Origin of the sequence: Streptomyces sp. ADI96-02 (genome assembly GCF_003846185.1) — a bacterium.
Lineage (GTDB): Bacteria > Actinomycetota > Actinomycetes > Streptomycetales > Streptomycetaceae > Streptomyces.
The window spans coordinates 1,060,902-1,117,847 of the sequence record NZ_ML123034.1 but is presented as its reverse complement, the minus strand read 5'-3'; the positions used below and the strand labels follow the sequence as shown (position 1 = coordinate 1,117,847).

Annotated in this window: 51 protein-coding genes (1 of these 51 cut by a window edge); 32 read left to right on the top strand and 19 right to left on the bottom strand. The window is 73.2% G+C overall.

The window, feature by feature from the left end; all coding sequences use genetic code 11:
* From EES43_RS04850 to EES43_RS04840, 3 genes are all read left to right on the top strand, one after another.
* Window positions 1-251, top strand: the 3' portion of a protein-coding gene (locus EES43_RS04850) for an NtaA/DmoA family FMN-dependent monooxygenase (RefSeq protein WP_124271789.1). 1,030 nt of this gene lie to the left of the window's left edge; the window shows 251 of its 1,281 coding nt (coding positions 1,031-1,281); the start codon falls outside the window, past its left edge; its stop codon occupies window positions 249-251.
* Between the two features lie 4 nt (window positions 252-255).
* Window positions 256-1,077: a DUF1684 domain-containing protein gene (locus tag EES43_RS04845; protein ID WP_124267534.1), complete on the top strand. Its 822-nt coding sequence runs from the start codon at window positions 256-258 to the stop codon at window positions 1,075-1,077.
* Window positions 1,078-1,289: 212 nt separating this feature from the next.
* Window positions 1,290-1,769 (top strand): hypothetical protein, encoded by a 480-nt coding sequence (locus EES43_RS04840; protein ID WP_124267533.1) that lies wholly within the window; start codon window positions 1,290-1,292, stop codon window positions 1,767-1,769.
* Between the two features lie 7 nt (window positions 1,770-1,776).
* On the opposite strand, the gene EES43_RS04835 is transcribed toward EES43_RS04840, so the two are convergent.
* The gene (locus EES43_RS04835) at window positions 1,777-2,676 is read right to left on the bottom strand and encodes a DUF4231 domain-containing protein (RefSeq protein WP_206429990.1); all 900 of its coding nucleotides are present in this window, start codon (window positions 2,674-2,676) and stop codon (window positions 1,777-1,779) included.
* Between the two features lie 632 nt (window positions 2,677-3,308).
* Here EES43_RS04835 and fxsA point away from each other — a divergent pair.
* The 4 genes from fxsA (at window position 3,309) to fxsT (ending at window position 11,185) form a co-directional block, all read left to right on the top strand.
* Window positions 3,309-3,473 carry an FxSxx-COOH cyclophane-containing RiPP peptide gene (gene fxsA / locus EES43_RS04830; protein ID WP_124267531.1) on the top strand — a complete coding sequence of 55 codons (165 nt, stop codon included), beginning with the start codon at window positions 3,309-3,311 and terminating at the stop codon, window positions 3,471-3,473.
* Between the two features lie 42 nt (window positions 3,474-3,515).
* Window positions 3,516-5,798, top strand: coding sequence for a radical SAM/SPASM protein FxsBH, inactivated beta-hydroxylase extension form (gene fxsB, locus EES43_RS04825; protein ID WP_124267530.1), 2,283 nt, complete (start codon window positions 3,516-3,518; stop codon window positions 5,796-5,798).
* Window positions 5,799-5,900: 102 nt separating this feature from the next.
* A complete protein-coding gene (fsxC, locus tag EES43_RS04820) occupies window positions 5,901-7,253 on the top strand; it encodes an FxsC protein (RefSeq protein ID WP_164493116.1) in 1,353 nt (450 codons plus the stop codon).
* Window positions 7,250-11,185 carry an FxSxx-COOH system tetratricopeptide repeat protein gene (fxsT, locus tag EES43_RS04815; protein ID WP_124267529.1) on the top strand — a complete coding sequence of 1,312 codons (3,936 nt, stop codon included), beginning with the start codon at window positions 7,250-7,252 and terminating at the stop codon, window positions 11,183-11,185. The genes fsxC and fxsT overlap by 4 nt, the downstream gene beginning before the upstream one ends.
* A 48-nt stretch (window positions 11,186-11,233) precedes the next feature.
* Here fxsT and EES43_RS04810 read toward each other — a convergent pair whose 3' ends face one another.
* Window positions 11,234-12,145, bottom strand: coding sequence for an alpha/beta fold hydrolase (locus EES43_RS04810; RefSeq protein ID WP_124267528.1), 912 nt, complete (start codon window positions 12,143-12,145; stop codon window positions 11,234-11,236).
* 435 nt (window positions 12,146-12,580) lie between these two features.
* On the opposite strand from EES43_RS04810, the gene EES43_RS04805 reads away from it, so the two are divergent.
* From EES43_RS04805 to EES43_RS04790, 4 genes are all read left to right on the top strand, one after another.
* Window positions 12,581-13,666, top strand: a complete 1,086-nt coding sequence (locus EES43_RS04805) for a S1 family peptidase (protein WP_124267527.1) — start codon at window positions 12,581-12,583, stop codon at window positions 13,664-13,666.
* 180 nt (window positions 13,667-13,846) lie between these two features.
* Window positions 13,847-17,350, top strand: coding sequence for a DNA polymerase III subunit alpha (gene dnaE, locus EES43_RS04800; RefSeq protein ID WP_124267526.1), 3,504 nt, complete (start codon window positions 13,847-13,849; stop codon window positions 17,348-17,350).
* Window positions 17,347-18,363 (top strand): DNA polymerase Y family protein, encoded by a 1,017-nt coding sequence (locus tag EES43_RS04795; protein ID WP_124267525.1) that lies wholly within the window; start codon window positions 17,347-17,349, stop codon window positions 18,361-18,363. The genes dnaE and EES43_RS04795 overlap by 4 nt, the downstream gene beginning before the upstream one ends.
* A 179-nt stretch (window positions 18,364-18,542) precedes the next feature.
* Window positions 18,543-19,445: an esterase/lipase family protein gene (locus EES43_RS04790; RefSeq protein ID WP_124267524.1), complete on the top strand. Its 903-nt coding sequence runs from the start codon at window positions 18,543-18,545 to the stop codon at window positions 19,443-19,445.
* 63 nt (window positions 19,446-19,508) lie between these two features.
* Here the strand turns inward: EES43_RS04790 and EES43_RS04785 are convergent, their stop codons facing one another.
* On the bottom strand, window positions 19,509-20,207 hold the full coding sequence (locus tag EES43_RS04785) for a response regulator (RefSeq protein WP_124267523.1): 699 nt from the start codon (window positions 20,205-20,207) through the stop codon (window positions 19,509-19,511).
* Between the two features lie 115 nt (window positions 20,208-20,322).
* On the opposite strand from EES43_RS04785, the gene EES43_RS04780 reads away from it, so the two are divergent.
* From EES43_RS04780 to EES43_RS04765, 4 genes are all read left to right on the top strand, one after another.
* A complete protein-coding gene (locus EES43_RS04780) occupies window positions 20,323-21,306 on the top strand; it encodes a Bug family tripartite tricarboxylate transporter substrate binding protein (RefSeq protein WP_124267522.1) in 984 nt (327 codons plus the stop codon).
* Entirely contained in the window at window positions 21,303-21,911 is a 609-nt protein-coding gene (locus EES43_RS04775) for a tripartite tricarboxylate transporter TctB family protein (RefSeq protein ID WP_241192326.1), read from the top strand. The genes EES43_RS04780 and EES43_RS04775 overlap by 4 nt, the downstream gene beginning before the upstream one ends.
* A gap of 3 nt (window positions 21,912-21,914) precedes the next feature.
* Window positions 21,915-23,444 carry a tripartite tricarboxylate transporter permease gene (locus EES43_RS04770; protein WP_124267521.1) on the top strand — a complete coding sequence of 510 codons (1,530 nt, stop codon included), beginning with the start codon at window positions 21,915-21,917 and terminating at the stop codon, window positions 23,442-23,444.
* A 110-nt stretch (window positions 23,445-23,554) separates the two neighbouring features.
* Window positions 23,555-23,929, top strand: a complete 375-nt coding sequence (locus tag EES43_RS04765; protein ID WP_124267520.1) for a GntR family transcriptional regulator — start codon at window positions 23,555-23,557, stop codon at window positions 23,927-23,929.
* A gap of 43 nt (window positions 23,930-23,972) precedes the next feature.
* On the opposite strand, the gene EES43_RS04760 is transcribed toward EES43_RS04765, so the two are convergent.
* Window positions 23,973-25,067: a DUF5925 domain-containing protein gene (locus EES43_RS04760; RefSeq protein ID WP_124267519.1), complete on the bottom strand. Its 1,095-nt coding sequence runs from the start codon at window positions 25,065-25,067 to the stop codon at window positions 23,973-23,975.
* 273 nt (window positions 25,068-25,340) lie between these two features.
* Between EES43_RS04760 and EES43_RS04755 the strand changes: the two genes are divergently transcribed.
* Both EES43_RS04755 and EES43_RS04750 read left to right on the top strand, forming a co-directional pair.
* On the top strand, window positions 25,341-26,144 hold the full coding sequence (locus tag EES43_RS04755; RefSeq protein ID WP_124271786.1) for an SGNH/GDSL hydrolase family protein: 804 nt from the start codon (window positions 25,341-25,343) through the stop codon (window positions 26,142-26,144).
* Window positions 26,145-26,383: 239 nt separating this feature from the next.
* Window positions 26,384-26,647: a hypothetical protein gene (locus EES43_RS04750; protein ID WP_124267518.1), complete on the top strand. Its 264-nt coding sequence runs from the start codon at window positions 26,384-26,386 to the stop codon at window positions 26,645-26,647.
* A 45-nt stretch (window positions 26,648-26,692) separates the two neighbouring features.
* Here EES43_RS04750 and EES43_RS04745 read toward each other — a convergent pair whose 3' ends face one another.
* The 4 genes from EES43_RS04745 to hmgA form a co-directional block, all read right to left on the bottom strand.
* Window positions 26,693-27,889 carry a CaiB/BaiF CoA transferase family protein gene (locus tag EES43_RS04745; RefSeq protein ID WP_124267517.1) on the bottom strand — a complete coding sequence of 399 codons (1,197 nt, stop codon included), beginning with the start codon at window positions 27,887-27,889 and terminating at the stop codon, window positions 26,693-26,695.
* Window positions 27,890-27,935: 46 nt separating this feature from the next.
* A complete protein-coding gene (locus EES43_RS04740; protein WP_124267516.1) occupies window positions 27,936-29,207 on the bottom strand; it encodes a type ISP restriction/modification enzyme in 1,272 nt (423 codons plus the stop codon).
* Between the two features lie 70 nt (window positions 29,208-29,277).
* Window positions 29,278-30,036, bottom strand: coding sequence for a GntR family transcriptional regulator (locus EES43_RS04735; RefSeq protein ID WP_124271785.1), 759 nt, complete (start codon window positions 30,034-30,036; stop codon window positions 29,278-29,280).
* 140 nt (window positions 30,037-30,176) lie between these two features.
* Entirely contained in the window at window positions 30,177-31,496 is a 1,320-nt protein-coding gene (hmgA, locus tag EES43_RS04730; protein WP_124267515.1) for a homogentisate 1,2-dioxygenase, read from the bottom strand.
* 204 nt (window positions 31,497-31,700) lie between these two features.
* Here hmgA and EES43_RS04725 point away from each other — a divergent pair, with 204 nt between their 5' ends.
* From EES43_RS04725 to EES43_RS04700, 6 genes are all read left to right on the top strand, one after another.
* On the top strand, window positions 31,701-32,321 hold the full coding sequence (locus EES43_RS04725; protein ID WP_124271784.1) for a TetR/AcrR family transcriptional regulator: 621 nt from the start codon (window positions 31,701-31,703) through the stop codon (window positions 32,319-32,321).
* A gap of 239 nt (window positions 32,322-32,560) precedes the next feature.
* Window positions 32,561-34,024, top strand: a complete 1,464-nt coding sequence (locus EES43_RS04720; protein ID WP_124267514.1) for a CitMHS family transporter — start codon at window positions 32,561-32,563, stop codon at window positions 34,022-34,024.
* Window positions 34,024-35,241, top strand: coding sequence for an MFS transporter (locus EES43_RS04715; protein WP_124267513.1), 1,218 nt, complete (start codon window positions 34,024-34,026; stop codon window positions 35,239-35,241). Before EES43_RS04720 ends, EES43_RS04715 begins: the two co-directional genes overlap by 1 nt.
* A gap of 164 nt (window positions 35,242-35,405) precedes the next feature.
* The gene (locus tag EES43_RS04710) at window positions 35,406-36,485 is read left to right on the top strand and encodes a zinc-binding dehydrogenase (protein WP_124267512.1); all 1,080 of its coding nucleotides are present in this window, start codon (window positions 35,406-35,408) and stop codon (window positions 36,483-36,485) included.
* 180 nt (window positions 36,486-36,665) lie between these two features.
* Complete coding sequence (locus tag EES43_RS04705; protein ID WP_124267511.1) at window positions 36,666-36,956, top strand: YiaA/YiaB family inner membrane protein; 291 nt, start codon at window positions 36,666-36,668, stop codon at window positions 36,954-36,956.
* A gap of 92 nt (window positions 36,957-37,048) precedes the next feature.
* Window positions 37,049-37,675: a TetR/AcrR family transcriptional regulator gene (locus EES43_RS04700; protein ID WP_124267510.1), complete on the top strand. Its 627-nt coding sequence runs from the start codon at window positions 37,049-37,051 to the stop codon at window positions 37,673-37,675.
* Between the two features lie 15 nt (window positions 37,676-37,690).
* On the opposite strand, the gene EES43_RS04695 is transcribed toward EES43_RS04700, so the two are convergent.
* Window positions 37,691-38,152 (bottom strand): MaoC family dehydratase, encoded by a 462-nt coding sequence (locus EES43_RS04695; protein WP_124267509.1) that lies wholly within the window; start codon window positions 38,150-38,152, stop codon window positions 37,691-37,693.
* A 214-nt stretch (window positions 38,153-38,366) separates the two neighbouring features.
* Here EES43_RS04695 and soxR point away from each other — a divergent pair, with 214 nt between their 5' ends.
* Complete coding sequence (gene soxR, locus EES43_RS04690; protein WP_124267508.1) at window positions 38,367-38,843, top strand: redox-sensitive transcriptional activator SoxR; 477 nt, start codon at window positions 38,367-38,369, stop codon at window positions 38,841-38,843.
* Between the two features lie 139 nt (window positions 38,844-38,982).
* On the opposite strand, the gene EES43_RS04685 is transcribed toward soxR, so the two are convergent.
* On the bottom strand, window positions 38,983-39,597 hold the full coding sequence (locus EES43_RS04685) for a hypothetical protein (protein ID WP_124267507.1): 615 nt from the start codon (window positions 39,595-39,597) through the stop codon (window positions 38,983-38,985).
* A 545-nt stretch (window positions 39,598-40,142) separates the two neighbouring features.
* Window positions 40,143-41,474: an exo-beta-N-acetylmuramidase NamZ family protein gene (locus EES43_RS04680; protein ID WP_124267506.1), complete on the bottom strand. Its 1,332-nt coding sequence runs from the start codon at window positions 41,472-41,474 to the stop codon at window positions 40,143-40,145.
* A 173-nt stretch (window positions 41,475-41,647) separates the two neighbouring features.
* On the opposite strand from EES43_RS04680, the gene EES43_RS04675 reads away from it, so the two are divergent.
* From EES43_RS04675 to EES43_RS04665, 3 genes are all read left to right on the top strand, one after another.
* Entirely contained in the window at window positions 41,648-42,412 is a 765-nt protein-coding gene (locus EES43_RS04675; RefSeq protein ID WP_124267505.1) for an SDR family oxidoreductase, read from the top strand.
* A gap of 150 nt (window positions 42,413-42,562) precedes the next feature.
* On the top strand, window positions 42,563-43,156 hold the full coding sequence (locus EES43_RS04670) for a TetR/AcrR family transcriptional regulator (protein ID WP_124267504.1): 594 nt from the start codon (window positions 42,563-42,565) through the stop codon (window positions 43,154-43,156).
* Window positions 43,157-43,376: 220 nt separating this feature from the next.
* On the top strand, window positions 43,377-44,714 hold the full coding sequence (locus EES43_RS04665; RefSeq protein WP_124267503.1) for a M28 family metallopeptidase: 1,338 nt from the start codon (window positions 43,377-43,379) through the stop codon (window positions 44,712-44,714).
* 55 nt (window positions 44,715-44,769) lie between these two features.
* On the opposite strand, the gene EES43_RS04660 is transcribed toward EES43_RS04665, so the two are convergent.
* Both EES43_RS04660 and EES43_RS04655 read right to left on the bottom strand, forming a co-directional pair.
* Window positions 44,770-45,984 carry an acyl-CoA dehydrogenase family protein gene (locus EES43_RS04660; protein WP_124267502.1) on the bottom strand — a complete coding sequence of 405 codons (1,215 nt, stop codon included), beginning with the start codon at window positions 45,982-45,984 and terminating at the stop codon, window positions 44,770-44,772.
* A 3-nt stretch (window positions 45,985-45,987) separates the two neighbouring features.
* Complete coding sequence (locus EES43_RS04655) at window positions 45,988-47,010, bottom strand: phosphotransferase family protein (RefSeq protein WP_124267501.1); 1,023 nt, start codon at window positions 47,008-47,010, stop codon at window positions 45,988-45,990.
* A 179-nt stretch (window positions 47,011-47,189) separates the two neighbouring features.
* Here EES43_RS04655 and EES43_RS04650 point away from each other — a divergent pair, with 179 nt between their 5' ends.
* Window positions 47,190-48,125 (top strand): NADP-dependent oxidoreductase, encoded by a 936-nt coding sequence (locus tag EES43_RS04650; RefSeq protein ID WP_124267500.1) that lies wholly within the window; start codon window positions 47,190-47,192, stop codon window positions 48,123-48,125.
* Window positions 48,126-48,144: 19 nt separating this feature from the next.
* On the opposite strand, the gene EES43_RS04645 is transcribed toward EES43_RS04650, so the two are convergent.
* Genes EES43_RS04645 through EES43_RS04635 form a run of 3 tightly spaced genes read right to left on the bottom strand, consistent with a single transcriptional unit; the run spans window position 48,145 to window position 49,411 of the window.
* Window positions 48,145-48,459: a DUF202 domain-containing protein gene (locus EES43_RS04645; RefSeq protein ID WP_124267499.1), complete on the bottom strand. Its 315-nt coding sequence runs from the start codon at window positions 48,457-48,459 to the stop codon at window positions 48,145-48,147.
* Window positions 48,456-48,851, bottom strand: a complete 396-nt coding sequence (locus EES43_RS04640) for a YidH family protein (RefSeq protein WP_124267498.1) — start codon at window positions 48,849-48,851, stop codon at window positions 48,456-48,458. Before EES43_RS04640 ends, EES43_RS04645 begins: the two co-directional genes overlap by 4 nt.
* Before the next feature lie 50 nt (window positions 48,852-48,901).
* A complete protein-coding gene (locus EES43_RS04635; RefSeq protein WP_124271783.1) occupies window positions 48,902-49,411 on the bottom strand; it encodes an NUDIX domain-containing protein in 510 nt (169 codons plus the stop codon).
* Window positions 49,412-49,521: 110 nt separating this feature from the next.
* On the opposite strand from EES43_RS04635, the gene EES43_RS04630 reads away from it, so the two are divergent.
* On the top strand, window positions 49,522-51,180 hold the full coding sequence (locus EES43_RS04630) for an FAD-binding dehydrogenase (RefSeq protein WP_124267497.1): 1,659 nt from the start codon (window positions 49,522-49,524) through the stop codon (window positions 51,178-51,180).
* Window positions 51,181-51,298: 118 nt separating this feature from the next.
* Here the strand turns inward: EES43_RS04630 and EES43_RS04625 are convergent, their stop codons facing one another.
* Together EES43_RS04625 and EES43_RS04620 are read right to left on the bottom strand one after the other, a co-directional pair.
* Complete coding sequence (locus tag EES43_RS04625) at window positions 51,299-52,696, bottom strand: GntT/GntP/DsdX family permease (protein ID WP_124267496.1); 1,398 nt, start codon at window positions 52,694-52,696, stop codon at window positions 51,299-51,301.
* Between the two features lie 11 nt (window positions 52,697-52,707).
* Window positions 52,708-53,217: a gluconokinase gene (locus tag EES43_RS04620; RefSeq protein ID WP_124267495.1), complete on the bottom strand. Its 510-nt coding sequence runs from the start codon at window positions 53,215-53,217 to the stop codon at window positions 52,708-52,710.
* Between the two features lie 142 nt (window positions 53,218-53,359).
* Here EES43_RS04620 and EES43_RS04615 point away from each other — a divergent pair, with 142 nt between their 5' ends.
* From EES43_RS04615 to EES43_RS04605, 3 genes are all read left to right on the top strand, one after another.
* Window positions 53,360-54,061 (top strand): FadR/GntR family transcriptional regulator, encoded by a 702-nt coding sequence (locus tag EES43_RS04615; protein WP_124267494.1) that lies wholly within the window; start codon window positions 53,360-53,362, stop codon window positions 54,059-54,061.
* Between the two features lie 159 nt (window positions 54,062-54,220).
* Window positions 54,221-55,306, top strand: coding sequence for an S-(hydroxymethyl)mycothiol dehydrogenase (locus EES43_RS04610; RefSeq protein ID WP_124267493.1), 1,086 nt, complete (start codon window positions 54,221-54,223; stop codon window positions 55,304-55,306).
* Complete coding sequence (locus tag EES43_RS04605) at window positions 55,306-55,935, top strand: MBL fold metallo-hydrolase (RefSeq protein ID WP_124267492.1); 630 nt, start codon at window positions 55,306-55,308, stop codon at window positions 55,933-55,935. Before EES43_RS04610 ends, EES43_RS04605 begins: the two co-directional genes overlap by 1 nt.
* 12 nt (window positions 55,936-55,947) lie before the next feature.
* Here the strand turns inward: EES43_RS04605 and EES43_RS04600 are convergent, their stop codons facing one another.
* Window positions 55,948-56,886, bottom strand: coding sequence for an RluA family pseudouridine synthase (locus EES43_RS04600; protein WP_124267491.1), 939 nt, complete (start codon window positions 56,884-56,886; stop codon window positions 55,948-55,950).
* Between the last annotated feature and the right edge of the window lie 60 nt (window positions 56,887-56,946).

The following is a 56,946-nucleotide window of genomic DNA, read 5'->3' as shown; positions in this document are numbered from 1 at the left end:
TCATCGAGACGACCACCCGTCAGTCGTTCATCGGCTCGCCGGAGACCGTCGCGGCCGAGCTGACCGCCTTCGTCGACGCGGACGCCGCCGACGGCTTCATCCTCGTACCGCACCTCACCCCCGGCGGCCTGGACGACTTCGTCGACCGGGTCGTCCCGCTCCTCCAGGAACGCGGAGCCTTCCGCTCCGAGTACTCCGGCTCCACCCTGCGGTCGCACCTCGGCCTGGCGGAGCCGGTGTGGAAAGGTTGACCGCATGAGCACGGACGTACGACAGCACCGAGCGGACGGCGAGCAGGACGCCCGGCGGGACTGGCAGCGGTGGCACCGGGAGCGCGTCGTCGCCGTGGCCGTCCCGCACGGGCCCCTCTCCCTGGCCGGGACCCACTGGTTGTCCGACCACCCCGACGGGAGGATCGCGAACGTCCCCGGGCAGTGGCGCGAGGAGGGCGACGCCGTGGTGCTCACCGCCCGTGCCGAGGAAGGGCTCACGGTCGACGGCGCCCCGCAGGCCGGCGAGGTCCGGCTGGGCGCGGACAGCGGACCCGCCGGCGGCTCCCGGGTCGCGCACGGGGACCGGCGGCTGGTGGTGCTGCGCCGCGAAGGACTCTGGGCGGTACGGGACTTCGACCCCGGCTCGGCGGCCCGGCACGCCTTCTCGACCATCGACGCGACCCCGTACGACCCGGCCTGGGCGCTGCGGGGGACGTTCCGCCCGTACGCCGCCGACCGGACCGTCCGCGTCGCCAACGCCGACGGGGTGGAGCGGGGGCTCGCTCTGGCCGGGGAGATCGCCTTCACGGTCGGCGCGGACGAGCACACGCTCCAGGCCGCGGTGGAGCCCGACGGTTCGCTGTGGGCCGTCTTCGCCGACGCCACCAGCGGGAACGGAAGCTACCGCTTCCGCTTCCTGCGGCCCGGGGCCCCGGACGCCGACGGCGGCGTGGGCGTCGACTTCAACCGGGCCCTGCTGCCTCCGTGCGCCTTCGCCGACCACTTCATCTGCCCGTTCCCGCCGCCGGGCAACACGCTCGCGGTGCCCGTCCCGGCGGGGGAGCGGAACCGTATCGACGCCTGACCCGGACGCCCCGGCGCCCGACGGGATCGCCGCGCGCACCTCCGGCACGGGAGCCCTCCTCCGGAATTCCGGACGAGGGCTCCCGTACGTCCCGCGGCTTTTGAGAGGATGGGCCCACGATCGGGCGCGCAGGCAGGCACGGGGGCGGGCACTTGTCGGGCTGCGGGGCGAGTCCGCCGAAGCCCCCGCGGACACCAGGGGGTTGCAGGTCCGTGAATCGCATCGGAGTGACCGGTCACCGTACGATCCCCGCCGCCGCGCGGGCCCATGTGCTGGCCGGGCTGCGGGCCGCCCTGTGCGGCCTCGACGGCGCGACGCAGGCGCTCTCCAGCCTGGCGGTCGGCGCGGACCAGCTCTTCGCCGACCTCGCGCTGACCTGCGGCGCGGAGCTGACGGCGGTGATCCCCAGCGGCGACTACGAGGCCTGCTTCGACAACGCCGCCGACCTGGCCCGCTACCGCACGCTCAGGGCGCGGGCCGCCCAGGAGGTCCGCCTCGACTTCCCGCACTCCACCGACGAGGCGTACTACGCGGCGGGGGCGTACATCGCCGACCACTGCGACCGGCTGCTCGCGGTCTGGGACGGCCTCCCGGCCCGGGGCCTCGGCGGCACGGGCGACATCGTCACCTACGCACGGGCGCTGGGCCGGCCGGTCACCGTCATCTGGCGGGACGGAGTGGAACGCACCTGACGATTCGTCAAGTTCGGTGCCGGGCAAGCCAGTCGGTGTGCTCCGGCGACACGATCCGCTCGGTCTCGAAGACGGCGACGGGCCACTGCCGCTCGGTGAGCGTGGTCTCCATCGCGGCCTGCATCGACTCCAGGTCCTCCTCCACCAGCGAGTGCGCGGAGATCAGCGGATGGTGGCGGCGCGTCTCGTTCCAGGCGAGGCAGGCCGCACCGGCCGCCGACAGCACCCCGGTCAGTCCGAAGGACCTCCCCGCCCCGAACGCCGCCGGCACGCTCAGCGCGAGCGCCGGAAGCGTCAGCGCGACGACGGCCCCGGACCACACGAGCGCCCCGCGCCGGGACACCAGCCGCCGCCTGCGATACCACCGCCGCTGCTCGATCAGCCGGTCCCGCACGTACGTCTCCTTGCGCACGGTGAACGCCTTCTCCCGCAACGCGCGCATGGCGTCCGTGATGACCGCCCCGCCGGACTCCGCCATCGCCTCGCGCGGATCGGACCAGCCCACCTTCCGCAGTTCCTGGAGTCCTTCCTCCAGCCGGTTGGCGAACAGCGCCTCCGGATGCGGCGTGGCGGTGTCGAAGGGCGAGCCGTGCACCGCGTAGCGCCAGCAGAGCGACTTGATGAACTCGGCGGCGGAGCGGTTCAGTTGCCAGTGCGACTTTGCTTTGCGCCGGGAGGCGAGATAGGTCGTGAACAGGACGCCCAGGTACGCCAGGACCGCGACCACGTGGAGGAGCCGCGCCGCCGGACCGTCCTGCCCGCTCCACGGCAGCGCCGTGGGCACCGCACCGGCCACCAGCAGGGCCAACTGGACCCTCGTGGTGTTCACGGCCTCCCGCTGACGTGCCACGGCGACCGCGTCCGTGTGGTGGAAGAGCGCCGGAAGGTCCTCGTTCCTGAAGACCATGGATCTCAGCGGTCCTGGCAACGCCGTCATGGCCACCCCCGTCTGCAGTTGTCGGTGTGGGCCTGCCGCTCGTGGCGCCGTCCCGCCCGGGCCATGAGAGTAGGGGCGGGGGCAGGGCGCGGCAAGAGCGCCCGCCGCCCGCGCGAGGCCGCCCGGCGGGCTTCGGCCACACCGCCCCGGCCCTCCGCGCGGACGCCGTGCGCCCGCGCGCGGACACGGTCCGGCCCCGCCTCGGCCGGCGGGGCTCCAGGAGCACCGGTCCGCTCGCCGGGAACCCGCCCCGCCGCGAACCGATCGGGTCCGGTGAGCCGTTCGGCCGCACGTTCCGGCCGTCGCCGGGATCGTCCTGAAGTCGCCCCTGCGCGCGGCCGGAGGCGGCCGTTCCGGTCCCGTCGTCCGGCTCACCAGCGGCTATCCCGCGCGCCATTCCGCGACCGGTTCATTTCCGCTTGACCCGACCGGGGTGCGGGGCCGGGTTTCGGCTTTCGAAACGAGGAGGGAAGGCTTGTCCGCCGACGTGTGGCAGGGTCGGGATGGGAGTAAAGTCTGCCTGCCGGACCCTGCAATTATGCAGAAACCGGCAGCGTTTCCCCTGTCCGGAATGAGACCCTCAAGGACCCCCGAGGACGGCCGTGAAGACCTACGGAACCACCCCCGCCTTCGCCAACGCGAAGACTCGCACGACCCTCGCCGCGACCGACGCCCGCAGCGCCGAAGCCGCCAGGAAGCTCGGCCGTGTCATCGACGCCTCACCAGGCCGCTCCACCCGGATCTCCACCTTCAGTTCGGCTCTCTGAACGGGCCCACCGGGAGCTGGGGACAGCCCTTAGAATGACGGAATGACAGGACCCCTGGTCCCCTTCCGTGAATTCGTTCTCAAGGTGCACAGCAGGTGCGATCTGGCCTGCGACCACTGCTATGTCTACGAACACGCGGATCAGAGCTGGCGCACCCGCCCCAGGACCATCTCCGACGAAGCGATTTCCTGGACTTCCCGACGCCTGGCCGAGCATGCGGCCACGCATGCGCTTCCCTCCCTCACAGTGATCCTGCACGGCGGGGAACCGCTCCTGGCGGGGCCCGCGCGGCTGCGACGGGTCTGCGAGGAGCTCGGCTCGGCACTCGACGGCATCGCTGAGCTGGACCTGAGGATCCACACCAACGGCGTCCAGCTCAGCCCCCGCTACCTCGACCTGTTCGACGAGTTCGGCGTCCGGGTCGGCATCTCGCTGGACGGCGACCGGGCGGCCAACGACCGGCACCGGCGCTTCGCCGACGGACGCACCAGCCACCCGCTCGTCCTGCGGGCCGTCGACCTGCTCCACCAGGAGCGCTACCGCCACCTCGACCTCGGCCTGCTCTGCACGGTCGACGTCCGCAACGACCCGGTCGCGGTGCACGACGCCCTCGCCGGGCTGAAGCCGCCTCTCGTGGACTTCCTGCTGCCGCACGCCACCTGGGACGAGCCGCCGCCGCGGCCGGAGGGATCGGCCACCGCGTACGCCGACTGGCTCCTGGCGGTCTTCGACCGCTGGACGGAGCAGGGCCGCCCCGTGCCCGTCCGGCTCTTCTCCTCGGTGCTCTCCACCCTCGGCGGCGGCCCCGGCCTCACCGAGTCGCTGGGCCTGGCGCCCACCGACCTCGTCGTGATCGAGACCGACGGGCAGCTGGAACAGGTCGACTCGCTCAAGAGCGCCTACGAGGGCGCCGCCTCGACCGGCTTCGACGTCTTCCGGAACAGTTTCGACGAGGTCGCCGCCCACCCCGGGGTCCGCGCACGCCAGCTCGGTCTGGCCGGGGTCAGCGGGACCTGCCGCCGCTGCCCCGTCGTACGTTCGTGCGGCGGCGGCCTCTACACCCACCGCTACCGCGCCGCCGACGGCTTCGACAACCCGTCCGTCTACTGCGAGGACCTGGCCGCCCTGGTGCGGGGCATCGAGGACCGCACGGCCGCGGCCACCGAGTCGCCCGCCGTACGCGCGCCGTCCGAACTGGCCGCGGCGCAGCAGGACCTGACGCGCACCCTCCTCGCGGCCCTCCACCACGAACTCGGCGGACGGGGCTCGGAGGTCTGGGACGCGTCCTGGCGGCTGGCCGGCGAACTGGAGGGGAGCGCCGGGGGCGCGCGGGCGCTGGACGCCGTGCTCGCGCACCCGTACACCCGCACCTGGCTGCTCGACACGCTGCGCGCGCTGAGGGACGGCCGGGACCCGGCCGGGCTGCCGACCGAGCGGCTCGCCGTGTCGGTCGCCGCCGCCGCCGTGCGCGCCGGGCTCGACCTGTCGGTGCCGGTGACCTACCGGGACGGCCGCGTGTACCTGCCCACGCTCGGCGAGGCGCGGATCGCCGGCCCCGGCGAGGAGGGTACGGCGGTGGTGCGCACCGCCGGCGGGGTGCTCCTGGTCCGCCGGGAGGGCGCCGCCGACCTGCGCGTCGTGCCGGGCCCCGCCGACGGTCCGCGCTGGCGGCCGGTGCGCGCGCTGCGCCCCGCTCCCGCCGCCGGACCCGTCCTCGACGACCTCGATCCCCACCGCGACTGCTTCGGCACGGCCGCGGCCGAACGGCTCGGCCCGGCCGAGGCCGACGCCTGGGCGCGGGGGCTCGCCGACGCCTGGGCGCTGCTGGAGGACGCCGTGCCGGTACAGGCAGCCGAGGCGGCGGCGATCACCACCCTGACCCCGCTCGCCTCCGGTCCGGCCGGACCGGGCCGGCACGGGTACGGCGGGCTCGGGGCGGTGCTGACGGCCGACGCGCGGGAGCTGGCGCTGGGGCTGCTGAGCGGATTCCGGCGGGCGAAACTGAAGGCGCTCACCGAGGTGACGGATCTCTACGCCTCGGACGGCGCCTGGCGCCACCGGGCGCCCTGGCAGGACGAAAGCGTTCCGTTTTCCCGTCTCCTCTCCGAGACATTCGAAAGGGCGGGGCTCGGCCTCTTCGAACCGCGCTTTCTCGCCGGGGTGCCCGAAGCGCTCGACATGATCGAGAAGGCCGCCGAACCGACCGTCGACGGAAAGCAACTGCTCGCCCTTCTCCGCAAGGAGATCAGCGGCACACACGGGACAACTGGGAGGAACGGTGGTAAGACCGTTCCGATCTCGCGGGCCACTCGTCGAACATCCTGACGGATGACCGAAAAGAAGCGTTCAATGACCGAACGGCAGGGGGGTGGAGCGCGGTGCGCTCCGGAATGATGAATTCGCTCGCGTCCCTTTCCCACTCCTCGGATGCGAGTGCTCACACAGGACGGGGGTCGTGTGCACGCATCGACGCAGCAGCGAGCGGCGGACCATCGGCCGTACTTCTTTCTGAGTTACGCCCACACTCCGGGGTACGGCAACGGAACGGACCCCGATATGTGGGTCGAACGGCTTTTCCAGGACCTCTGCGGCCATGTGATGGCCATGACCGATCTGCCCGCGAGCGCCTCCGCGGGCTTCATGGACCGGGAGATACGCTCGGGTGAGGGCTGGTCGGAACGGCTCGGCGAGGTGCTCGCCACCTGCCGCGTCTTCGTTCCGCTGTTCTCACCGCGGTATTTCGCCAGCGAGATGTGCGGCAAGGAGTGGCACGCGTTCGAGCAGCGCGCCATCCACCACCGGGCCCGCTCCAACCAGAGCGCCGAGGCGATCGTCCCGGCCCTGTGGGTGCCGGTGCCACCGAGCCAACTGCCGGGATCGGCCGAGCGGTTGCAGTTCAACCACCGCGACCTCGGCGAGCGGTACGTCACCGACGGCCTCTACGGCCTGATCAAGCTCCGCCTCTTCGCCCAGGAGTACGAACGGGCCGTCTACGAGTTGGCCAAGCGCATCGTCAGCGTCGCCGACACCGTACGCATCGACACCGGCCGGCCCGTCGACTACCGCCTCGCGCCCAGCGCCTTCGGCTCCCGGAGCAGCGGCGTCGGCGCCCCGCGGCCCATGCAGATCACCGTCGCCGCACCCACCCGCCACGACCTGCCCGAGGGCCGCGACAGCGCGTACTACGGCGACCATCCGCAGGACTGGAACCCCTACCATCCGGCCGCCGCCCGCCCCTTGGCCTACGTCGCCGAGGAGCTGGTGCGCTCGCTCAACTACCAGGCACACATCACCTCGTTCGACGAGGAGCCGGGCCAGAATGAGGGCAAGGCCCCGCCCAGCACCCCCGAGATCCTGCTCGTCGACCGCTGGGCCCTCCAGGACGAGGACCGCCGCCGCAGGCTCGCCGCCTTCGACACGGCGGACCGGCCCTGGGTGACCATGGTCGTCCCGTGGAGCCGGGACGACCACCAGAGCCGGGCCGCCGAGGCCGAGCTGACCGAGAAGCTCGACGCGACCATGCCGGTCAAGATGAGCCAGGGCCGGGCCTTCTGCCGCGTCGCGGCCAAGGGGGTGCCCACCATGGAGGCGTTCGGCCAGATCCTGCCCCAGGTCGTCGAGGTCGCCGCCCAGCAGTACCTCAGACACGCCACGGCCTACCCGCCGGGCTCCGGGTCAGGCTCCGGCGAACGGACCCGGCTCACCGGCCCCATGGGCATGGGCGGCACCAGCTACACCCCCGACCCGCACGACCCTGCGACGGAAGCGGAGGACCTATGAGTGCCGGTCGTGACGGGCGCATCGTCACTTTCTACTCGTACAAGGGCGGCACGGGGCGCACCATGGCCCTGGCCAACACCGCCTGGATCCTGGCGGCCAACGGCAAGCGGGTGCTGGCCGTCGACTGGGACCTGGAGGCGCCCGGCCTCCACCGGTTCTTCCACCCCTTCCTCGATCCCGCCACCCTCGGCGCCACCACCGGCGTGATCGACCTGATCACCGAGTACGCCTGGGCCGCGACCAGCCCCGCCCGGCGCGCCGACGACTGGCACCGCGACTACGCGCGCATCCAGCCGCACGCCGTCTCCCTGACCCCGGAGGCGCTCGGCTGGGAGTTCCCGCGCGGCGGCACGCTGGACTTCGTCTCGGCCGGCCGGCAGAACCGCGAGTACTCCGCGACCGTGTCCACCTTCGACTGGGACAACTTCTACGACCGGCTCGGCGGCGGCCACTTCTTCGACGCGCTGCGCGACGACATGAAGGCCAACTACGACTACGTCCTCATCGACAGCCGCACCGGCCTCAGCGACATCGCCGACATCTGCACCGTCCACCTGCCCGACGTACTCGTCGACTGCTTCACCCTCAGCGACCAGTCCATCGACGGGGCCGCCGCCGTCGCCCGCCAGATCGCCGAGCGCTACACGGGGCGGCCCATCTCCATCTTCCCCGTCCCCATGCGCATCGACGAGGGGGAGAAGGAGAAGGCGGACGCCGGACGCGCTCTGGCCCGGCTCAAGTTCGACCGGATCCCGCGCGAGCTGTCCGGCGACGAACTCACCGCCTACTGGGGCGCGGTGGAGATCCCGTACCGCCCCTACTACGCCTACGAGGAGACGCTCGCCACCTTCGGGGACGAGGCCGGGCTCACCAACTCGCTGCTCTCCGCCTTCGAACGGCTCGCCGCGGTCATCACGGACCGCGAGATCACCTCGATGCCGCCGATCGGCGAGGAGGTGCGGCTGCGCATCCGCGACGCCTTCACCCGGCGCAGGCCCGCCCTGCCCGCCGACCTCTTCCTCAGTTACGTGGCGGAGAACCGGATGTGGGCCGACTGGGTCGAATCGGTCCTCACCCGGGCCGGCTTCCGGGTGGTCCCGCGCGACGTCTTTGCTGGGCGGGACGAGCCGGAGCCGACCGCGGTGACCGCCGAGAACGCGGCGCGCACCGTCGTCCTGCTCTCCGGCGCCTACCTCAAGTCGCAGCGCGCGGTGGACGTGTGGAACCGGGCCGTCGCGGAGGACCCCGGCGGCGGCCGGCGCCACCTGCTGCCCCTGCGGGTCGGGGACGTGCGCCTGACGGCCCCCTACATCGACCGCAACCCGGTCGACCTCTTCCGGCTGGACGAGGTGCACGCCACCACCGCGCTGATGCGCGCCCTGGACCGCCCCGTGCAGGTGGCCGACGGGGTCTCCCCGGGGCCCCGCTTCCCCGGCACCGTGCCCCGGATCTGGAACGCGCCGCCCCGCAACCCCGGCTTCACCGGCCGCTCGACGGTGCTGGAGCGGATGCGCGACCAGCTCGGCGGCGGCATGGCCGTCGTGCTGCCGCAGCCGCAGACGCTCTACGGACTCGGCGGCGTCGGCAAGACCCAGGTCGCGCTGGAGTACGTGCACCGCTTCATGGCCGACTACGACCTGGTCTGGTGGATCTCCTCCGAGCAGACCGACGACGTGGTCGCCTCGCTCGCGGAACTGGCCGTCCGCCTCGGCGCCCAGGGCGGCGACGACATGGCGGCGGCCTCGAAGGAGGCCGTCGACCTGCTGCGGCGCGGCGTCCCCTCGGACCGCTGGCTGCTGGTCTTCGACAACGCGGACGACCCCGAGCAACTGCGCCGCTACTTCCCGCAGGGCGGCTCCGGCCACATCCTGGTGACCTCCCGCAACCAGAGCTGGTCCCAGCACGGCGACGCCCTGCCGGTGGACGTCTTCCTGCGGGAGGAGTCCGTCGAACACCTCCAGCGCCGCGCCCCGGGGCTCAGCGCGGCGGACGCCGACCAGGTCGCCGTCGCCGTCGGCGACCTGCCGCTGGCCGTGGAACAGGCCGCCGCCTGGATCGCCGAGACCGCCACCCCGATCGACGCCTACCTGGAGCAACTGGCCCAGCAGGCACCCCAGGTGCTCGCCCTCAACCAGCCTCCGGGCTACCCGGAGCCGGTCGCCGCGACGTGGAACATCTCCATCGCCCGGCTCAGGGAGCGCTCGCCCGCGGCCGTGCGGCTGCTCCAGCTCTGCGCCTTCTTCGCGCCCGAGCCGATCTCCGCGAACCTCCTCTACAGCAAGGAGATGATCGCGGCGCTGAAGCCGTACGACGCCTCGCTCCAGGAGAAGCTGGTGCTGGGCCGGGTCATCCGGGAGATCGGCCGCTTCGCCCTCGCCAAGGTCGACCAGGTCTCCAACTCCGTCCAGGTGCACCGCCTCGTACAGGCGGTGATCAAGGCCCAGCTCAGCGAGGAGGAGCAGCGCGACGCCCGGCACGTCGTGCACCGCATCCTCGCCGGGGCCCGGCCCGACGGGGACGAGCCGATCGACAACCCCGAGACCTGGCCGCGGTTCGCCACCATCTGGCCGCACCTCGGTCCGTCCGAGGCGCGCCACTGCAAGGAGCCGGAGACGCGCAGGCTGCTGATCGACCGGGTGCGCTACCTGTGGAAGCGCGGAGACGTGCGGACGGCCGCCACGCTCGGCGACGACCTGCGGGAGGTGTGGCTGGAGAAGCTGGGCGAACGCGACCTCCAGTACCTCTACCTCTGCTTCCACCTCTCCAACATCCTGCGCACCCGCGGCCGGTACGTGGAGGCCAAGGAGCTGGACGAGTTCACGCTCGAGCGGCAGCGGGAGGTGCTGGGCCCGGAGCACCCGCACACCTACATGACCACCAGCAGCCTCGCCATCGACCTCGGCCTGCTCGGCGACTACGGCACCGCGATCGAGATGGCCACCGAGGCCCACGAGGGCTTCAGCCAGATCTTCCACGACTCGCATCCCCGCACCCTGGCCGCCGCCAACAACCTGGCGCTGAACCTGCGCAGCGTCGGCCAGTACGCCCGCGCCCGGGAGATCGACCAGGAGGTCTACGACCTGCGCTCGCAGGTGCTCGGCCCGGAGCACCCCAACAGCCTGTCCTCCGCCATGAACCTGGGCCGCGACCTGCGCGAGGTCGGCCGCTACGAGGACTCGGTGACCCTGCTGAGCCGCGCCTACGACAGCTTCAAGCAGACCATGGGCCGGAGCTTCCCCGCCACGCTGAGCGCGGCGAAGAGCCTCGCGGTGTCGCTGCGCCGGGCCGGACGGCTGGAGGACGCCCGCCGGCTGACGGTGGCGACCCGCGCGCGCTACCGGGCGAAGTACACCATCGCCAACCCGGATTCACTGGCCTGCGACCTCAACCTGGCCGCCGACCTGTACGCGGCGGGGGAGACCGCCGAGGCGCGGAGCACGGCCCAGGAGGTCGTCGACCAGTACATGAAGGTGCCGGGGGAGAAGCACCCGTACACCCTGGCCGCCCTGAACAACCTCGGCGTCTACCTGTCGGGGGCCGGCGAGCCGGAGCAGGCGGAGCGGACGCTCACGCAGGTGGTCGCCTCGATGCGGGAGGCGTTCGGCCGCGACCACCCTAACACCCTGTTCTGCGTGATGAACCTGGCCAGTGCCACCGCGGACCGGGGCGAGCTGGGCATCGTGCTGGAGACCGAGCAGCGGCTGGCCGGGCAGTTCCGCGACGCGCTCGGCGCACACCATCCGGAGACGCTGGCGATGATCTCCAACATGGCGGTCACGCTCGACGCGATGGGGCGCGAGGAGGAGGCCGTGCAGCTGCGGTCGGAGCTCGTCCTCGAACTGTCGCGGCAGCTCGGCGACGACCACCCGCTCACCCGCATAGCGCGGACCGAGGCCCGCTTCCGGCGCGAACTGGAGCCGATGTCGGTGTGATCGCGCGCCCGGCCGCCCGCCGGGCGCGCCCCGCGGCCCCGGCGCGGCTCACCCGCCGGGCGCCGCGGCCCGCGCCGGCAGGTCCGGGTGTTCCCGGTCGTCCAGCAGCCAGTCCAGGACGCGCGGGAGCACGGACAGCGCGTCGAAGTGCGCCGCGGCCGGCTCCAGCACGGTGGTGGCGCCCGGGATCTGCCCGGCCAGCCAGCGCGAGTGGCCGACCGGCGAGAAGACGTCCTTCTCCCCGTGCCAGAGCATCACCCGGCCGCCGATCCGGGCCGGTTCGAAACCCCACGGGCGGCAGAACGCGATCGCGTCGTCGATCCAGCCGTAGGCCGACGTGCGCAGCCCCTCGCTGTAGTTGCGCAGCAGCATGGAGCGGATGCCCACGTCGTTGACCACCAGCCGGTCGGAGTCGGTCAGTTCGCGGCGCAGGTCGTCCAGGAGCCGGACCGGGTCCTGCCGGATCTGCGCCGAGCGGACGATGAAGGACTCCGCGAGCCCGTCCGGGTCGGCCGCCGCCGTGGAGTACGCGAGCACGTTGGAGGCGGCCATCCCCTCGAACCAGTCGAGCCCGGCCGCGCCCCAGGGCGCGAGACCGACCAGGGCCGCGGTACGGGTGATCCGCTCCGGCATCAGCGCCGCGCACGCGAGGGCGTGCGGCGCTCCGCCGGAACGGCCCACCACGGCGAACCGCTCCAGACCCAGCGAGTCGGCGATCGCGCGGACGTCCTCGACGACGTCGCTGATCCGGCGGCCCTCGTGCCGGTCCGAACCGCCGTACCCCGGACGGTCGTAGGCGATCAGCTGTGTATGGCGCTGGTAGAGGACCATGCCGCGGGGAGCGGGCCCGAGCCTGCTGCCCGGAGTCCCGTGGAGCAGGAAGACCGGCCTGCCCCGCGGATCTCCCAGGCGCTCCACCATCAGATGCCGGCCGTCCGCCGCACGCACCCGATCGCGCACCCGTGCCTCCTCCGCTCGGTCCCCCGGCCGGTCCGGACACGGTGTGCCCGCCGTGTGCTGCTCTTCGATGATGACCCATCAGAGGCGTTACGGGGACTCCTCGGCGGCAGGAACTGTGAAGGTCCTGGGGGCCTGCGGCAAGGCGATTTCCGTCGGCATGCGGACAGTTGGGAACGACATGCGGACTCGGAGGGCGAATACCGGACAGGACTAGTCCTCACCCGGAAGGCTTCTTCGGTCGCACCGGGTGTTCGCGAACGGAACCGGCCGGGTAGGACTGCTGGTGAGCGAACACGGCCTGTCAGACGTGTCGTTGTCGTGTATGCGTCCGGAAGTCGACCTTGTGTGCGATGGGTCACCTCGGAATAGTGGACGCCCCATCCTCCGTGTTCGGGCACCCCACTTGTCCGCACACGGCCCCACAGGAGGTCGAAGTTGAAGCATCGACGCATAACCGGGAAGCGCTCCACGGTGGCCGCGACGGCCGTCCTCACCCTGGTGGCAGCGGGATTCACGTTCCAGACTGCGAACGCCAGTGACGACGTACCGCAGTTCACCGCCCGGACCCTGAGCGCGGACGCGGCCGGAAAGCTGTCCGCCTCCCTGGACCGGAAGCTGGGCGCGGACGCGGCCGGCACGTACTACGACGCCGAGGCGAAGACCCTCGTCGTGAACGTCGTCGACGAAGCAGCCGCCGAACAGGTCCGCCAGGCGGGCGGCAAGGCCAGAATCGTTCAGAACTCCACCGCCGAGCTGACGTCGGCCCGGCAGACCCTCACCGACAAGGCCACGATCCCGGGCACCTCCTGGGCCGTCGACCCGGTGAGCAACAAGGTGGTCGTCACCGCCGACCGCACGGTCGGCGGCGCGGCCTGGAAGAAGCTCTCGGCCGTGGTCGAAGGGCTCGGCGGGAAGGCCGAGCTGAACCGCACCGCGGGTGAGTTCAAGCCCCTCATCGCGGGCGGCGACGCCATCTGGGGCTCCGGCTCCCGCTGCTCGCTCGGCTTCAACGTGGTCAAGGGCGGCGAGCCGTACTTCCTGACCGCCGGCCACTGCACCGCGTCGGTCACCAGCTGGTCCGACGCGCAGGGCGGCACGGAGATCGGGGCGAACGAGGGCTCCAGCTTCCCTGACAACGACTACGGCCTGGTCAAGTACACCTCGGAGACCGAGCACCCCAGCGAGGTGAACCTCTACGACGGGTCCACCCAGGCGATCACCAAGGCGGGCGACGCGACGGTCGGCCAGGCGGTCACCCGCAGCGGCTCCACCACCCAGGTGCACGACGGCGAGGTCACCGCGCTGGACGCCACGGTGAACTACGGCGGCGGCGACGTCGTCAACGGCCTCATCCAGACCACGGTCTGCGCCGAGCCGGGCGACAGCGGCGGCGCCCTCTTCGCGGGCGACACCGCGCTCGGTCTGACCTCGGGCGGCAGCGGCGACTGCTCCGCCGGAGGCGAGACCTTCTTCCAGCCGGTACCGGAGGCGCTGGCCGCCTACGGCGCCGAGATCGGCTGACGTCGGGCCGGTCGGTTCCGGAACGTCGCAGCAGCAGGAGAGGCCCCCGGTCCGCCGGGGGCCTCTCGCGTGCGGCGGGCGGTGGTCCGGGCCACACTTCCCTATCGTACGTACGTTCGAAACTTGGTCTATGGTGGAGGACGAGGGGGTGGTGAGCGGCGGAACGGTCCAGGAGGTGCGATGTCCGGGTTCACGCATCTGCGCACCGTTTCGGGATTCTCCCTGCGGTACGGGGCCTCGCACCCCGAACGGCTCGCCGAGTGCGCCGCCGGGCGCGGCATGGACGCCCTCGCGCTGACCGACCGCGACACGCTCGCCGGAACAGTCCGCTTCGCCCGTGCCTGCGCGGAGGCCGGGGTGCGGCCGGTCTTCGGGGCGGACCTCGCGGTGGAGCCGTTCGCCGGGGGCGCGCAGGAGGGGCCGCGGCCCCGGCGACCGCGTACGCCCGCCCGCGGCGGAGCCTTCGTCGACGAGTCCGCGCCCCGGGCCGCCTTCCTCGCCCGGGACGGCGCGCGCGGCTGGGCCGAGCTGTGCCGGCTCGTCACCGCCGCCCACGCCCGGGAGCCCGGTGCCCCCGGCCCGCCCGGACCTCCGCTGGTGGGACGCGCCGCGCTGCCGGCCGAGGGGCTGACCGTGCTGCTCGGCCCCGCCTCCGAGGTGGGCCGGGCGCTCGCCGCCGGACGCCCGGACCGGGCCGCCGCGCTGCTCGCGCCCTGGCGGCAGGCGTACGGCGACGACCTGCGCCTCGAAGCCGTCGACCACGGCCGCGCGGGCGCGGGCCCCGGATCGTTGCGGCTGGCCGCCCGTACCGTCGGCTTCGCCGCCGAGCAGGGCGTACGCGCCGTGCTCACCAACGCCGTCCGGTACGCCGACCCGGGGCAGGGGCCCGTCGCCGACGTGCTCGACTCCGCCCGCCGGCTCGTCCCCCTCGACCCGCGCCGCTCGCCCCTGGACAGCGGTGAGCGCTGGCTCAAGGACGCCCCGGCGATGCGGGAGGCCGCCGGGCGGATCGCCTCGGCCGCCGGTCTCGGGCAGGGGGCCGCGGCCCGGCTGCTGGAGGAGACCCGGCGCACCGCCGACGCCTGCCGCGTCGACCCCGCCGCCGACCTGGGCCTGGGCAGCGTCCACTTCCCCGAACCGCATCTCGTCGGCGCCGGCCGGCGCACCGCCCAGCGGGTGCTGGCCTCCCGGGCCGCCGCCGGGATGGTGCTGCGCGGATACGACCGCGACCGCGCGTACTGGGACCGGATGCACGGCGAGCTGGACATCATCGCCCACCACGGCTTCGCCTCGTACTTCCTGACGGTCGCTCAAGTAGTGGACGACGTGAGAGAGATGGGTATCCGGGTCACCGCGCGGGGCTCCGGGGCGGGCTCCCTGGTCAACCACCTCCTCGGCATCGCGCACGCCGACCCGGTCGAGCACGGACTGCTCATGGAGCGCTTCCTGTCCAAACGCCGCTTCGTGCTGCCCGACATCGACATCGACGTCGAATCGGCCCGCCGCCTGGACGTCTACCGCCGGATCATCGGGCGCTTCGGCGCGGAACGCGTCGCCACCGTCGCCATGCCCGAGACCTACCGGGTGCGCCACGCCATCCGGGACGTGGGGGCCGCGCTCTCCATGGACCCGGCCGAGACCGACCGGCTCGCCAAGGCGTTCCCGCACATCCGGGCCCGCGACGCCCGCGCCGCACTGGAGGAGCTGCCCGAGCTGAAGGAGGTCGCGCTCCACCGGGAGAGGTACGGGCGGCTCTGGGACCTGGTGGAAGGGCTCGACGCCCTGCCGCGCGGGATCGCCATGCACCCGTGCGGGGTGCTGCTCTCGGACGCCGGACTGCTGGACCGCACACCGGTGATGCCCACCAGCGGCGAGGGGTTCCCGATGGCGCAGTTCGACAAGGAGGACGTGGAACACCTCGGGCTGCTCAAGCTCGACGTGCTGGGCGTGCGGATGCAGTCGGCGATGGCGCACGCCGTCGCCGAGGTGGAGCGCGCCTCCGGCCGGAGCGTGGACCTCGACGCCGTACCGCCGGGGGATCCGGAGACCTACCGGCTGATCCGGTCCGCCGAGACGCTGGGCTGCTTCCAGATCGAGTCCCCCGGGCAGCGGGACCTGGTCGGCCGGCTCCAGCCCGCCACCTTCCACGACCTGGTCGTGGACATCTCGCTGTTCCGCCCCGGCCCGGTCGCCGCCGACATGGTGCGGCCGTTCATCGAGGCCCGGCACGGCCGCGCGCCGGTCCGCTTCCCGCACCCCGACCTGGAGCGCCCGCTGCGCGGCACGTACGGCGTGGTCGTCTTCCACGAGCAGATCATCGAGATCGTCGACATCATGACCGGCTGCGGCCGGGGCGAGGCCGACCGGGTGCGGCGCGGCCTCTCCCACCCCGAGTCGCAGAGCCTGATCAAGGTCTGGTTCGCGCGGCGCGCGGCGGCCAGGGGCTACGGCGTCGAGGTGATCGCCCGGACCTGGGAGATCATCGAGGCGTTCGGCAGCTACGGCTTCTGCAAGGCGCACGCCGTCGCCTTCGCCGTGCCGACGTACCAGTCGGCCTGGCTCAAGGCGCACCATCCCGCCGCCTTCTACGCCGGACTGCTCACGCACGACCCCGGCATGTACCCGAAGCGGCTGCTGCTCGCGGACGCCCGGCGGCGCGGGGTGCCGGTGCTGCCGCTGGACGTCAACCGGTCGGCGTCCGCCCATCGAATCGAACTGGTGTCCGACGATAAGGAAGGTGCGGGCGGAAAGGAGGTCTGGGGGCTGCGGCTGGCGCTCTCGGACGTCCACGGGATCAGCGAGGCGGAGGCCGCCCGGATCGAGGCGGAGCAGCCCTACGCCTCGCTGCTGGACTTCTGGCAGCGGGCCCGGCCGAGCCGTCCGGTCGCCGAACGGCTCGCGCAGGTCGGTGCGTTGGACGCCTTCGGGGCCAACCGCCGGGATCTGCTGCTGCACCTCTCCGAGCTGCACCGGGCCCACCGGGGCGCCGCGTCCGGCGCGCAGCTCCCGCTGGAGGAGGGGCGCCGCACCAGCTCCGTCGGGCTGCCCGACCTCAGCGAGGCGGAGCGGCTGAGCGCCGAGCTGGGCGTGCTGAGCATGGACGTCTCGCGCCATCTGATGGGCGATCACCACGCCTTCCTGGAGGGGCTGGGGGCGTACTCCGCCAAGCGGCTGCGCGAGGCCCGGCACGGGGAGACCGTGCTGGTCGCCGGGGCCAAGGCGGCCACCCAGACGCCGCCGATCCGGTCCGGCCGCCGGGTCATCTTCACCACTCTGGACGACGGTACGGGCCTGGTCGACCTGGCGTTCTTCGACGACAGCCACGCCGCCTGCGCGCACACGGTCTTCCACTCGTGGCTGCTGCTGGTGCGCGGAGTGGTGCAGCGGCGCGGTCCGCGCAGCCTGACCGTGGTCGGCTCGGCCGCCTGGAACCTCGCGGAGCTGGCCGCGCTGCGGCGTACCGGAGGGCTCGACGCGGTCGCGGCCCGGCTGGCCGAGGGAGCGGAGGGAGCGGAGGGAGCGGAGGAGGATGCGCAGGACGCGGCGCGGGCCCCCGGGGCCGGACGCCGGATACGGATGGAGACGGGTTACGAGATGAACCCCTGGGCCGACCTCCAGCCGCCCGGCGAAGGGACCCCCACCGGAAGGAAGTTGTGGCACCGGTCGCCGGGGAGCGCGGGATGAGCGGCACACGGGAGGCGCGGGAGGAGCCGGGAATCCTCTGCCTGCGGTTCCGCGGGGCCGGCGGGGGGCCGGCGGGCGGGGCCGGGTACACCGGACTGCTGGCCCTGCTCGGCGCGTTCACCCCGGTCGTCGAGGCCGCACCGCCCGACGGGGCGCTCGCCGACGTGGGCGGCGCGCTGCGCTACTTCGGGCAGGACGCGGTGGGCCTGGCCTCGGTGATCCGGGTCCGGGCGCTGGCCCTGCACGGCGTGGACTGCGCGATCGGGGCGGCCGGCAACCCGCTGCTGGCCCGGATGGCGGCCCGGCGGGCGGCGCCCGGGACCACCCTGGTGGTGCCCCGGGGCGAGGAGGCCGGGTTCCTCGCGCCGCTGCCGGCCGCCGCCCTGGACGGCGTCGGGACCGCGACCGCCCGCACACTGTGCGGGTACGGGCTCGACTCCGTCGGCCGGATCGCCGCCGCGCCGCTCGCCACCCTCCAGCGGATCCTCGGCGTCCGCGCGGGGCGCGACCTCTGGGAGCGGGCCAACGGCGTCGACCGCACCCGGGTCGTGCCGAACGCCGCGGCCCGTTCGATCGCCGCCGAACGCTCCTTCCCGCGCGACGAACTGGCCCCGGAGCGGCACCGCCGCGCCCTCCTGTCGCTCACCGAGGAACTGGGCGCGCGGCTGCGCGGCGAGGGGCAGGTGTGCCGGTCGCTCGCGGTCTCGGTGCGGTACGCGGACCGGACCGGCTACGCGACGCTGACCCGCGGCCGTGCGCTGCGGGAGCCCACCGCGCACTCGGCCGCGCTCACCGCGCTCGCCTACCGCATCCACGAGTCCTTCGGCCTCCAGCGGGCCCGGGTGCGGGGGATCGCGCTGCGCGCGGAGGGGCTGGACGACGCCGGGCGGGCCTCCCGCCAGCTCAGCTTCGACCCGGCGGACGAACGGGCGCACCGGATCGAGGCGGTGGCGGACCTGCTGCGGGAGAGGTTCGGACCCGGTGCGGTGAAACCGGCCGGACTCGCCGCCTGAGCGGCGGGCCGGGCGGGCCGTCGGACCCTACGGTGGCGATCACGTCATTTTTTACCGACGCGTAACTTCCCTCGCCGCCCTACTCGTGCGTAATTTGGCATGAGCACCGAAAGCTTGTGGTCCGGGCCACAGGGCGCACCCCCATCGCAACTCCCTTGAGCCGCAAGGAGACCCCCACGATGCTGCCCTGGACCCGTGCTGCGCGTACCCCACGCGCGCGCGGCCTGTTCGCCGCACTGCTTCTCGCCGTCACCGTCCTCGTCGCCCCCGCGGCGACCGCGACCGCGGCCACCCCCGCCGCCGCTCCGGCGGCAGCCGCCGTCTCCCGGGGCTGGAACGACTACTCCTGCAAACCCTCGGCCGCCCATCCCCGCCCCGTCGTCCTGGTCCACGGAACCTTCGCCAACTCGGTCGACAACTGGCTCGGCCTCGCCCCCTACCTGGTCAACCGCGGCTACTGCGTCTTCTCCCTCGACTACGGACAGATCCCCGGCGTGCCGTTCTTCTACGGCCTCGGGCCCATCGACAAGTCCGCCGAACAGCTCGACGCGTACGTCGACAGGGTGCTCGCCGCCACCGGAGCCCCGAAGGCCGACATCGTGGGCCACTCCCAGGGCGGCATGATGCCGAACTACTACCTGAAGTTCCTCGGCGGCGCCGACAAGGTCAACGCCCTCGTGGGCCTCGCCCCCGACAACCACGGCACCACGCTGCTCGGCCTCACCAAGCTGCTGCCGTACTTCCCCGGCGTCGACAAGTACATCAACGACAAGACCCCCGGACTCGCCGACCAGGTCGCCGGATCCCCCTTCATGACCAAGCTCAACGCCGGCGGCGACACCGTGCCCGGAGTCCGCTACACCGTCATCGCGACCAAGTACGACCAGATCGTGACCCCGTACCGCTCGCAGTTCCTGGACGGGCCGAACGTACGCAACGTCCTGCTCCAGAACCTCTGTTCCCTCGACCTGTCCGAGCACGTGGCGATCGGCACGATCGACCGCATCGCCTTCCACGAGGTGGCGAACGCCCTCGACCCGGCGCGCGCCACCCCGACGACCTGCGCCTCCGTGGTCGGCTGACCCGACCCGCGCGGCGGCGCCGACACCGGCGCCGCCGCCCCGCACCGGGCCTCGACCGCGCGGCTACACCACCGCCCGGTAGCGCCGCTCCGGCCGCCCCGTGCCGCCGTAGCGCAGGGTGACCTCCGCCCGGCCCGTCACCGCGAAGTACTCCAGGTAGCGGCGGGTGCTGACCCGCGACAGCGCCCCCGCCTCGGCGCACTCGGAGGCGGACAGGCCCTCCGGGTGCTCGCGCAGGATGCGCTCCACCAGATCGGCCGTCGGGGCCGCGAGCCCCTTGGGCAGTCCGCGCGAGCCCGGCGGCCGGGTGCCGAAGATCCGGTCCACGTCCTCCTGGCGGGCCTCCTGGCGCGACTCGTCCAGCGCGTCCAGGCGGTGCCGCAACGACGCCACGTGCTGCACCTGCTCCTGGAGCGCCGAGCGGTGGAACGGCTTGATCAGGTAGTGCAGCGCTCCCGCCCGCAGCGCCGCCCGGATCACCCCCGCGTCCCGGGCCGCCGTGATGAACAGGACGTCCGCGCCGGTACGCCCGGCGTCCCGCTCCTCCGCCTCCCGCAGGGCGCGCAGCACGTCGACGCCGTTCATATCGGGCAGGTAGACGTCCAGCAGGATCAGGTCGGGACGCGACTCCCCGGCCGCGCGCAGCGCATCCGCCCCGCTGTGGGCCACCCCGACGACCGTGAACCCGTCCATCGCGGAGACATAGCGGCAGTGCAGCTTCGCGACCATGAAGTCGTCGTCCACCACCAGCACCTTCGTCACGCGGACACCGTAGAGCGCGACCACAACGACCACAACGTCCGTTGATTGCGGAACGGAGACAGCCGGTCGACGCGCGGGCAACATGTGGGCCACTTCACAGCGAAAGGCGGAACCCGTGCGACTGCGCACTCCTCTCGCCCTGCTCGGAGCCGCGGCCCTGGTGCTGGTGGGACCGCCGCTGCTCTCCACGGGCAGCGGCTCCGACACCGGCACCCAGATCCCCGGGCTCCGCTTCATGGTCCCCAACACCCCCGGCGGCGGCTACGACATCACCGCCCGCACCCTGGCCAAGGACGCCGAGGACGCCGGACTCACCCACAACATCGAGGTGTTCAACCTGCCGGGCGCCGGCGGCACGGTCGGCCTGACCCGGCTCGTCGGCGAGCACGGCAACGGCAGGCTCGCGCTCTCCATGGGCCTCGGCGTCGTCGGCGCGGTCCACACCAACAACTCCCCGAGCACCCTCGCCGACACCACCCCGATCGCCCGGCTCACCGAGGAGCCGGACATCGTCGTCGTCGGCAAGGACTCCCCGTACCGGACCATCGACGACCTGCTCGCCGCCTGGAAGAAGGACCCGGCCGGCCTCCCGGTGGGCGGCGGCTCCTCGCCCGGCGGCCCCGACCACCTCGCCCCGATGCTCATGGCGCGGGCCGCCGGGATCGCCCCGAAGACGGTCAACTACGTCCCGTTCGACGGCGGCGGCGAACTCCTCGCCTCCATCCTCGGCGACAAGGTCGGCTTCGGCGTCTCGGGCCTCGGCGAGTACCGCGACCAGATCGAGGCGGGCGAACTGCGGCTGCTCGCCGTCACCGGCCCGGAACGCGTACCGGGCCTGGACGCCCCCACCCTGCGCGAGGCCGGACTCGACACCGAGTTCACCAACTGGCGCGGCATCGTCGCCCCGCCCGGACTCTCCGACGCCGAGCGCGCCAAACTCACCGGCCTGGTCCGCGAACTGCACGCCTCGAAGCAGTGGAAGGACTCGATGAGGAAGAACGGCTGGGACGACGCCTTCCTCGCCGGCGAACCGTTCGGCGACTTCCTCGACGAGCAGGACGAGCGCGTCGCCACCGTTCTCAAGGAGCTGGGACTGTGACCACCGACCCGCGACCCGGCACCGGCCGGGCCGCCCCCGCCGGCCCCGTGACCGACGCCGCACCGGACGCGCCCCGGCCCGCCGGCGAACCGCAGGCCCCGCCCCCCGCCACCGGGTCCTGGCTCCGCGACCACTCCGAACTCGGCGTCAGCGTCCTGCTGCTCGCCCTCGGCGGTCTCGTCCTCACCGACGCCCTCACCATGAGCGTCGAGGTGGCCCAGCGCGGACCCGTCGGCCCCCGGACCGTCCCCGTCGTCGTCGGCGCGGCCCTCGTGCTGGTCGCCGTCCTCCTCGCCGTCGACGTCCTGCGCGGCGGACGCGGCGAGGCCGAGGGCGGCGAGGACGTCGACCTCGGCGAGCCGGCCGACTGGCGCACCGTACTCCTGCTGAGCGGCGTCTTCCTCGCCGCCGCCGTCCTGATCGGCCCGGTCGGCTTCCCGGTCGCCGGGGCGCTGCTCTTCTGGGGCTCCGCCTACGCGCTGGGCAGCCGGCACCACGGCCGCGACCCGCTCATCGCGGCGGGGCTCTCGCTCGCCACCTACTTCCTCTTCGACAACCTGCTCGGAGTCCCCCTGCCGGGCGGCCCGCTGATGGGGGTGCTCTGACCGATGGATTCCCTCAACTCCCTCATCGACGGCTTCGGCACGGCGCTCACGCCGGTCAACCTGCTCTGGGCCGCCGTCGGCGTCCTGCTCGGCACCGCGATCGGCGTCCTGCCCGGCATCGGCCCGGCCATGGCCGTCGCGCTGCTGCTCCCGGTGACCTACGGACTCGATCCGACCGGCGCGTTCATCATGTTCGCCGGGATCTACTACGGCGCGATGTTCGGCGGCTCCACCACCTCGATCCTCCTCAACACGCCCGGCGAGAGCGCCGCCGTCGTCGCCGCGATCGAGGGCAACCCGATGGCGAAGTCCGGACGCGGCGCCCAGGCGCTCGCCGCCGCCGCGATCGGCCACTTCGCCGGCGGGATGATCGGCACGGTCCTGCTCGTCGTCCTCGCCCCGACCGTGGCCTCGCTCGCGGTCGGCATCGGCGCCCCCGACTACTTCGCGATCATGGTGCTGGCCTTCATCGCCGTCACCTCCGTCCTCGGCGCCTCCCGCATCCGCGGTCTCGCCTCCCTCCTCATCGGCCTCACCATCGGCCTGGTCGGCCTCGACCAGATGACCGGTCAGCAGCGCCTGACCTTCGGCTCGCTCCAACTGGCCGACGGCGTCGACGTGGTGATCGTCGCGGTCGGCCTCTTCGCCATCGGCGAGGCCCTCTGGGTCGCCGCGCACCTGCGCCGCTCCGCCGGCGAGCCCATACCCGTCGGCCGCCCCTGGCTCGGCCGCGCCGACCTGCGCCGCACCTGGCGGCCCTGGCTGCGCGGCCCGGTCATCGGCTTCCCGTTCGGCGCGATCCCGGCGGGCGGAGCGGAGATCCCGACCTTCCTCAGCTACGTCACCGAGAAGCGGCTCTCCCGCCACCGCGACCAGTTCGGCAAGGGCGCCATCGAGGGCGTCGCCGGACCGGAGGCCGCCGCCTCCGCCTCCGCGGCCGGCACACTCGTCTCGATGCTCACCCTCGGGCTGCCCACCACCGCGGTCGCCGCCGTGATGCTCGCCGCCTTCCAGCAGTACGGAATCCAGCCCGGCCCCCTCCTGTTCGAACGCGAACCGGAACTGGTCTGGGGGCTCATCGCCTCGCTCTTCGTCGGCATGGTGCTGCTGCTCGCGCTCAACCTGCCGCTCGCCCCCGTCTGGGCGAAGCTGCTGCGGATCCCGCGCCCCTATCTGTACGCGGGCATCCTCTTCTTCGCGGCCGTCGGCGCGTACGCGGTCGGCGGCGAGTCGCTGGACCTGGTGATCCTGCTGGTCATCGGGTTGATCGGGCTCGGGATGCGGCGCTACGGGCTGCCGGTGCTCCCCGCCGTCATCGGGGTGATCCTCGGCCCGGCCGCCGAGCAGCAGCTGCGGCGCGCGCTCCAGATCAGCGACGGCAGTGTGACCGGCCTGGTGAACACCCCGTTCTCCGTCACGGTGTACGCGATCGTGGCGCTGATCGTGGCCTGGCCGCTGCTGCGCCGGCTGGTCGCGCGGCGGCGCGGTGACCGGACATCCGACGAGGAGGGCCGCGCCGTCCGTGGCGGCTGAGCGCGGCCGACCGCGTACGTCGGGCACGATCGCCGTCATGCGGGGGACGCCGCGCGCGGCCCCCGCCGCGATCGCCTCGCCTTCCTCCGGCGGTGGGGGAGAATCGGCGGGTGACTGAGAAGATCGTGCTCGACCCGGACTCCGGCGTGGCTCCCTCCGAGCAACTGCGCGACCGGCTCTCCGAACTGGTCCGTTCCGGTGCGCTGCCCGTCGGCCACCGCCTCCCGACCGTACGCGGCTTCGCCGAGGAGCTGGGCCTCGCCGCCAACACGGTGGCCAAGGCGTACCGGGCGCTGGAGACCGACGGTGTGATCGAGACCCGTGGCCGCAACGGGACCTTCGTCGCCGCGGCCGGCGGAGCGGCCGAGCAGCGGGCCGCCGCCGCGGCGCAGCAGTACGCCGAGGCCGCCCGGCGGCTCGGGCTCTCCCAGGAGCGGGCCCTCTCGCTCGCCCGGGACGCGGTGCGGGCCGCGTACGAGCGCTGAGCCACGGCCGCGGCGCGGCCTGGAGGTGCGGTGCGGCCGGGCCCTACAGGTAGAGCCCGGCGTCGGCGCTCGCGTCCTGCTTCGGCACCGACGCGGGGCCGAACCCGCGGCGCAGCGCGTACAGCTCCGCCAGCGAGGCCCCGTCGCGCCCGATGCCCTTCTCGGCGCCCAGCCAGGCCACGGACTCCGGGCGGGTCAGCGGCCCCACCTCGATCCGGGCCAGGCAGCGGCCCGGCCTGACGACGGCCGGGTGCAGCCGTTCCAGGTCCTCGTTGGTGGTGACGGCCACCAGTACGTTGCGGCCCTGTCCGAGCAGACCGTCCGTCAGGTTGAGCAGCCGGGACAGCGCCTGGCCCGCGGTGTGCTTGGCCTCGCCGCGGATCAGCTCGTCGCAGTCCTCCAGAAGCAGCAGCCGCCACCGTCCCCGGGCGGTGCCGTCGTCCTCGCCGATCGCGATGTCCATCAGGTACCCGACGTCGTTGAACAGCCGCTCCGGGTCCAGGACGCAGTCCACCTGGCACCAGTCGCGCCAGGACCGGGCGAGCGTGCGCAGCGCGGACGTCTTGCCGGTGCCGGGCGGCCCGTGCAGCAGGAGCAGCCGTCCCGCGACGTCGTCCGGGGTGAGCTTCATCAGGCGGTCCATCGCGTCGGCCACCGGGGCCGTGTAGTTGGGGCGCACCTCCGCCCAGCTCCCGGCGGAGATCCTTCGGGTGGTGCGGGAGGGGCCGCGGCGCGGCGAGACGTACCAGAAGCCCATGGTGACGTTGTCGGGCTGGGGCTCCGGCTCGTCCCGGGCGCCCTCCACGGCCTGCCCGAGCACCCGTTCCGCCAGCTCGGCGCTGGTCGCGGTGACGGTGACGTCCGCGCTCCGGCTCCAGCGGGAGACCAGCAGCGTCCAGCCGTCGCCCTCGGCGAGCGTGGCGCTGCGGTCGTCGTCCCGGGCGGTGCGCAGCACCGAGGCGTGCGGCGGGATCAGCGTGGCTCCGGCCTTCACCCGGTCGAGGGAGGAGCTGTGGGAGTAGGGCTGCTCGCCCGTCGCGAAGCGGCCGAGGAACAGCGCGTCGACCACGTCGGAGGGCGAATCGCTGTCGTCGACGGTGAGCCGGATCGGCAGAGCGGACTCAGGGGTGGCGGACATGGCGCCCATGATCCGGCACGGGTGAGCCGGGTGCACCCGGGTTTCGGCGGTTCGTGCCGCGTGTCTCCCCGGGCGCGGGTCCGATGTGACGCTCTCTCACCGGCGCGCGGGGGAGCGCCGTTCGAACGCCCGGGGGCGGGTGGAAGCACTCGGGCCCCATTATTGGCATGGACACTTCCGGTCGGGCGGAGTCGCTGCTACTACGGAGTAGGCAGCTACCCCCTGCTCAAGGAGACCCCCCCCATGAACGTGTCCCTGAACGCGTCCAGAAACATGTCCAGACTCGCGGCGTTCTCATCGTCCCTCCTGCTCGGCACGGTGCTCGCGCTCACCGGCGCGGGCGCGGCGCACGCCGACGCGTCCGCCCGCGCCGTCGACTATGTCGCCCTCGGCGACTCCTACTCCTCCGGCGTCGGAGCCGGCGGCTACGACAGCGCCAGCGGCGACTGCAAGCGAACCAACCGCGCCTACCCCGCCCTGTGGGCCGCCGCCAACTCCCCTTCCTCGTTCGCCTTCACCGCCTGTTCCGGCGCCCGCACCGGCGATGTCACCGGCGGTCAGCTCGGTCCGCTGAACGCCTCGACCGACCTCGTCTCGATCTCCATCGGCGGCAACGACGCGGGCTTCGCGGACGTCATGACCACCTGCGTCCTCCAGTCCGAGGCCACCTGCCTGAGCCGCATCGCCACCGCCCGCGCCTACGTCGACTCGACCCTGCCCGGCAAGCTCGACGCGGTGTACTCCGCGATCAAGGCCAAGGCGCCCTCCGCCCGTGTCGTCGTCCTCGGCTACCCGCGCTTCTACAAGCTCGCCGGCAACTGCCTCGCCGGCCTCAACGAGTCGGAACGCTCCGCCATCAACGCGGCGTCCGACCACCTCAACACCGCCACCGCCAAACGCGCCGCCGACCACGGCTTCGCCTTCGCCGACGTCAGGCCCGCCTTCACCGGCCACGAGATCTGCTCGTCCGGCGCCTGGCTGCACAGCGTGAACTGGCTCAACATCGGCGAGTCCTACCACCCGACCGCCGCCGGGCAGTCGGGCGGCTATCTGCCGGCCTTCAACTCCGCCGCCTGAGAAGGCTGTTGCCCCGAACGCCGCACCACCGGCACGGGAGGCCGCCCCGCCGGGCCTCCCGCGCCGCCCACTCATCGGCCCAGACTGTCCGAAGTCTCCCGAAAACGGGCGAATTAGGTAACGAGTCGTCAACCCCCGTACAGGTGTGCCGATCCGGTAGGCGGGATACCCGTGTGTCATCGCGGGACGATAGGGTTAACCTGCCCGGACCGGGTGCCCTCGTACGGGTGGGGAGTGACATGGAACAGATAACGGTGCGGAGCAGGCCGCGGGTGCCTGCCATCACATGCGGGAGCGGTGCGACCAGTAGGCGCCTCGACCGCCATCTCGCGGTGCTCGGCGGCCCTGCCGTCCCGCAGCGCGAGTCGGCGGAAGCGACGCTGCTCATGCGTGAGCTGACCTCGCGCGACGCCGCGCACACCGGCCGGAGCAGGAGCGCCCGCGTGTCGCTCTTCGCGCCGCTGCGCCGGCTGCGGCGTTCGCTCTTCGGCAGCCGCCACTGACCGACGGCCCGTCGGCCCCTGACCGGCCCCACCGCTCGGGGCGGCTCAGGCGATGACCCCGTCCCGGCGCAACGCCGATGTCTGCTCGCCCGTCATTCCCAGGGCTCGCAGCAGCGCGTCGGTGTGCTCACCCAGCGCCGGCACGGCCCCCATCCGCGCCCCCGCCCCGCCCGGCAGCGTGATCGGCGGCAGCAGTGCCCGCAACGGCCCCACCGGTGAGTCCACCACCCGCCACCGGTCGCGCGCCGCGAGCTGCGGATGGGCGGCCAGGCCGGCCACCGAGTTCAGCCGGGCGCAGGCGATCCCCGCCGCCTCCAGCCCGGCCAGCGCCTCCCGGCCCGTCAGCCCCGCCAGCGCGGCGGCCACCACCGCATCGGTCCGCGACCGGTTGCGGGCCCGCGCCGCGTTCGTCGCGAAGTCCGGATCATCGGCCAACTCCGGCCGTCCGATGACCTGTTCGGCGAGCCGTCGCCACTCCCGGTCGTTCTGCACGGAGAGCAGTACCCGCTCGCCGTCCGCCGTCCCGAACGCGTCGTACGGGGCGATCACCGAGTGGGCCAGACCGGTGCGCGGCGGCACGGCCGACCCGTGCATCGCCTGGTTCAGCGGGTGGCCCATCCACTCCGCCAGCGCGTCCAGCATCGACACCTCCACCGGACCGCCCCGGCCGGTCGCGGCCCGCCGCAGCAGCGCGGCGAGCACCCCGGAGAACGCGTACATGGCCGCCGCCACGTCCGCCGCCGGAAAGCCCGCCTTCACCGGCTGCTCGGCGGTCCCGGTGACGGAGACCAGACCCGCCTCGCACTGCACGAGCATGTCGTAGGCCCGCTTGTGCGCGTACGGGCCGCCCGCCCCGTAACCGGAGATGTCCACGGCCACCAGGCGCGGGTGCGCCGCGCAGAGCGTCGCCGCGTCGAGACCGAGCCGCGCCGCCGCCCCCTGCGCCAGGTTCTGCACGAAGACGTCGGCCCCGGCGACCAGTTCGCGTACCACCGCCAGCCCGCGCGGGTCCTTCAGATCGACCGCCAGGGACTCCTTGCCCCGGTTGCACCAGACGAAGTGCGAGGCCAGGCCGCCCGCCGCCGTGTCGTAGCCGCGGGCGAAGTCCCCGCCGTCGGGGCGCTCCACCTTGATGACCCGCGCCCCGAGATCGGCCAGCTGCCGGGTGGCGAAGGGCGCGGCGACCGCCTGTTCGACGGCGACGACCGTGACGCCGTCGAGGGGGAGTGGCTGAGTGTCCATGGTCACCGTGCTTACCGTGCGGCCGGTCCTTTCGCCACCCCGCCCCTCACAGCAGCGCGAACTGCCCGTCGGGGCCCTCCTCCTGGTGGCCGAGCACCGAGGCCGGCCGCCGCGCCGCCACGGGCGCGGGCAGCACCCCGGCCGCCCGCAGCTCGTCCCGGGTGATCGCGGGCGTCCGCTCCAGCCGGGACCGCAGCGCGGCCCGCCGGGGCGCGGTCGCGTCCAGGAGGGCCAGTACGGTGATGAGGTCGAGCAGCTCCGAGGTCCAGTCCCGGAGCCAGCCGCGCCCTCCCGCCGCCGCCCCGTCCGCCGCCGCCCCGTCGGCTCCGAGACCCGCCGCTGCCGCCGCACGGCGGCCGAACCAGAGCTCCAGCATCCGCACCCCGCCGACCGTGAACTCCCAGGCTGCGGCGGGCACCGGCGAGATCCGGCCCCCGCCGATCACCAGCGCCTCCTCCTCCGCGTGGTACTCCAGCGCGGCCGGTCGGTCCGGCAGGGCGGCCCGCACGTAGGGCCGCCGCCCGCCCGGCAGCCGGGGCCGTTCGCCGCCGCGGGCCCCGCGCAGATGGAGGCGCAGCAGCTCCCGGCCCAGCTCCACCCCGGCCGCCCACACCGCGCCGTCGGCCGGCAGGGGCACGCGGCAGCCGCCGGCGGCGGGCCGGGCCGCCGCCAGCACCCAGGCCAGCACCGACTCCGGGGCGAACGGGTCCTCGCCCGCCGCACCGCCGAGCCGGTCGCGCAGCAGGCCGAGCAGTCCGGGCGCGAGATTGGGCTCCACGCCGCCCGGCCGCCGGTACAGCGGCCTGATCCTCCCCGGCCGCCCGGCGGGGGAGTGCCCGTCGGCGAGCAGCGCCGTCACGGACAGGGCGGGGCCGGAGTCCTGCGGCGCGCGACCGTGTTCGACGATGAGGAGCTGGCGGCCGTCGGCGACCCGCCACAGCTCCGGGCGGGCCGCGTCGATGAGCCGGTGGTCGGGGAGCAGCCACTGCTCGTCGAAGGGCCCGTGCAGGATCCGCACCGGATCGGGGCAGGCCCCCGGCGCGCGGGCGAAGGCCCCGGTGCCGCCGGCCCGGCCGGGCAGCGCGGCCACCGCCGTCCACGGCGTACGCGAGCGGGTGGGGCCGAACAGCCGCTCCTGCTCGGCCGGAGCGGCTGCGGCCAGCCGCTCCCAACGGGCCCTGAGCGCGCCGGAATCGGGCCCCGTCACCCAGGCGCGGCCGGTTCTCATCGGCGGCACGGACCAGGGCATCAGCTCGTCCAGCGACGGGGCCGTCGCGTCCTCGCCGGTTCCGGCCGCCGCCGGGCTGCGCGCTGCCACCGAGCCGTCCTCCCCTCGCCGCCGTGACCTTTCGCATCGTAACGGCGGCCGATGGGCCCGTGCGGCGCGGTCAGCGCGCCTCCACCGTCACCGAGAAGGAGAACCGGTCGCCCCGGTAGCGGATCCGGGCCACGTCCACGACGCGGCCCTCCTCGTCGTGACTGACGCCCGTGTAGTGCAGGATCGGGCTCAGCAGCGGCACCTGGAGGAGGTTGGCCGTCTCCGGGTCGGCGAGCCTGGCCTCCACCGTGTCGGTGATCCGGGCGATCCTGACCCCGACGGCGTCGCGCAGCACCTTCGTCATCGGCCACCGTTCGAGATCGGCCACCTCGATCCGGGCGGCGACGTCGGGGCGCACCGCGTTCTCCGCCCAGTTGGTCGGCTCGCCGCTCTCGCCGTCGCGGCGCAGCCGCCGGTAGGCCATCACCTCGGAGCAGTCCGGGAAGTACTCGGCGAGATCGCCGGGGACCGCGACCGGCCCGTGACCGAGGACCGTCGTCGCCTCGCCGGACTGCTGGGCGACGATGGCGTCCACCGAACCCAGCAGCCGCACCGGGGAGACCCGGCGGGCGCGCGGCTCGATGAACGTGCCGCGCCGCCGATGCCTGCTGATCAGCCCTTCCCCCTCCAGCTCCTTGAGCGCCTGGCGCATGGTGAGCACGCTGACCCCGTAGTGCGCCGCCAGCCGCTCCTCGGTGGGCAGCCGCGAGGAGGCGTCCTGCGGGCGGCCCAGTATCGAGGCCCGCAGCGACTGGGAGACCTGGTACCAGAGGGGGAGCTTCCGGTTCAGCACCAGGGAGTCCGGGGCGAAGGCGGGCGGCCGGACCACCGGATCCGCCGGGGGGACCGCCTCGGCGTTCGGCGGACCGCCCGCCCCGGCCGGCCGCGGTCCGCGCGTGTTCTCCTGGCTCTCCGTCACGCTTCCCGTCCCGTCCGTCCTGTCCGTCCCGTCCTTCCGCCCTCGGCCGACTACGGCCGGAAGGTGCGGCTCAGACCCTGCCACACGTCGTCGTAGCCGCGCTGGAGATGCCCGGCGGTGGCCGCCTGGGCGGTCGCCGTGATCGGCCAGCGGGTCTCGAACATGAAGGCCAGGCTGTTGTCGATCTTCTGCGGCTTCAGCTCGGCGGCGCTCGCCCGGTCGAACGTCTCCCGGTCGGGGCCGTGCGCCGACATCATGTTGTGCAGCGAGCCGCCGCCCGGGACGAACCCGTCGGCCTTCGCGTCGTACACGCCGTCGATGAGGCCCATGTATTCGCTCATCACGTTCCGGTGGAAGTACGGCGGGCGGAAGGTGTCCTCGCCCACGAGCCAGCGCGGGGCGAAGACGACGAAGTCGACTCCGGCCAGGCCGGGGGTGTCCGACGGCGAGGTCAGCACCGTGAAGATCGACGGGTCGGGATGGTCGTAGCTGATGCTGCCCATCACGTTGAACCGGCGCAGGTCGTAGACGTAGGGGGTGTGGTTGCCGTGCCAGGCGACGACGTCGAGCGGCGAGTGGTCGTACGTCGCCGACCAGAGGTTGCCGCAGTACTTGTTGACCACCTCCACCGGGCCCTCGCGGTCCTCGTAGGCCGCGACGGGGGCCAGGAAGTCCCGTGCGTTCGCCAGGCCGTTGGCGCCGATCGGGCCGAGGTCGGGCAGCGCGAACGGGCGGCCGTAGTTCTCGCAGACGTAACCGCGCGCCGTCGCGTCCAGCAGCTCGACCCGGAAGCGGACCCCGCGCGGGATCAGCGCCACATGGCCCGGCTCGGCGCGCAGCAGGCCCAGTTCGGTGCGCAGCAGCAGTCCGCCGCGCTCGGGAACGATCAGCAGCTCGCCGTCGGAATCGCTGAACACCCGGTCCGTCATGGAGGTGTCGGCGTGGTACAGGTGCACCGCCATGCCCGTGCGCTGTGCGGCGTCGCCGTTGCCGCCCAGCGTCCACAGGCCGGCGAGGAAGTCGGTGCCGGGGGCCGGGTCGGGCAGCGGGTTCCAGCGGAGCCGGTTCGGGTCCGGCGGCGTCTCGGTGAACGGCGCCGAGCGCAGGCCCCCGTTGTCGGTCCGGCGGAAGGCGGGGTGGGCGGCCGAGGGGCGGATCCGGTAGAGCCAGGAGCGCCTGTTGTGCGCGCGCGGCTCGGTGAAGGCGGAACCGCTCAGCTGCTCCGCGTACAGGCCGAGCGGGGCGCGCTGGGGTGCGTTGCGCCCGTGCGGCAGTGCGCCCGGGACCGCCTCGGTGCTGTGCTCGTTGCCGAAGCCGGAGGAGTACACCAGTCCCTCCGCCGTCTTTCTCGCCTGCTCGATGCCGCTCATGCGCACTCCCGGGATGCCGGTGAAGCCCTCGGATCCGCCGGACAACGAATCCTATGTTCCACCGTAGGAATGGAAGGAGGGCGCGTCAACGGCGACATTCGCGCCATTCGCGGGGACCTCGGGGCGCGGGGTCGCGGCCCGGTCGTCCCGGACGGTACGGGTGAACACCGCACCGCCGTCGGCGCGGCGGACGCCCACGGCATGATGGGGCGCGTGCCCCATGCGAACCAGAACCTCCGCCGCGCCCCCGTGCAGCAGCGCAGCGCCGAACGCCTCGCCCGGATACTCGACGCCTGTGCCGAACTGCTCGACGAGATCGGCTACGAACAGCTCTCGACCCGTGCCGTCGCCGCGCGCGCCGAGGTGCCCATCGGCTCCGTCTACCGCTTCTTCTCCAACAAGCGGGCCCTGGTCGACGCCCTCGCGCTGCGCAACCTCGACCGTTACGCCGAGCGCGTCCGCCTGCGCCTCGCCGCCCTCCCCGCCGCCGACTGGCGCGCGGCCGTCGACGCCGTGATCGACGAGTACCTGGAGATGAAGCGGACCGTGCCCGGCTTCGCGCTGGTCGACTTCGGGCCCCCGGCGCCCGCCGCCGACGCGCCGGACGATCCCAACCGCCGCGTGGCGGCCCGGCTGGCCGCCCTCCTCGCCGCCCATCTCGGCCATCGCCCCGGCCCGGACCTGCTCCTGGCCGTCCTCGTCGCGGTCGAGGCCGCCGACGCGCTGCTCCAACTCGCCTTCCGCGCCGACCCGTCCGGCGACGCGGCGATCATCGGGGAGACCCGGGCCCTGGTGCGGTCCTACCTCGGGCGCACCTTCGGCTGACCCGGGCGGCGCGGGCCCGCCGCGCCGGGCCCCCGCGTCCCGGGGCGCGCGACACCGCCGCGGCCGTGCGCGCCCGTGCGCCACCGCCCAGCCCCCCGCGCCAGCAGCACGGCGTTGACCTGGGGTTTTGCTCGTATTGCTCACGTGTCAACGTCTTGTTAACGCGGGAGAGCGGCCCCTAACGTCGTCCGGACCGCCGAGACCGGTGGGAGTTCAAGGATGAACGTTAGGTATCCCCCATGCTGACAATCCTCGGCTTCGCCATGATCGCGACCTTCCTGGTCCTGATCATGACGAAGAAGATGTCGCCGATCGCGGCGCTGGTACTGATCCCCGCACTGTTCTGCGTCGCCGTCGGGCAGGGGGCGAAGCTCGGCGACTACGTCATCGAAGGCGTCGGCAACCTGGCGCCGACCGCCGCGATGCTGATGTTCGCCATCGTCTACTTCGGCGTGATGATCGACGTCGGCCTCTTCGACCCGATCGTCCGGGGCATCCTGCGCTTCTGCCGGGCGGACCCGATGCGGGTCGTCGTGGGGACGGCCGTACTCGCCGCGATCGTCTCGCTGGACGGCGACGGCTCCACCACGTTCATGATCACCGTCTCGGCGATGTACCCGCTCTACAAGCGCCTCAAGATGAGCCTCGTCGTGATGACGGGCGTCGCGGCCACCGCGAACGGCGTGATGAACACCCTCCCGTGGGGCGGCCCCACCGCCCGTGCCGCGACCGCCCTCAAGCTGGACGCCTCCGAGATCTTCGTGCCGATGATCCCGGCGCTCGCCGTGGGACTGCTCGCCGTCTTCCTGCTCTCCTACGTGCTCGGCCTCCGCGAGCGCAGGCGCCTGGGCGTCCTGACCCTGGACGAGGCGCTCGTACGGGAGCCCGAGGCGGAGACCGTCCTGGCGGGCGCGGCCGGAACGGGCGACGGCGCGGGCCTCCCGCGCAGGAGCCCCGCACTCTCCGCCGGGACCGGTGCGGCCACTGCCGGGACCGGTGCGGACGCCCCGGCGGGCGGCGGCGAGGACACGGCCGAGGAAGAGGCAGAAGAAGAGGAGGAGTTCAAGGGCCTCGACCCGAACCGCTCCACGCTCCGCCCGAAGCTCTACTGGTTCAACGCCGGCCTCACCGTCGTCCTGCTGGCCTCGATGATCATGGAACTGCTGCCGATCCCGGTGCTCTTCCTGCTCGGCGCGGCCCTGGCCCTCACCGTGAACTTCCCCCACATGCCCGACCAGCGGGCCCGGATCGCCGCCCACGCCGACAACGTCCTCAACGTCTCCGGCATGGTCTTCGCCGCCGCCGTCTTCACCGGCGTCCTCACCGGCACCGGCATGGTCGAGCACATGGCCGACTGGCTCGTCGGCGCGATCCCCGACGCGATGGGCCCGCACATGGGCCTCGTCACCGGCCTGCTGAGCCTGCCCCTGACGTACTTCATGTCCAACGACGGCTTCTACTTCGGCGTCGTGCCCGTCCTCGCCGAAGCGGGGGCCGCCCACGGCGTCTCCCCGCTGGAGATCGCCCGCGCCTCCCTGGCCGGCCAGGCCCTCCACATGTCCTCGCCGCTGGTCCCGGCCGTCTACGTGCTGGTCGGCATGGCCAAGGTCGAGTTCGGCGACCACACCCGGTTCACCGTGAAGTGGGCCGTGCTCACCTCCCTCGTGGTCCTCGGAGCGGGCATCCTCTTCGGCACCATCTGATGGCGCCGCGACCCGGGCCCGGCAGGGGCTGGCTCCTGCGTCTCGTCATCGCCTTCGCGTTCGCGCAGGGAGCGGTGTCGATGGCGCGGCCCGCCGTCTCCTACCGGGCCCTCGCGCTCGGTGCGGACGAGAGCGCGATCGGCGTCATCGCCGGGGTCTACGCCCTGCTGCCGCTGTTCGCGGCGGTGCCGCTCGGCCGCCGCACCGACCACGGCCGGTGCGCGCCCCTGCTGCCGCTCGGCGTCCTCCTCGTCTCCGGCGGCTGCGCCCTGAGCGGCCTCGTCTCCTCGCTGCCCGCGATGGCCGCCTGGAGCGGCGCGATGGGCCTCGGCCACCTCTGCTTCGTCATCGGCGCCCAGTCGATCGTGGCGCGGCGGTCCGCCCCCGACGAACAGGACCGTAACTTCGGCCACTTCACCATCGGCGCCTCGCTCGGCCAGCTGATCGGGCCCATCGCGGCCGGGTCGCTCATCTCCGGCCAGGGCGCCGCCCTCGGCCGGACGAGCGCGCTCGCGCTCCTCGTCTCGGCGGTGGTCGCCTCCGCCGCGCTCCTGTCGCTGTGGCGCATCGAGGGCCGCCCGGCCGCCGGCCCCGGCGCGGGGAACGGCCGCAAGGTCCCCGTCCGCACCATCCTCGGCGCACGCGGCGTTCCGGCGGGCATCTTCATCAGCATGGCCGTCCTGTCCACGACCGACATCCTCACCGCCTATCTGCCGGTCGTCGGCGAGCACCGCTCCATCCCCCCGGCCACCGTCGGGCTGCTCCTCAGCGTGCGGGCCGCCGCCACCATCGCCTGCCGCCTGGTGATGGCGCCGATGCTCCGCCTCCTCGGCCGCACCGCGCTGCTGACCACCAGCTGCCTGCTCGCCGGACTCCTCTGCGCGGGTGTCGCCCTGCCCGTCCCCGTCCCCGTGCTCGCCGTCGTGCTGGGCGTCCTCGGCTTCTGCCTCGGCGTGGGCCAGCCGCTGTCGATGACCACCGTCGTCCGCGCAGCGCCCGCCGAGGCCCGTTCCACCGCGCTCGCGCTGCGGCTCACGGGCAACCGGCTCGGCCAGGTCGCCGCCCCGGCGGCGGCCGGACTGATCGCCGGAGTGGCGGGCACGGCCGCCCCGTTCGTCCTGCTCGGCGCGCTGCTGCTCGGGGCGGCGGGCCTCGGCCTGCGCGGCGGCGCGCGGGGAGCGGCCGGAGGCCGGCGAACGAACCGGGACGGGACGTGACCGGAGTTTCCCGCCGGTGCCTGGCACCCGAAAACCGACGACGTTAGTTTGGGGTGCGTGCGCCGCGGCCCAGGGCCCGGGCGCCGACCCGTCCGGCGACCACCGTCCGCCCGCCCGTCCGCCCCAGCCGTCCGCCGTCCGTCCCGAAGTCGAGGAGACCGTTCGTGGTCCGCGCCGCCGTACTGCCCGCCGTCGGAGCTCCGCTGGAGATCACCGACATCGTCCTTCCGGAACCGGGCCCCGGCCAGGTGCGCGTCTCGCTCGCCGCCGCCGGCGTCTGCCACTCCGACCTGTCCCTGTCCAACGGCACGATGCGGGTCCCGGTGCCCGCCGTCCTCGGCCACGAGGGAGCCGGTACGGTCCTGTCGGTCGGCGAGGGCGTCGACCACGTCGAGCCCGGCGACGGGGTCGTCCTCAACTGGGCGCCGTCCTGCGGACGCTGCTTCCACTGCGGGATCGGCGAGGTCTGGCTCTGCGCCGACGCCCTCAAGGGCGCGGCCGGCACGCACGCCCGTACCGCCGACGGCGTCGGCCTCCACCCCGGCCTGAACGTCGCCGCGTTCGCCGAGGAGACCGTCGTCGCGGCGAACTGCGTCCTGCCCGCCCCCGAGGGCATCCCGCTCACCGACGCCGCGCTGCTCGGCTGCGCGGTGCTCACCGGGTACGGGGCCGTCCACCACAACGCCCGGGTGCGCGCGGGCGAGAGCGTCGTCGTCCTCGGGATCGGCGGAGTCGGCCTCGCCGTGCTCCAGGCCGCCCGTATCGCGGGCGCCTCCCGGATCGTCGCGGTCGACGTCTCCCCGGCCAAGGAGGAACTGGCCCGGCGGGCGGGGGCCACCGACTACCTCGTCGCCTCCGCCGCCACGCCCCGCGAGGTCCGCGCCCTCACGGGCGGGCAGGGCGCGGACGTGGCCGTGGAGTGCGTCGGCCGCTCGGCGACGATCCGGGCCGCCTGGGAGTCCACCCGGCGCGGCGGCCGGACCACGGTCGTCGGGATCGGCGGGAAGGACCAGGAGGTCGTCTTCAACGCGCTGGAGATCTTCCACTGGGGCCGCACGCTCAGCGGCTGTGTGTACGGCGACAGCGATCCGGCACGCGACCTGCCGGTGCTCGCCGGGCACATCCGCGCGGGCCGCTTCGACGTGTCCATGATGGTCACCGAACGCATCGGCCTCGACGGCATCCCCGCCGCCTTCGACACCATGCTCGCGGGCAGGGGCGGCCGGGCGCTGGTGGTGTTCTAGGCCCTGTCGTCGAACTGCCGCCTGCCGGAGCGTCGATGGTCGGGCGGCCGGGACGCGCCGACCATCGCGCCCCTCCCGCCCGGCCCGCACCCGCAGGCCCCGCGCCCGAACGCGCGTCTGAGTACCGCGGTGAGTACCCGCGCGGATGTGGCGGGCCCCGCGGCGGCGGAGGCTGTGCCCATGAGTGAGACGACATCGGTCAAGCAGCACAGCACCGCCGCCTTCTACGGCCAGGCCGTCGCGTCCTTCGGGGTGGCGATGGGCTCGGTGGCCCTCGGCGTCTACTTCCTGGACGCCGACGCCTGGGTACGCGCTTTCCTCGCCATCGGCGTGCTCTACCTCGTCACGTCCTGCTTCACCCTGGCCAAGGTGATCAGGGACCGCCAGGAGGCCGGGCAGATCGTCAGCCGGGTCGACCAGGCCCGGCTGGAGAAGATCCTCGCCGAGCACGACCCGTTCCAGAAGCTCTGACCGCCGCCGGACGGTCCGCCGCCCCGAACCCTAAGCGCTTGCTCAGGTTCGGGGTATGGTGTTCGTCCTGCTGACGGAGAGGGGCCCGCGCGATGAGTACGGCCAAGGACACGAGCGGCGATGACACGCCCTGGGGCGAGGTCACGCCCGAGGCGGCGCGGCGGCTGCTCGTCGCGGCCGTCGACGCCTTCGCCGAGCGCGGCTACCACGCCACCACCACCCGCGACATCGCCGGCCGCGCGGGCATGAGCCCCGCCGCGCTCTACATCCACTACAAGACCAAGGAAGAGCTGCTCCACCGGATCAGCAAGATCGGCCACGACCGCGCCCTGTACGTCCTCCAGGCCGAGGCCGACCGCGACGGCAGCGCCGCCGACCGGCTCGCCGGAGCCGTCCGGTCGTTCGTCCGCTGGCACGCCGAGCGGCACACCACCGCGCGGGTCGTCCAGTACGAGCTCGACGCCCTCGGCGAGGAGCACCGCGCCGAGATCGTCGAGCTGCGCCGCAGGAGCGACGCGGTGGTGCGCCGGATCATCAGCGAGGGAGTGCGGGCGGGCGAGTTCGACGTACCGGACATCCCCGGCACCACGCTGGCGGTGCTGTCCCTCTGCATCGACGTCGCCCGCTGGTTCAACGCCGCCGGCAGCCGGACGCCCGACGAGGTCGGCGGACTCTACGCCGGGCTCGTCCTGCGGATGGTCGGGGCCGGCCGCCGGTAGGGCCGCGGGCCGGGGTCAGAAGTAGTAGCGCGACACCGACTCGGCCACACAGGCCGGCTTGTCGGAGCCTTCGCGCTCGACGGTGACGCGGGCCGTGACCTGGACGCCGCCGCCCGCCTCCTCGACGTCCGTCAGCACCGCCGTGGCCCGCAGTCGCGAGCCGACCGGGACGGTCGAGGGGAAACGGACCTTGTTGGCACCGTAGTTGATGCCCATCTTCATGCCCTCGACCCGCATCACCTGCGGCACCAGGGCCGGCAGCAGGGAGAGCGTCAGATACCCGTGGGCGATGGTCGTGCCGAACGGCCCGGCGGCGGCGCGCTCGGGGTCGACGTGGATCCACTGGTGGTCGCCGGTGGCCTCGGCGAACCGGTCGATCCTCTCCTGGTCGATCACCAGCCAGTCGCTGTGACCCAGTTGCTCGCCCACGCCGTCACGCAGTTCCTGCGCGGACGTGAAGGTCTTCGGCTCTGCCATGGCTCTGCGGTCCCTGCCTTCCGGTCTCTGCTTCCACGCCGAACGGTTCGCGGCCCCGGCCGCATCTCCCGGCGTGCTGTCCAAGCGCTTGCTCAGCATCCTTGCGCGGTGCGCTCCTGTCAACGACACGGCCGCTCCGGGAGGCCGTGCGCTTCGCCGGGCGTCCTACCGGGTAGGGCCGTCGGTTCGAGGCCGGACCAGTAGGGTCTGCGGAGTGCCACAGATCCCGCAGACGCTCCATGAACTCTCGGTCGGCCAGCTCTCCGCGCGCAGCGGCGCGGCGGTGTCCGCCCTGCACTTCTACGAGTCCAAGGGCCTGATCAGCAGCCGACGCACCAGCGACAACCAGCGCCGCTACTCGCGCGACGCGCTGCGCCGGGTCGCCTTCGTACGGGCGGCCCAGCGGGTCGGCATTCCGCTGGCCACGATCCGTGACGCACTCGCCGAACTGCCCGAGGGGCGCACGCCCAACCGCGACGACTGGGCCCGCCTCTCGCAGACCTGGCGCAAGGAACTCGACGAGCGGATCGAACAGCTGCACCGGCTGCGCGACCATCTGACCGACTGCATCGGCTGCGGCTGCCTGTCGCTGGAGACATGTGTGCTCTCCAACCCCGACGACATCTCCGGCGAACGGATCACCGGTTCGCGGCTGATGCCCGAGCGCAGGCGGCGTACGGACACCGACTGACCCGCGGCCTCCCGCTCCCCGCGCCGCGCCCCCGCTCAGCCGCTCACAGCGCCGGTTCGCCGACGCCGGGCCCCGGCCCGGGCTCCCGGTCCCTTGTCTCAGGCCCCGGAGACGCCGCGCCGCACGCCGCCGCCGCGCCTCACGCCGCCGCCCCGGCGAGCCGGCGACGCCGTACCAGCCGGGCCCGTGCCAGCGTGCGGTCGGTCAGCACGGGCTGCGGCACCGCGATCCCGCACCCGGTGCACACCGGACCCGACACCGGCTCGTGCTCACGCCCCTGCCGCCACTCGATGCCCGTGTCCGCGCAGACCGGGCAGGCGGAGCCCGGTCCGGAGCCGAGCGCCGCGATCAGCCGGCGCAGCACCTCGGCGAGCGGTTCGGTGGGATGGACCCCCGGGTCGGAGCAGCGGGCCACCCCGTGACCGCCCCAGGTCCGGCGGTGCCAGTCGTCGAACGAGGTGGGCCGCCGCAGCCCCTTGTGCTTCTCCCGCCGCCGCCGCTCGGCGAATCCCGCCTCGTACGCGAGCCAGATGGCCCGCGCCTCCTCCAGTTCGTCCAGCGCGCCCAGCAGACGGGCCGGATCCGGGGCCCGGTCCTCGGGATCGATCCCGTGCCGGGCGCACAGATGGTCCCAGGTCGCCCGGTGCCCGTAAGGGGCGAACCTCTCCAGGCACTTGCGCAACGAGTACCGCCGCAGGGCCAGATCGCCCAGCGGATCGCGGACCTGTCTCGCAAGACTTCGGAAACCGGCCATGCGACTGCCACCTCCGTCGTTCGTCCTTCGACATCAAGGAATGGACGTACGCCTGCCCGCTCAGGCTCCATCGAAAGATGAAATCCGCCCATTGGCCGAGACTCCCCACGTGAGGCGGGTGAAACGGACGGAAGCGGAACGGCGCGCGGGCGGGTGGTGCGCAGGCGTGCGGCGGTCGCGGGCCGGGTGCGCGCCGGACCGGCCGGCCCGTGGCACGGGCCCCCGCCCGGCCTCCGGCCCGCCGCGCTGAACAGCCGGAACGGGGGTGGCGGGAGTGGCGGAACACCAAACCGGGACGCGACAGGGCACCGCCCGGGACAGCGCCTCCGCGCCGGGGCGGCCCCGCGTCCGTCGCGGTGCTCGCGCAGGTCGGCCGGAAGTCGCCGCCGAGCAGCGGCGGTTCGCCGCTCCGGTCACCGGCGCGGACGTCGGGTGGGCGGGCCGGTATGCGCCGCGGCGGGCCCGCCGTGGGTGACGACGGGGCGCCTCCCATCCGTCGTCCGGCCTTCAACCGCCTTACCGGCCTCCATCCGCCGTACCGGCCGTCAACCGCCGTACCGCAGATACTTCCGCCGCTTCACCCGGAACGCGGCCAGGTCCTCCTGCCACGCGCCGGCCACCGCGTCGGTGTCCGCGCCCGCGTCGATCATGGTGCGCACCCGTGCGCTGCCGGTCAGCTTGTCGATCCAGCGGTCCTCGCGCCAGGCGAAGCCGCTCCAGCTCCGCTTCGCCGTCACCAGGAGCCCGATGCCGGTGCGGACCGGGTCGAAGACCTCGCGGTCCTGGACGTGCACCTGGACCCCGCCCACCGTCCTTCCCTGGAACTTGGAGAACGTCGGCGCGAAGTACGCCTCGCGGAACGCCACTCCGGGCAGCCCCAGCGCGTTGGCGCCGGCCGCCCAGCGGCGGTCGATCCCCTCCGCGCCCAGCAGTTCGAACGGCCGCGTCGTCCCCCGGCCCTCGGAGAGGTTCGTGCCCTCGAAGAGGCAGGTGCCGGAGTAGACCAGGGCCGTTTCGGGCGTGGGCATGTTGGGGCTCGGCGGCGCCCAGGGCAGACCGGTCGCGTCGAAGAAGTCCGAGCGCCGCCAGCCCGACATCGTCACCACGTCCAGCCGCACCGGGTTCTCGTGCAGGAACTCGGCGTTGAAGAACAGGGCCAGCTCCGCCACCGTCATCCCGTGCGCCTGGGCGATCTCGCGGCGGCCGACGAACGTGGCGAACGCCGGATCGAGCACCGGCCCCAGCGCCGCCCGCCCGCTCACCGGGTTCGGCCGGTCCAGCACCACCAGGCGCCTGCCCGCCAGCGCGGCGGCCTCCATGCAGTCGTACAGCGTCCAGATGTACGTGTAGAAGCGGGCACCCGCGTCCTGGATGTCGAAGACGACCGTGTCCACGCCGGAGGCGGTGAAGACGTCCGCGAGAGGCTGCCCGCTCTTGAGATACGTGTCGTAGACCGGCAGCCCGGTCGCCGGATCGTCGTAGCGGCCCTGTGAACCGCCCGCCTGCGCGGTGCCCCGGAAGCCGTGCTCGGGGCCGAAGACGGCGGTCAGGTCCACCCGGTCGTCCGCGTGCATCACGTCGACGATGTGCCGCACGTCGGCCGTGACGCCGGTCGGGTTGGTGACGACGCCGACCTTCTGGCCGCGCAGCAGCCGGTAGCCGTCGGCGGCCAGCCGGTCGAAGCCGGTGCGGACCCGGTCCCGCCCGTGCCCGCCGCGACCGGCGGCGGAAGAGGCCGAGGAGGAAGGGGCCGGGAAGGGGACGGCGGAGGAGGCGGCGGCCGAGGTTCCGGAGGCCGCGGACGCGCCGGCCGCCGTCGCCGCGAGCGCTCCGACGGCGCTTCCGGCGGCCAGCAGACCGCGTCGGGACAGGCTCATCGCACAACCTCCATGATCGCGTCGACTGTCATGGCCACGCACGCTAGCGCGGGTGCGGGCCGCACGGAACGACCCGGGCCCGGCGGATTCGCCACGCGGGCCCGAGGCCCTTCCGCGATCACATACCGACTGGTTAGTATGTCGGAGTGGTCGAACAGAGAGGCGGGACGGCGATGGGTGCTGTGCGGGGTCAGGGCGTGGTGGTCACAGGGGCCGGAGGCGGCATCGGAGCCGCGCTGGCCCGCGGGTTCGCCGCACGCGGCGCACGGGTCGTCGTCAACGACCTGGACGACGCGCGGATCGGGCCGCTCGCCCGGGAGATCGGCGGCACCGCCGTCGCCGGGGACGCCTCCGGCATCGTGGACGCCGCCCGCGACGCGCTGGACGGCGTCATCGACGTCTACTGCGCCAACGCGGGCCTCGCCTCGCCCGGCGACGCCTTCGCCGAGGAGGAGGTCTGGGCCGCAGCCTGGGATGTCAACGTGATGGCGCACGTCCGCGCGGCCAGGGCCCTGCTCCCGGACTGGCTGGAGCGCGGCGGCGGCCGGTTCGTCAGTACCGCCTCGGCCGCCGGGCTGCTGACGATGATCGGCGCTGCCCCGTACAGCGTCACCAAGCACGGTGCGGTCGCCTTCGCCGAGTGGCTCTCGCTCACCTACCGCCACCGCGGGCTGAAGGTCCACGCGATCTGCCCGCAGGGCGTGCGCACCGACATGCTCACCGCCGCCGGGTCGGCGGGCGAGCTGGTCCTCGCTCCGAGCGCGATCGAGCCGGAGGCGGTCGCCGACGCCCTGTTCGAGGCGATCGACGAGGACCGCTTCCTCGTCCTGCCGCACCCGGAGGTCGCCGGCTACTACCAGTCCCGCGCGGGGGATCCGGACCGCTGGCTCGGCAACATGAACCAACTCCAGCGCACCTGGGAGGCGAACGGCGGGTGACCGCCTCCCTCCCGCGTGCTTCCCGGCGCGGTGGCCTGGCGGAGCCGCCGAGGGCGGCGGGTGGGAAGATCCTGGGGCGGGAACCGCGTTCCCTCCGTTGAAACAGCGTTCGAACAGCGTACGCACGGCACGAAAGGCAGGTGGCGGCTCATGGCCAAGGCGACGGACCCGAACGGCACCCCCGTCCCCCAACGGCTGCTGGCCGCCGCCACCCGGCTCTTCGCCGAGCGCGGCTACGACCGCACCTCCGTCCAGGAGATCGTCGAGTCCGCAGGCGTCACCAAGGGGGCGCTCTACCACTACTTCGGCTCCAAGGAGGACCTGCTCCAGGAGGTCTACGCCCGGGTCCTCAGGCTCCAGCAGGAACGGCTGGACGCCTTCGCGGACGCCGACGCTCCGGTGGAGCGGCGGCTGCGCGACGCGGCGGCCGACGTGGTCGTCACGACCATCGACAACCTCGACGACGCCGCGATCTTCTTCCGCTCCATGCACCACCTGAGCCCGGAGAAGAACAAGCAGGTACGGATGGAGCGCCGCCGCTACCACGAGCGCTTCCGGGCCCTGATCGAGGAGGGGCAGCGCAGCGGGGTGTTCTCCGGCGCCACGCCCGCAGACCTGGTCGTCGACTACCACTTCGGCTCGGTCCACCACCTCTCCACCTGGTACCGCCCGGACGGCCCGCTCAGCCGCGAGGAGGTCGCCGGCCACCTGGCGGACCTCCTGCTGCGGGCCCTGCGCCCCTGACTTCCTCCGATCACCCGTTCGTTGAGAGAACGGGCATGTCCGGTTCCCGCTCTTGACGGAGCACGGTCATTTCCTTGAGCATCGGTCACGCATTGCGCACCACCCGGGCCAGACCCGGCCGTTCCTCGCGCACCACCAGCTCCAGGACTCGGCCCCGTGCCGCGCGGCCGAGGACCCCCCGCACGTTCCGTCAGTCCCCAACGGAATCCGGAGCCCGTGAATGAGACCGAACCGCTTCACCCTGCGCAGAACCCCGGCGGCCGTGGCCGCCGTAGCCCTCACCGCCGCCCTCGCGGTCGCGGCCCCCGCCGCCCAGGCGGCCGGGACGGCGACCCCGGCGGCAGCCGCCGTCGCGGCGCCCGACATCCCGCTGGCCAACGTCAAGGCCCACCTCACCCAGTTCCAGTCGATCGCCACCGCCAACGGCGGGAACCGCGCCCACGGCCGCCCCGGCTACAAGGCGTCCGTCGACTACGTGAAGGCCAAGCTCGACGCGGCCGGGTACACCACGACCCTCCAGCAGTTCACCTCCGGCGGCGCCACCGGATACAACCTGATAGCCGACTGGCCCGGCGGCGATCCCGACAAGGTCCTGATGGCCGGAGCCCACCTCGACTCCGTCACCTCGGGCGCCGGGATCAACGACAACGGCTCCGGCTCGGCCGGCGTCCTGGAGACCGCCCTCGCCGTCTCCCGCGCCCAGTACCAGCCGGACAAGCACCTGCGGTTCGCGTGGTGGGGCGCCGAGGAGCTGGGCCTGGTCGGTTCGAGGCACTACGTCAACAACCTGCCGGCGGCGGAGCGTTCCAAGCTCACGGGCTACCTGAACTTCGACATGATCGGCTCGCCCAACGCCGGCTACTTCGTCTACGACGACGACCCGGTGATCGAGCAGACGTTCAAGTCCTACTTCGCCTCGCTCTCCATCCCCACCGAGATCGAGACCGAGGGTGACGGCCGCTCCGACCACGCCCCGTTCAAGAGCGCCGGCGTCCCCGTAGGCGGCCTGTTCAGCGGCGCGGGATACACCAAGACCGCCGCCCAGGCGCAGAAGTGGGGCGGTACGGCGGGCCAGACGTTCGACCGCTGCTACCACTCCTCCTGCGACAACACGAGCAACATCAACGACACCGCGCTGGACCGCAACAGCGACGCCGCCGCCCACGCGGTCTGGACCCTGTCCTCCGGCACGGGCGAACCGCCCACCGGCGAGGGCGTGTTCTCCAACACCACCGATGTCGCCATCCCGGACGGCGGGGCCGCCGTGACCTCCTCGATCGCGGTCACCGGGCGCACCGGCAACGCTCCCGCCGCACTCCAGGTGGGTGTGGACATCAAGCACACCTGGCGCGGCGACCTGGTCGTCGACCTGGTGGCCCCGGACGGGACCGCCTACCGGCTGAAGAACTCCAGCAGCGGGGACTCGGCGGACAACGTCGTCACGACGTACACGGTCAACGCCTCCAGCGAGGTGGCCAACGGCGCCTGGAAGCTGCGGGTGCAGGACACCGCCCAGCAGGACACCGGCTACATCGACAGCTGGAAGCTCACCTTCTGAGCCCCGGCGCGGTGCGGTCCGTGCGCGTCACGGGCCGCACCGCCCGCCGCCGTCCTCAGAGGAAGCGCTTGATCTCCCGCCGGGCCAGCGACCGCTGGTGCACCTCGTCCGGCCCGTCCGCCAGCCGCAGCGTCCGCGCCGCCGCCCACAGCTCCGCCAGCGGGAAGTCCTGGCTCACCCCGCCCGCGCCGTGCAGTTGGACGGCGGAGTCCAGGATGTCCACCACCGCGCGCGGAGTGGCGATCTTGATGGCCTGGATCTCGGTGTGCGCGCCCTTGTTGCCCACCGTGTCCATCAGCCAGGCCGTCTTCAGCACCAGCAGCCGCAGCTGCTCCACCGAGACCCGGGCGTCGGCGATCCAGTTCTGCACGACGCCCTGCCGGGCGAGCGGCTTGCCGAACGCCGTACGTTCCACGGCCCGGCGGCACATCAGCTCGATCGCCCGCTCCGCCATGCCGATCAGCCGCATGCAGTGGTGGATCCGGCCCGGACCCAGCCGGGCCTGCGCGATGGCGAATCCGCCGCCCTCCTCGCCGATCAGGTTCGCCGCGGGCACCCGCACGTCGTGGAAGACCACCTCGGCGTGACCGCCGTGGGAGTGGTCCTCGTACCCGTACACCCGCATGGCGCGCCGGACTTCGAGGCCGGGGGTGTCGCGCGGCACCAGGATCATCGACTGCTGGCGGCGCGGGTCGTCACCGTCCGGGTCGGTCTTGCCCATGACGATGAAGACGGCGCAGTCGGGGTTCATCGCCCCGGAGATGTACCACTTGCGGCCGCCCAGGACGTAGGAGTCGCCGTCCCGGGTGATGCGGGTCTCGATGTTCGTCGCGTCCGAGGAGGCCACCTCCGGCTCCGTCATCGCGAACGCCGAGCGGATCTCCCCGGCCAGCAGCGGCTCCAGCCACCGCTTCTTCTGCTCGTCGGAGCCGAACTGGGACAGCACCTCCATGTTCCCGGTGTCCGGCGCCGCGCAGTTCAGCGCGGTCGGCGCCAGGTGCGGCGAGCGTCCGGTGATCTCGGCGAGCGGGGCGTACTGGAGGTTCGTCAGCCCGGCCCCGTACTCCGCGTCCGGCAGGAAGAGGTTCCACAGCCCCTGCCGGCGCGCCTCGGCCTTCAGCTCCGGCACGACCGCCGGGGTGTCCCAGGGCGAGGCGAGCCGGGCCCGCTGCTCCTCCGCGGTCTCCTCGGCCGGGTACACGTGCTCGTCCATGAAGGCGAGCAGCCGGGAGCGCAGTTCCTCGGTGCGGGCGTCGAACGCGAAGTCCATGGGTCAGCCTTCCTGGAGGGTGGTGAGGCCGTGCTCGATGAACACGGGGACGAGATCGCCGATCCGGTCGAAGCCCGCGCCGACGGTCTGGCCGAGGGTGTAGCGGTAGTGGATGCCCTCCAGGATCACGGCGAGCTTGAACCAGGCGAAGGCCGTGTACCAGGCGATGGCCGAGGCGTCCCGGCCCGAACGGGCGGCGTAGCGCTCGATCAGCTCGGCGGGGGAGGGGTGCCCGGGAGCGCCGCTGGTGGTGGAGACCGGTGACCGCGGCAGACCGAGGTCGGAGCTGTACATGACGAGCAGCCCGAGGTCGGTGAGCGGATCGCCGAGCGTGGACATCTCCCAGTCCAGGACGGCCCGGATCCGGTCGTCCGGGCCGATCAGCACGTTGTCGAGCCGGTAGTCGCCGTGCACCACGGTGGGCGCGGGGGAGCTGGGCAGCGCGCGGCCGAGCGCGGCGCGCAGCTCGTCGATGCCGGCCAGCTCCCGGTTCCGCGAAGCCTCCAGCTGCTTGCCCCAGCGGCGCAGCTGCCGGTCCAGGAAGCCGTCGGGACGCCCGAAGTCCGCGAGAGCGACGGCCGCCGGGTCCACCGCGTGCAGGTCGACCAGGGTGTCGACGAGGGCGAGGACCGCCGCCCGGGTGCGCTCGGGGCCCAGCGGCGCCAGCTGCCCGGCGGTGCGGTACGGGGTGCCCTCGACGTGCTCCATGACGTAGAACGGCGCGCCGAGCACGCTGTCGTCCTCGCAGAGCAGCACGGGCTCGGGCACCGGCACGGCCGTCGGGTGCAGCGCGCTGATCACCCGGTGCTCGCGCTTCATGTCGTGCGCGGTGGCCAGCACATGGCCGAGGGGCGGCCTGCGCACCACCCAGCGGTCCGTCCCGTCGGTGACCGCGTACGTGAGGTTCGACCGGCCGCCCTCGATGAGCCGGGCCTCCAGCGGCCCGCCGACCAGGCCGGGCCGCTCGCGGTCGAGGTGGCGGCGCAGCGCGTCCAGGTCGAGACCTGGCGGGGGGACGGAACTCATGTGTCTGCCTCCGGGGTGACGGGACGATCGACGACCATCATGCCGACCAGTCGGTATGTCGTCCAGTCCCGTGCTGCCGGGAGCCGCGCGCCCCCGCCCCCGCCCGACCCGGCCGGGCCGTGGAGCGGACCGGTACGGCCCCGGTTGCGATGATCCTGACCTGCGCGGAAGGTCGGAGTATGAAGGCGATCAGCTACGGCGCGTACGGCTCGGCCGAGGTCCTGGAGTACGGCGAACTGCCCGACCCGAAGGTCGGGCCGGACTCGGTCCTGGTGAAGGTGCGGGCCGCGGCCGTCAACCCGGTCGACTGGAAGGCCCGCGAGGGACACCTCCAGGGCGGGCTGGACGCCGTCTTCCCGGTCATCCCCGGCTGGGACGTCTCCGGCGTGGTCGTGCAGCCCGGCGTGGCCGTCGACGAGTTCACCGTCGGGGACGAGGTGATCGGATACGTCCGCGAGGACTTCCTCTCCCGCGGCACGTTCGCCGAGTACGTCGCCGCCCCGGTGCGCACCCTCGCCCGCAAGCCCCTCCGGCTCAGCTTCGAGGAGGCCGCGGGCCTGCCGCTGGCCGGCCTCACCGCGTACCAGGTGCTACACCGCACCCTGCGGATCCGCGACGGCGAGACCGTGCTCGTGCACGCCGCCGCCGGCGGTGTCGGCTCGCTGGCCGTCCAGCTCGCCCGGCACGCCGGCTGCCGGGTCGTGGGCACGGCGAGCGAGCGCAACCACGAGCACGTGCGCAGTCTCGGCGGCGAACCGGTGGAGTACGGCGAGGGCCTCGCCGAGCGGCTGCGGGAACTGGTCCCCGACGGCTTCGACGCCGCCTTCGACACGGTCGGCGGCGAAGCGCTGCGGGTCTCGGCCGACACCCTCGCCCCGGACGGCAGGCTCGCCTCGATCGCGGACCGCGAGGTCTTCTCGTACGGCGGTCGCTACGCCTTCGTCCGGCCCGACGCGGCCGACCTCGCCCGCCTCGCCGAACTCGCCGAACAGGGCATCGTCAGCGTCCACGTGGACCGGGTGTTCCCGCTGGCGCGCGCCGCCGACGCCTACCGCCTCAACGAGATCGGCCGGACCCGGGGCAAGATCGTGGTCACGGTCGACTGGGACGCCTGACCGCCGCCCCACCGAGCGTTCAGACCAGCATGGCCGCGGCGAACACCGCCAGCGCCACCGTGCACAGCGCCGCGGCCAGCGCCTCCCGCGAGTCCAGGGGCCCGGGGCGGGGCGCGTCCAGGCGCAGCATCCTGCGGTGGGCCACCCGGAGGAACGCCAGCCAGGCCAGCGCGCTCAGCGCCACCGCGAGCACCGAGCCCGGCGTGATCCCGCCGTGCAGCGCCTGCCGCCCGGCCAGCAGCGCCGCCACCGTGGCCGCGAGCGTGGTGCGCCGCCACGACAGCCGGGTCCGCTCGGGCTGGAGCCCGGGGTCCCGCTCCGGCGCCGCGGTCAACGGCCCTCCCGGCCGAAGAGGACCACCACCACCATGGCGACGGCGACGACGGCGACCACCAGACCCAGCAGCGCCGGGAAGCGGGAGACCGGCAGATCCTCACCGCGGCGCATCGCCCGCTCGCAGCGCACCCAGTGGTCGACCGCCCGCAGGGCGCACAGCACCCCGGCCGCGAGCAGCCCCAGAGCGAGCCCCGTCCGCACGGCCCGCACCAGATCCGGCAGGAACTGGTCGACGGCGAAGCCGCCGCCGATCAGCGCCAGCGCCGTCCGGATCCAGGCGAGGAACGTGCGCTCGTTGGCCAGCGAGAACCGGTAGTCGGGAGTGTCGCCCTCCTCCCGGATCCGCTCCGGGGCGAACCACAGGCGGACGCGCTGCGCGATCGTGTTCACACCCGGCACCCTATCCGCCGCCTTCACGCCGTCGCCGAAGGCGGCGGGCCTCAGAGCGACCGGAGCGCCCGCAGCCTGCGGTACGTCTCCAGCCCGTCCGGCACCCAGGTCCACTCCGGAATCCGCTCCTCCAGCTCCGCGTCGGAGAGGAACGCGTGCCAGGCGACCTCCTCGGCCTGCGGCTCCACCGGAAGCTCGCACCGCACCTGGTAGACGGCCGACCACCAGGTGTGCTCGGCGCTGGAATAGAGGAAGCGGAACAGCGGCTCCGGCCGCGGGAGCCCGACGACCCCCAGCTCCTCCTCCGCCTCGCGCAGCGCCGCCTCGTCGTACGACTCGCCCGCGCCCACCACTCCGCCGACGAACATGTCGTAGTGCGAGGGGAAGACCAGCTTCGTGGCCGTACGGCGATGGACGAAGACCCGCCCCGAGGCGTCCCGCGCCTCGATGAACACGCAGCGGTGGCGCAGCCGTCGCGCGGTCGCCTCGCCGCGCGGGGCCTGCCCGATCACCTCGTCGTGCTCGTCGACGACGTCCAGGATCTCGTCAGAGGGCGTCAAGGGCGTCATACGGGCCATCCAACCGCACCCGGGTGGTTGACGTGGCAACGGCCGGTACCCAAGATCTGACGCACGAGTAACTTGGCTCTCGCCCCGACAGGATGGAAACCATGGCCTTCGACGCTGACGTGATCGTGATCGGGGCGGGACTCGCCGGACTCGTGGCCACCGCCGAACTGGTCGACGCCGGCCGCTCGGTGATCGTCCTGGACCAGGAGCCCGAGCAGTCCATCGGCGGCCAGGCGCACTGGTCCTTCGGCGGCCTCTTCCTGGTCGACTCGCCCGAGCAGCGCCGGCTGCGGATCAAGGACAGCCGCGAACTGGCCCTCCAGGACTGGTACGGCACGGCCGGCTTCGACCGTGAGCACGAGGACCGCTGGCCGCGCGAGTGGGCCGAGGCGTACGTCGACTTCGCGGCCGGCGAGAAGCGCTCCTGGCTCCACCGGCAGGGCGTGCGGCTCTTCCCGGTCGTCGGCTGGGCCGAACGCGGTGGCTACGACGCGAGGGGCCACGGCAACTCGGTGCCGCGCTTCCACATCACCTGGGGCACCGGGCCGGGCATCGTCGCGCCCTTCGAACGCCGGGTGCGCGAGGGCGTCGCCCGGGGCCTGGTCCAGCTGAGGTTCCGCCACCGCGTCACCGGCCTCGGCCGCACCGCCGGCGCGCTCGACACGGTGACCGGCGAGATCCTGGAACCGAGCGGCGCCGGGCGCGGCACCGCGAGCGGCCGGGAGGTCGCCGGGGCCTTCGAACTCAAGGCGCAGGCGGTGCTCGTCACCACCGGCGGCATCGGCGGCAACCACGACCTGGTCCGCGCCCAGTGGCCCGACCGGCTCGGCACTCCGCCCGCGAAGATGCTGTCCGGCGTCCCCGCCCACGTCGACGGGCTGATGCTGGGCATCGCGGAGAAGGCGGGCGCCAGCCACATCAACCGCGACCGGATGTGGCACTACACCGAGGGCATCGAGAACTGGAACCCGATCTGGGCCAAGCACGGCATCCGCATCCTGCCCGGCCCCTCCTCCCTCTGGCTGGACGCCCGGGGCAGGCGCCTGCCGGTCCCGCTGTTCCCCGGCTTCGACACCCTCGGCACCCTCGAACACATCATGAGGTCGGGTCACGGCTACACCTGGTTCGTGCTGGACCAGCGGATCATCGGCAAGGAGTTCGCCCTCTCCGGCTCCGAGCAGAACCCGGACCTGACCGGGAAGTCGATCCGCGACGTGATCGGGCGGGCCCGCGCCGACGTGCCCGCGCCGGTCAAGGCGTTCATGGACAACGGCGTGGACTTCGTCGTCGAGAAGGACCTCGCGGCGCTGGTGCGCGGCATGAACGCGGTGACCGGCGACGACCTGATCGACGAGGGCGAACTGCGCCGCGAGATCACCGCCCGCGACCGCGAGATCGCCAATCCCTTCACCAAGGACCTCCAGGTCACGGCGGCGCGCGGGGCCCGCAGCTACCTCGGCGACCGCCTCATCCGCACGGTCAAGCCGCACCGCATCCTGGACCCGGCGGCGGGCCCGCTGATCGCCGTACGGCTCAACATCCTCACCCGCAAGTCCCTGGGCGGGCTGGAGACGGACCTCTCCTCCCGGGTGCTGACGCCCGAGGGCTCGCCCCTGCCGGGCCTGTACGCGGCGGGCGAGGCGGCCGGCTTCGGCGGCGGCGGCGTGCACGGCTACCGCTCCCTGGAGGGCACGTTCCTCGGCGGCTGCCTCTTCTCCGGCCGGGCGGCCGGCCGCGCGGCGGCCGAGGCCGTGGGCTGACCCGGAGGGGCCCGGCCGACCTCCTGACGCGCACGTGAACGCGCCCGCCGCTTCCGTACGGGGAAGGGGCGGGCGCGTTCGCGGGCGGTCGTCGCGCGGTGGACGTCGCTCGGTGCCGCTACAACAGCAGCGACAGCAGCAGGATGAAGGCCATCGCCACGACGGAGATGATCGTCTCCATCACCGACCAGGTCTTCACCGTCTGGCCGACGTTCATGCCGAAGTACTCCTTCACCAGCCAGAACCCGGCGTCGTTCACATGGCTGAAGAAGAGCGAGCCCGCGCCGATGGCCAGCACCATCAGCGCCGCGTGGGTGGGGGACATGTCGGCGGCCAGCGGGGCCACCAGACCGGCGGCGGAGATCGTGGCGACCGTCGCCGAGCCGGTGGCGAGGCGGATCGCGACGGCGATCAACCAGCCCAGCAGCAGGGCGGGTATCGCCCAGTCCTCGGAGAGGTCCAGGATCATCTGGCCCACGCCGGCGTCGATCAGGGTCTGCTTGAAGCCGCCGCCCGCGCCGACGATCAACAGGATGCCGGCGATCGGGGCGAGGGACTTCTCCACGGTGCCGGCCAGCCGGTCCTTGGTGAACCCGGCGGCCCGGCCGAGCGTGAACATGCCGAGCAGGACGGCCGCGAGCAGGGCGATCAGCGGCGAGCCGATCACCGAGGTGACGCGCTGGAGACCGTTCTCCGGGTTGTCCACCACGATCTCGACGAGCGCGTTCAGCAGCATCAGGACCACCGGCAGCAGGATCGTCACCAGGGTCGCGCCGAAGCTCGGACGGCGGTCCAGCTCCTCCGACGGACGCTGCGGGATCATCTTCTCCGGCGGCTTGATGTCCACCCAGCGCGCGGCGTAGCGGGAGAAGACCGGGCCGGCGATGATCACGGTCGGGATGGCGACCAGCACACCGAGCGCCAGCGTCACGCCGAGGTTGGCGTCCAGGGCGTCGATGGCCACCAGCGGGCCGGGGTGCGGCGGGATGAGCCCGTGCATCACGGACAGACCGGCCAGCGCCGGGATGCCGATCCGCATCAGGGAGTAGTTGCCGCGCTTGGCCACCAGCAGGACCACCGGGATCATCAGCACGATCCCGACCTCGAAGAAGAGCGGCAGCCCGATGATCGAGGCGATCAGGACCATCGCCCAGGGCATGGCCCGGCCACTGGCCTTCGCCAGGATGGTGTCGACGATCTGGTCGGCGCCGCCGGAGTCGGCGAGCAGCTTGCCCAGGATGGCGCCGAGCGCGATCAGGACGCCCACGCTCGCGACGGTGGAGCCGAGGCCCTTGGTGAAGCTGGCAATCGTGTCGATCAGCGCGGCTCCGGCGAAGGAGCCGAGCGCCAGCGTACCGATGGTCAGCGCCAGGAACGCGTGCATCTTGAGTTTGGTGATGAGCAGGACGATGACGGCGATGCCCGCCAGAACGGCGATGCCCAGCTGGGCGTTGCCGGCCGAGGTGATCGGTTCGGCGGCGTCCGCTGCCAGCATCTCGACGCTGAGACTGGTCACGGTGATGATCCTTAACTGTCGAGCCGGCGCAGCGCGGCGACGGCTCGCTGGGTGATTTCCTCGGGGGTTCCGGACACGTCGACGCTCACTCCGGCCTCGTCCGCCTGGAGCGGCTGCAACGTGGCGAACTGGGAGTCGAGCAGCGCGGTGGGCATGAAGTGGCCCGTACGCCCGGCCATCCGCTTCTCGATCAGCGCCCGGTCGCCGGTCAGATGCAGGAAGACGGCGTCCGGCGCCCCGTCCCGCAACCGGTCCCGGTAGATCCGCTTGAGGGCCGAGCTGCTGACGACACCGCCGAGCCCCGCCCGACCGTGCGCCCACCGGCCGATGGCGTCCAGCCAGGGGCGGCGGTCGTCGTCGTCCAGCGGGGTGCCGGACGACATCTTGGCGACGTTCGCCGCGGGATGGAAGTCGTCGCCCTCGGCGTAGGGAACGCCGAGTTCGGCGGCGAGCAGGGGACCGATCGTGGTCTTGCCGGTTCCTGCTACGCCCATCACCACGACGACGTGGGGGGTGCTCATGGGTGCCTCGCTGTCTTCTTCGACATCGGTCCGTCGCGCGGTCCGTCGCGCTACTGAAACCTATTAGGTACGACTTATTCAAGAGACTGTGACACAAACGTCGTACTTTTTGATCGGATCACCCGCCCCGTAGGCTTGCCCCATGACCACACAGAGCCAGGGGCTGCATACACATGTGCTGGACACCCTGGGTCTGGAGATCTCCTCGGGCCAGTGCCCGCCCGGCAGCGTCCTGCGCACCGACGAACTGGCGCAGCGCTTCGACGTCTCCCGCACCGTCGTGCGCGAAGTCGTCCGGGTCCTGGAGTCCATGCACCTGGTCGAGTCCCGCCGCCGCGTCGGCGTGACCGTACGGCCCACCGAGACCTGGAACGTCTACGACCCGCAGGTCATCCGCTGGCGGCTGGCCGGCGCCGACCGCCCGCGACAGCTGCGCTCCCTCACCGTGCTCCGCTCCGCGATCGAGCCCGTCGCGGCGGGACTCGCCGCCCGCCACGCCACCGCCGGGCAGTGCGCCGAGCTGACCCGATGTGCCCTGGGCATGGTCGCCACCTCGCGCGGCCAGCAGCTGGAGGGCTACCTCGAACACGACATCGCCTTCCACCGGATCGTCCTCAACGCCTCCGGCAACGAGATGTTCGCGCGCCTCGGCGACGTGGTCGCCGAAGTGCTGGCGGGCCGCACCCACCACCAGGTGATGTTCGAGGACCCCGACCCGGCCGCCGTCACCCTCCACGTACGGGTGGCCGAGGCGGTGCGCGAGGGCGACGCCGACGCCGCCGAGCGGCTCACCAAGGAGATCGCGGTCGGCGCCCTGCACGAACTGGACGTGCTCGCTCCGTAGACCGCCCGCCGATTCGGCCCCCTCCGCCCGGGAGCGTACGGCCGGGGCGCACGGCCCGGGGCCGTCCGTCCTCGCGGCGCGGCGCCAGGACACCCTCGCTGGGCGTACGGTTGTTCGCGTTCGATCTTCGCGAAAGCCCAGGAGCAGGGAGAGCACGGTATGGCGCAGCAGGTGCAAGGGGTCATCGCACCGGGGAAGAACGAGCCGGTACGGGTCGAGACGATCGTGATCCCGGATCCCGGCCCCGGTGAGGCAGTCGTGAAGATCCAGGCGTGCGGCGTCTGCCACACCGACCTCCACTACAAGCAGGGCGGCATCAACGACGAGTTCCCGTTCCTCCTCGGACACGAGGCCGCGGGCGTCGTGGAGTCGGTCGGCGACGGCGTCACCGACGTCGCCCCCGGCGACTTCGTCGTCCTCAACTGGCGTGCCGTGTGCGGCCAGTGCCGCGCCTGTCTGCGCGGCCGGCCCTGGTACTGCTTCGACACCCACAACGCCCGGCAGAAGATGACGCTCCTGGACGGCACCGAGCTGTCGCCCGCGCTCGGCATCGGAGCGTTCGCCGAGAAGACCCTCGTCGCCTCCGGCCAGTGCACCAAGGTCGACCCCGCCGTCTCCCCGGCCGTCGCCGGCCTGCTGGGCTGCGGCGTCATGGCGGGCATCGGCGCGGCCATCAACACCGGACAGGTCGGCCGCGGCGACTCGGTCGCCGTCATCGGCTGCGGCGGCGTCGGCGACGCGGCGATCGCCGGAGCCCGGCTGGCCGGCGCGGCGAAGATCATCGCGGTCGACATCGACGACCGCAAGCTGGAGACGGCGAAGACGATGGGCGCCACCCACACCGTCAACTCCCGCTCCGACGACCCGGTCGAGGCCATCCGCGCCCTGACCGGCGGCAACGGCGCGGACGTCGTCATCGAGGCGGTCGGCCGCCCGGAGACGTACCGTCAGGCGTTCTACGCCCGCGACCTCGCCGGCACCGTCGTGCTGGTCGGCGTCCCCACCCCGGAGATGCGGCTCGAACTGCCGCTGCTCGACGTGTTCGGCCGCGGCGGCTCGCTCAAGTCCTCCTGGTACGGCGACTGCCTGCCCTCCCGCGACTTCCCCATGCTCGTCGACCTGCACCAGCAGGGCCGCCTCGACCTCGCCGCCTTCGTCACCGAGACGATCGGCATCGGCGACGTCGAGCAGGCGTTCGCCCGGATGCACGACGGCGACGTCCTGCGCTCGGTGGTGGTCTTCTGATGGCCGCCCGCGTCGACCACCTGGTCACCTCCGGCACCTTCGCCCTCGACGGCGGCGAGTGGGACGTCGACAACAACGTCTGGATCGTCGGCGACGACACCGAGGCGATCGTCATCGACGCCGCGCACGACGCCGACGCGATCCGGACCGCGCTCGCCGGCCGCACCCTGCGCGCCATCGTCTGCACCCACGCGCACAACGACCACATCGACGCCGCCCCGGCGCTCGCCGACGCCACCGGCGCGCCGATCCTCCTCCACCCGGACGACCTGCCGCTGTGGCGGCAGACCCACCCGGACCGCGCCCCCGACGGCGAACTCGCCGACGGCCAGGAGCTGGAGATCGCGGGGACCACCCTCCGGGTCCTGCACACCCCCGGCCACGCCCCCGGCGCGGTCTGCCTCCATGCCCCCGGACTGGCCACCGTCTTCACCGGGGACACGCTCTTCCACGGCGGCCCCGGAGCCACCGGACGGTCCTTCTCGCACTTCCCGACGATCATCGACTCGATCCGGGACCGGCTGCTCACCCTGCCGGGCGACACCGCCGTACGCACCGGCCACGGCGACGCCACCACGATCGGCGCGGAAGCTCCGCAGCTCGACGAGTGGATCGCGCGCGGCCACTGAGCAGCGCCGCCCTCATCCCCGGGGCCAGGCGGAGAGCCGCAGCCCGCTCGTGAAGCGGTGCGGCTCTCCGCTGACCGGGTCGGTGAACTCCAGTGCCCGCGCGAGCAGTTGCAGCGGCCGTTCCCACTCGTCCGGCGCGCCCTCGGCCTCCACCACCGGATAGAGCGGATCGTGGAGGATCGGCAGCCCCAGCGCGTTCATATGGACCCGCAGCTGATGCGTGCGCCCGGTGGCCGGCGACAGCCGGTAGCGGCCGAGCCCGCCCCGGTGCTCCAGCAGCTCGATCCGGCTCTCGCTGTTCGCCTCGCCCGGCTCCTCGCGGGCGGCGAGCACACCGCGCTCCTTGACGATGCGGCTCCGCACGGTCCGCGGCAGGACCAGCTCCGGATCGTACGGGGCCACCGCCTCGTACTCCTTGCGCACCAGCCGGTCCCGGAACAGCCGCTGGTACGCGCCCCGCTCCTCGGGCCGCACCACGAAGAGCACCAGCCCCGCGGTCAGCCGGTCCAGCCGGTGGGCGGGCTGCAGCGCGGGCAGCTCCAGCTCCCGCCGGAGCCGGGCCACCGCGGTCTCGGTGATGTGCCGGCCCCGGGGCGTGGTGGCCAGGAAGTGCGGCTTGTCGGCGATCACCACATGCGCGTCGCGGTGGACGACGCCGACCGGGAAGGGCACCGGCTCCTCCGGCGCGAAGTCCCGGTGGAACCAGAGCGACCGCCCCGCCGCGTACGGCTCGTCCCCGCCGACCGGGCGCCCGTCCGCGTCCACGAACCGCCCCTCGTCGAGCATCGCGGCCACCCGTTCCACCCCCACGGCCCCGCCGAACCGGGCGGCCAGATGCTCCCCGACCGACGCCCAGACCCCCGCCGGATCCTCCGGCAACCGCACCCGCACCGCGTCGACGCCGCGGCGCTGGGGGAGCGGAGCGGCGGACGGCTTCCTGCGGCCCCTCATCGTCGTCCCTCTCCGTAGCGGCCGGTCACGCAAAAGAGCCCCACCGAAGTGGGGCTCCTG

Coding starts and splice junctions, on each gene's coding strand:
- EES43_RS04845 (WP_124267534.1), top strand. CDS start 256: ATGAGCACGGACGTACGACAGCACCGAGCGGACGGCGAGCAGGACGCC.
- EES43_RS04835 (WP_206429990.1), bottom strand. CDS start 2,676: ATGGTCTTCAGGAACGAGGACCTTCCGGCGCTCTTCCACCACACGGAC.
- fxsB (WP_124267530.1), top strand. CDS start 3,516: ATGACAGGACCCCTGGTCCCCTTCCGTGAATTCGTTCTCAAGGTGCAC.
- fsxC (WP_164493116.1), top strand. CDS start 5,901: ATGCGAGTGCTCACACAGGACGGGGGTCGTGTGCACGCATCGACGCAG.
- fxsT (WP_124267529.1), top strand. CDS start 7,250: ATGAGTGCCGGTCGTGACGGGCGCATCGTCACTTTCTACTCGTACAAG.
- dnaE (WP_124267526.1), top strand. CDS start 13,847: ATGTCCGGGTTCACGCATCTGCGCACCGTTTCGGGATTCTCCCTGCGG.
- EES43_RS04795 (WP_124267525.1), top strand. CDS start 17,347: ATGAGCGGCACACGGGAGGCGCGGGAGGAGCCGGGAATCCTCTGCCTG.
- EES43_RS04790 (WP_124267524.1), top strand. CDS start 18,543: ATGCTGCCCTGGACCCGTGCTGCGCGTACCCCACGCGCGCGCGGCCTG.
- EES43_RS04770 (WP_124267521.1), top strand. CDS start 21,915: ATGGATTCCCTCAACTCCCTCATCGACGGCTTCGGCACGGCGCTCACG.
- EES43_RS04760 (WP_124267519.1), bottom strand. CDS start 25,067: ATGTCCGCCACCCCTGAGTCCGCTCTGCCGATCCGGCTCACCGTCGAC.
- EES43_RS04755 (WP_124271786.1), top strand. CDS start 25,341: ATGTCCAGACTCGCGGCGTTCTCATCGTCCCTCCTGCTCGGCACGGTG.
- EES43_RS04750 (WP_124267518.1), top strand. CDS start 26,384: ATGGAACAGATAACGGTGCGGAGCAGGCCGCGGGTGCCTGCCATCACA.
- EES43_RS04745 (WP_124267517.1), bottom strand. CDS start 27,889: ATGGACACTCAGCCACTCCCCCTCGACGGCGTCACGGTCGTCGCCGTC.
- hmgA (WP_124267515.1), bottom strand. CDS start 31,496: ATGAGCGGCATCGAGCAGGCGAGAAAGACGGCGGAGGGACTGGTGTAC.
- EES43_RS04725 (WP_124271784.1), top strand. CDS start 31,701: ATGGGGCGCGTGCCCCATGCGAACCAGAACCTCCGCCGCGCCCCCGTG.
- EES43_RS04720 (WP_124267514.1), top strand. CDS start 32,561: ATGCTGACAATCCTCGGCTTCGCCATGATCGCGACCTTCCTGGTCCTG.
- EES43_RS04715 (WP_124267513.1), top strand. CDS start 34,024: ATGGCGCCGCGACCCGGGCCCGGCAGGGGCTGGCTCCTGCGTCTCGTC.
- EES43_RS04705 (WP_124267511.1), top strand. CDS start 36,666: ATGAGTGAGACGACATCGGTCAAGCAGCACAGCACCGCCGCCTTCTAC.
- EES43_RS04700 (WP_124267510.1), top strand. CDS start 37,049: ATGAGTACGGCCAAGGACACGAGCGGCGATGACACGCCCTGGGGCGAG.
- EES43_RS04695 (WP_124267509.1), bottom strand. CDS start 38,152: ATGGCAGAGCCGAAGACCTTCACGTCCGCGCAGGAACTGCGTGACGGC.
- EES43_RS04685 (WP_124267507.1), bottom strand. CDS start 39,597: ATGGCCGGTTTCCGAAGTCTTGCGAGACAGGTCCGCGATCCGCTGGGC.
- EES43_RS04680 (WP_124267506.1), bottom strand. CDS start 41,474: ATGAGCCTGTCCCGACGCGGTCTGCTGGCCGCCGGAAGCGCCGTCGGA.
- EES43_RS04675 (WP_124267505.1), top strand. CDS start 41,648: ATGGGTGCTGTGCGGGGTCAGGGCGTGGTGGTCACAGGGGCCGGAGGC.
- EES43_RS04670 (WP_124267504.1), top strand. CDS start 42,563: ATGGCCAAGGCGACGGACCCGAACGGCACCCCCGTCCCCCAACGGCTG.
- EES43_RS04665 (WP_124267503.1), top strand. CDS start 43,377: ATGAGACCGAACCGCTTCACCCTGCGCAGAACCCCGGCGGCCGTGGCC.
- EES43_RS04660 (WP_124267502.1), bottom strand. CDS start 45,984: ATGGACTTCGCGTTCGACGCCCGCACCGAGGAACTGCGCTCCCGGCTG.
- EES43_RS04655 (WP_124267501.1), bottom strand. CDS start 47,010: ATGAGTTCCGTCCCCCCGCCAGGTCTCGACCTGGACGCGCTGCGCCGC.
- EES43_RS04650 (WP_124267500.1), top strand. CDS start 47,190: ATGAAGGCGATCAGCTACGGCGCGTACGGCTCGGCCGAGGTCCTGGAG.
- EES43_RS04630 (WP_124267497.1), top strand. CDS start 49,522: ATGGCCTTCGACGCTGACGTGATCGTGATCGGGGCGGGACTCGCCGGA.
- EES43_RS04620 (WP_124267495.1), bottom strand. CDS start 53,217: ATGAGCACCCCCCACGTCGTCGTGGTGATGGGCGTAGCAGGAACCGGC.
- EES43_RS04615 (WP_124267494.1), top strand. CDS start 53,360: ATGACCACACAGAGCCAGGGGCTGCATACACATGTGCTGGACACCCTG.
- EES43_RS04610 (WP_124267493.1), top strand. CDS start 54,221: ATGGCGCAGCAGGTGCAAGGGGTCATCGCACCGGGGAAGAACGAGCCG.
- EES43_RS04605 (WP_124267492.1), top strand. CDS start 55,306: ATGGCCGCCCGCGTCGACCACCTGGTCACCTCCGGCACCTTCGCCCTC.
- EES43_RS04600 (WP_124267491.1), bottom strand. CDS start 56,886: ATGAGGGGCCGCAGGAAGCCGTCCGCCGCTCCGCTCCCCCAGCGCCGC.